Origin of the sequence: Brevibacillus sp. HB1.2 (assembly GCF_013332495.1) — a bacterium.
Lineage (GTDB): Bacteria > Bacillota > Bacilli > Brevibacillales > Brevibacillaceae > Brevibacillus > Brevibacillus porteri.
The window spans coordinates 1-56,871 of the sequence record NZ_JABMIU010000022.1 but is presented as its reverse complement, the minus strand read 5'-3'; the positions used below and the strand labels follow the sequence as shown (position 1 = coordinate 56,871).

Here is a 56,871-nt window from a genome sequence, read left to right as displayed (position 1 = left end):
TGTGGATTTGCCTACTCCAGAGGAGCGTACAGAAATTATTAAAATTCATCTGGATCGTCTAAAGCGACACAATACAGTGTTTGATATACCCAAACTTGTAGAAGCATCAGGGGAAGGGTACTGGGGCGAAGGAATTCGCTTGACTGGTGCAGAGATAGAATATTCCATACACGAGGGACTGATGGATGCTTTCTCCAAACGAGTTTCAGAAGGGGACCATGAACGAGACATCGTGACTGATGATATCTTACAAGCCATGAGGCGGACAGTTCCTTTGGCCAAATCAAGGCGTTTGGAAGTGGAACAGCTTCGTACTTGGGCGAAGGAATATGCTGTTCGCGCAAGCCTGATAAACGAGGCATTACCAGGTTTTACTCGAGAGGAAGCAGTAGGTCGAAACATTGACTTTTAGGAGGTGCCCCAAGTGAGTCACTGCACTTCATTTACGATGACTTTTCAGGACAAACGTACTCTTTTTCGGGCAATGCGTAGCCGAGGATTCCAACCAGAAAATCGGGTTTGGGTCGACTATCAGTCCCAATTTAAAAAACGACTAAATATCGGAGGCACCATCATTGGCAAACTCCTGACGGGTATGAAGGATGGGGTTCATGTCTTCTTCGTGGAAAGTGAAGAGGGGATGATACCACATTTTGAATCAGATATTCTCTCACCGGAGGAATTGGAGAAACAAGCCCAAGTGCTTCTTACGAGTATCCGAGAGGGTTACTTGCACTATTCTGTTGAAGCGGTAACAGAATGGATTACGAATGCAGGAGGTACTGTTAGTGTCAGTGAAGAAAAATCAGGTGCAATCACGTCGTTTGTGTTAACAATTGGCCAGAGTGAAAAGAAAGTTAGCATCTCAATGGATAGCCAAGGAAAAATGGAAGAGAAGGTTGAGGGTGTCCTCGGTCGTTCATGTGTAGAATTGACCGAGCTTATGGAACAAAAACTTTGTGGCCAGAACCAAGTAGAACGGGTATGGACACACGAATACGATACGACGGTTGAAGATCAGCAGATCCAAATCTTAAGACTATCATAAGTGGAATAAGAGCAAGTTGAGTCGGGGACTTCCTTTAGGGAGTCCTTTTTTCATTGAGTTTGATTTAAAGCTCCTGGAACCTATAAGATCAGACACGACGGACATGAATGGTTTAAGGAGTATAAGAATATCGAATGATGTCCACCTTGGGAGATTGCGTTTGTTATTGTAGAGGAGGAGCTAGAACCTAGAACCTCAAGGATGTGAAGGATTTACTTTCGAAGTGGAAGTAGATGTCTGAACCCCAAGTAGTCCAGATTCGCACGGAGTATATGACGGAGTAGTTGAGATATTTAGCGGCACATCTTATGTCAGGAAGGATGAGAACTCAAACTTCTTTCCAAAACACTAGTCAACAGATGATGTAATGACTGCTATTTCCCTCCATAAAGAAAAATGGAACGGAAATGATACAAAAATGGGAAGGTAGTCATTCATCTGGCATTAAAATTGAAATGTGGCTAGACAAAGATGGAAGGAGTACTACAGCTTACCCAATTTATGAACCGTAATCTAGGAGGATTCTTATGATACCTTACAAAATTTTTTTCGATGATAAAGCTGATCAACTACGAATAAGCTTACCTGATTACCTCTCCTTAGTGGAAGAGTATTTGGAAGGCCAGGTTAGATCGGAACTTTCAAAAAACTTAATCTTAGATAGGATACAACGAGTTGTTTCCGGGGAAACAGAAGTATCAGAAGGGACAGGAAATTTATACAGTTCCGAAATACGGAGGGATTATACTCGAATTTATAACTCATACGTTGAGGAACAGCTAGTAGCGGGTATAGACACTGGCGAGGAATTGGAGTCGTTCATTGAAACAAAGTATTTTGCGGAGCTCGTTACGATTTGGATGGATGCTCTAAATGAGCATCGACAACAACGTAAGAACTGATAGTATTTGAGAAGACCGAAGTAGATAGCCACATAAAGCCGCTTGCTTAGTTAAGCGGCTTTTTCATATATGCCTTCATGTACGCATAATATGATTGCGATTGAACTATACCCATGTTGAGAGCTCAAAACCCCCTGTAGGTAATGTTGTTTTCCTGCCTTTCCACTATCCACTTAAAAAAACATTTACGCCTTATCCCTAAATATGGTATAACCGTCTCCATGATCAATCTTCCAATAAGGAAGCCGGTTTCATTCGCCTTCTCAGGGATGACGTGCCACTCTCCTGAAGATTCGCGTCTCTCCCAAATGTTCACGCGCTCAAGGGCATCTCGCTGGAAGTTAGTCAAGGCGAAGTCGTCACGCTGATCGGAGCGAACGGCGCGGGAAAATCTTATCATGATCGCCAAACTGCGACACCTTGCCAATCCGCGTCAAGTGGCCTTAACGAATTGAGAGATATCAAAATCCATCCGTGTGACAGGGCCGAAAATAGACTGTTGCTTGCTCGGGGTGAACGGATGTATGAAGAATCCCTTGGGGACAAACGCACAGAAATTGCATATTTACTGGAAAAGTTCGAAGCTGTGTTAGCCACACAAGATCAGCAACTGATAAAAAAGGCAACTTTAGCGTTTAAAAAACAACTGGATCATGTAGAAGGGCGGTTCGACTACTAATGGGTGTGTGGGAAGTACTGGGGATTGAACCCACAGAAGATATTCAATCGATTAAAAAAGCCTACTCGAAAAAACTGAAGGTTCACCACCCAGAGGATGATCCGGAAGGCTATCAAAGGCTAAGAGAAGCATATGACCATGCAGTGAAGGCTGCGAAAAAGGGAGACATCAAAGAAACTGGCCCGTCGTTCAGCGATGAAAACAACATCCATATCTGGCCCAATCCTCCCAACACCGTCGAGCTAACAGTTGAAACTATAGACCAACTAGAAGAGATTGACCCAGTAGATGAATTCATGGAACAAGTTGAAGAGGTGTATTCTGATTTCTCTTCCCGTATCAGGCATGAACAATGGTCAAAGCTTTTAAATAACGATATTGTCTGGAATGTAAGACTCAAAGAAATAGTAGAAGTAACATTATTGGATTTCTTGCATGAACATCGGTTTCTCCCTAAAAGAGTATGGGAATTCATCGAATACTGTTTTCGTTGGCGTGAACTAGCAACAGAAGATCCGGATGATCGAATGGAGCATTTCACCGAAGAATTTTACCATTTTTATTGTAGACAATTGGATGAACCTGCTCTTCGTTATACCTTTATACAGCATGCAGCCGATTTAGACTACGATGTGTTTCTGAACAAGCGGGAGACGGCATATCAGGCACTTAAGGAAAACAATCTGGAACTGGCAGGTCAATCGCTTGATGAAGCATATGCGATGCATTCAGATGATCCTGACTTGCTTCGGCTACAGGGTGAATACTTCCTTCGAATGGGTGAAAAGGAGTCTGCTCTTGCTGCAATGGAACACGGAATCCGTATTTATCCAGATGACATCGATTGGTATCTGATTCGATCTCGGATATGGTATGAAACCCATCAATTCGTAGAAGCAAAAGACGAATGTCTGTACATCCTCTCACGTATGCCTGCCAATATGGGTACCCTGCGTCTGTTGGGGAAATGCCTCATTCAACTTGGTGAGTTAGAGAAGGCAGAGGAGAACTACTTGAAGATATTGGAGAGTTTTCCGAATGATATTGATGCCATAACCAGCCTTGCACATATCCGTTCTGAGATGGTGGAGCAGGCCAAGCGGAGGCCCTTTTTCACCAGAAGATCAGTCATAAAGAGATTGTATAAAAAGCTTGGGAAGCCCAATTTTTTTGGCAGTGTGAAACTGTTTTGGATGCAGTTGCCCAAAGCAGGTGTCGTATTCACTCTATCCTTCATTCTTTTTCTACATGTTTTGTTATCTAATTCTTTCATCAATGATACCGGATTAACACCTATCTCCTATCTAAAAAATATGATTCATCCTGTAGAACTATCTTCCACTGAGGTGCTGAATCAACTGGATTATTCTGATATCGCCCAATTAAAGCTTCCCAGTGTTCATTTTCTAGGAATAACAGAGTATCAAGCAAAAGCCCAAACCGGTGCTATCAGTACTCGATATAATTCTTCCTACAGTAAGCAACGTAATTGGGCTCGAAGTATTCTCCCCACAGGATGGTTTTATGTTGCTAAGATTGATAACTCATCAATCGTTTTATTGGTCTCAGATGCCAATCAAGCAGTGCAGATACAAAAAAGTAATTTCATTGATTCGCCAGGAACAATCGTGAAAATGCCGCAAGAGTTACCTGAGTATGTATGGGAAGTTTTACAGATTACAGACTTTGGATCCAAATACAAAGATTCCAAATTTGTTGTCGATAAACTAATTGTTGTACATAATGTCACTAATGAAGTTCCCGTTAAAGCAGTGATTTATTCCGTATTGTTACTAGTTCTCTATGCATTTTTGCTTCGACTGTTTGTCAGAACCTACAAAACGGTCCGATTCTAATAAGGAGGAACCGATGGCACCCAACGTTCTTACATATAATCAGAAGGGTCACAGATTATTTCTGCGAGCTCTTTCGTCTGTTTGCTTTAGCAAAAGTGGAGCCTACTATTATGCGTTATATCATGAAAATTTAAGTAGACGAACGTGCCTATTTCTTCTTAAGGAAAAACAGATTACAGATAAGACCGCACTAATTGATACAATAAAATGGCTCATATCGGAAGGGAAGAGGGAAGAATTCAATCGTCTCCGTCATTTCTTATTTACTTTTTCCGAATCAGAACGAACGGCATACATTCAAGCGTTACCCGAGGACCATCAATCGAAATCTCAGTTGATTCTTGTCGATTACTATTCGAGATGTCTACCTTCAGAGGGGATTGCTGCTCATGACTATGCTTGGTGTATCCTTTTATCCAGAGCTGGTTTGAAACTGGGTTACTTGCAAAAGGATCAGGCAATCGAATATATGTTGAGTGCTGCAAGACTGGCACAACAAGCGTATTCCGGATGGAGTGAATATATTGCCGGTTTTGTGGCAGGAATTGATTTTTTAATTCCGGATACGTCTTTCCAAACTGCTAAAGAAAATCGAGGTTTCTACACCAAGCTGCTCGCCTCTAGGCACAGTCCCATGCGTCAAGTTGATTGGAATGTAGCTCTCAACAGTAATGAATGATCTGACCTTCGTGAAATATCAGTCCTCAATCGTATCAAGAAGATGAAGGGCTGGCTTGATTTTGAGTAAGCAAACAAATGTTCACAACAGAGTGGTTACCAACACGTCCTCGTCGTTTAACACGAGGGCGTGTTTTTTAATAGAGGTATGGGATTATTTTAAAATATTGGAATAATATGTGACACAAATAATTGCCCCTCCGTCTTACCAGTGGTAAGGTCAAACCGAACTTATCCGCAAATCTGAACACTATTTGGAGGTGCCTAATGAAACTTAATTCATCCATGATGACGGTTATAGCGGCGTGCTTACTTGCCTCTGCACCTGCATGGACTACCCATCAACCAACGGTACAAGCAGCAAGCGATGTGAAAAAGGCAGAGTCTCAAAAAAATGATTATTCTCAAGATGTTCAGAATTCTCTGGACAAGCTATTTGAGGCGATTCCAGAGTTGAAAGGGTATCGGCTAATTGATAAACATTATGAGGAAGACAGCTTTCGCGGTTATCCGGAACCAATCTGGAGCTTGCACTTCACCAACATGCCAAAAACAGATGAAAAAGAAGAGTATGACGCATACTCATCCGTTAGCCTTGAGTTGGATGCGCATACCGGCCGACTGCTTTTCATGGATATCCAAAATCCAGCATGGGCTTCAGCCGATTATCCGGAAGAAAAGCTTGCCAGAGACAAGGCTTCAACTTTTATCGAGGAATTATTCGGTACGGAAGCAAAACAGCTGAAAGCCGCACAAAAACTCGGCAGAGGAAAAGCAGGATCAGGTGACGGGAAAGGCAACAAGCTGGAATGGGCTCGCTCCACCGTGAAATACCACTCTCTCATCAATGACCTCCCTCTGTCCAACAACTCTATTTCCGTATCCGTTGATCATGCTGGACATATTATTCGCTATGAAGCGTATGATTTCATCGATCCTAGCAAAGTGAACTGGCCTGATCCGAAAAAAGCGATAACACTTGAGGAAGCAATCAAAATCTATAAGGACAAGCTTAAGATGGACCTGGTATACGTATCGGAGCAGCCGAATTCCTATGCTCAAAATGGAAAACTGGCAGAAAAGAAACCGATGCTTATTTATCAACTGAATACCATTGGTTGGATCGATGCTCTAACCGGCAAAGTCATAGGGGAAGAAGCCGAACTGGCAGGGGAGGGTGTTCGTGTAAAAGGAGAAGGGAAAAGCATCAAAATAGCTTCCCGCGAACAAGGAGAGAAATGGCTGAAAACACAGTTTGGTATTGATGTTTCAGGTGCGACCTTTAAATACGATGATCACAAGGACAATCTTTTAGAAGGACTTCAGACAATCGAATCCTATCGGTGGATGAACGATTCAAATAAAGGTACGACTGCATTTGAGCTGGTTAGCCTCACGACAGATGAACAGAGTGATCGGCTCATCGACTTCGATCTGAATTTGCCAGACCAACGAAAAACAGAGCAGAAAATCAGTGTAGAGGAAGCGAAGAAAAAAGCGATCGCAGCACTCGTACCTTATCTTGACCCGGCGTTAACGGAGCTATCGCTTATCGCAGAGACTCCTGAAGCAGATATTCCGGATTGGGTAGACAAGAACAAGCTGGATAAGGAAGAGGATAAAACGTATTCATTCACTTTCCACGTAAAACGCAACGGGATCGAAGTATCTGACGAGTCTTATATGGTGGGGGTAGACAAGGCAACGGGTACGATTACAGAGTTAAACCTCCACCCTCTCAACCCGGGCATTACCCTTCCAGATTCCAAGAAGATTGTAAGTGCAGCAGAAGCAAAAGAAACGATCCAACAAGAAATTGAGCTGGAACTGGTCTACGTGTGGGAGCAGTTTGCTGGTCAAAGAGCTCCCGAACCGCAGTTGGTCTATCAGCGCAAATGGAAGAATGGCTATAGCTTTATCGATGCTTCGACAGGGGAGCTCGTCAAGGTGTCCCGCCAATAAATGACGTAACAGCCGATTTGCTCTCGCAGCAAGCGAGTGGATACTTAATTACCGATGGTAGAAATTCATTTGAGAACATATGGTGTAAAAGGCCGAACAGAGATTTTGAAAAGCAAATACTTAGTGCAATAGACAGCAAACCTATGATTGGTTTAATGGAGTTTAATAAGATTTTTAAAGAAACCAGGGCTATAACTTTGAATTAGTAAACGCAGTTATTGGTTTAAAATGAAAACTAAGCTATTGAATGGATGGAGCTGGTGCGAATTAGAGAGCACCGGGGAATGGGGCTGGATTCCAAATGAATGTCTCAATACAGAACGATAAAGACGAGAGAAGGGGCCTTCCAACTGTGGAGGTCTCTTTTCATTATCCACCAAAATGAAGCAAAAACTACATTTTCTAAGAGGTATTGAAGTGATTTCTTGCAAGAGATATACTATTCTCAAAATTAAAACAAATACGAATGATAAAGGAGCTTCAGGTATGGCACAACTCGTAAAAGAACGGATTCGGAAGCAGTATGGAAAACTGACAGCAAGCCAAAAAATCATCTGTAAGATCGCGATTGAAAAGCCGAGCTTACTTGCGATCCATACCGCCAAAAAAATCGCGGAGTTTACGAATACCAGTGAAGCGACCGTCATTCGCTTTTGTTACGCATTGGGTTACTCCGGATACACAGAGCTTCAGGAAGAAATCAAAAAGTCTCTATTAATAGGAGACCAAAGGAAGGGGCCGATCCAGAAATATCGGGATACCGAGGTTACACTCGATCAGAGCAATTACGCACATCAAGTGATGGAAAGTGATATTGCGTATCTCCAACAAGGCTTGCAGCAAATTGACTACACGTTGCTCCAAGAGGTGGTCAAAAGCATCGTGCAGGCAAACCGAATTGTAGTGGTAGGATTTCGCTGGTGCCATATTCCTGCAAAATGGTTGTTCTCAGCGTTGAATGCCATCAAAGGAAACACACATCTATATACGGGAGCAGTTGATAACGCAGATTATTTTCTAACCGAACGAGATCAGGAATGGTTGGTCATCGCGATATCATTTCCTCGTCATCCTAGCGAGACGGTCGCCATGGTCCATTCAGCAAAAGAGCTGGGAGCGAAGATTTTGGCGATTACGGAAGGCGAGTTCTCACCCATCAGCCAAGTCGCAGATCATCTTCTGAAAATCACCACCCCCCAACCCGTTGCCACTAGCGGTATGCCCACATTATTCTCCATGCTAAATGTCTTGATCAAAGGCGTCATGCTCCACGACGCGGAAAATGTCCAGAAACGATTGCAGCACTATGATGAAATCAGCTCGAAGCTATACTCGTTTGTGGGAGAGGATGAGGAAGACTTCTCGATCTTTTGAAAGCAGAAAAAATGAGAAAAGGGAAAGGGGAATCCTGCCAATGACCAAGCCAATTTGGTTTACTGCGACTGGTGACAGCTTTATTACACGCAATCTGCCATACAGGGACCAAGCTTTTCAAGAGGTTTCCAGCTTGCTGCACCGTGCCGACGTACGCATTGCGAATCTGGAGACAACCGTACACGATAATGAGGGCTATCCCAGCGCGCAAAGCGGAGGCACGTGGGCGATGTCACCACCTTCCGTTTTGCAAGTCATGAAAGATTACGGCTTTAACATGATTGGCTGGGCGAATAACCATACGCTCGATTATTTGTATGGCGGACTAGAAGCAACCGAACGATATCTCAATGAGTATGGCTTCGTCCATGCTGGCGTAGGCAAAAATCTCGCAGAAGCGGGGGCTCCGCGTTATCTCGAATGCGAAGGGGCTAGGGTAGCCTTGATCGCTGCAACGTCGACTTTTCATCCATGGTGGGCGGCCGGAGATCAGCGTTCGGATAGTATCGGCAGACCAGGGATCAATCCGATGCGCTATGTCATGACACACCACATTACAGATGAAAAGCTCGCTGATTTGAGGGCCATTGCGGAATCAACAGACATTAACGCCTTCAACAAGCTTCTCATCAAGGAAGGCTTCATGAACGATCCGGGCAAGGAGATCTTTCTCTTTGGAAATGCACGTTTCATGGTAAGCGACGAAGAGGGGACGACTACCCAACCGCATCCGCGCGATTTGAACAGAATCGTCAAAACGATTGAGGAGGCAAATAGACGGGCTGATTACGTCATCGTGAGTATTCACGCACATGAAATGAAGGGAGAAGCGAAAGAGATTGCAGCTGATTTCTTGCCTGTTTTTGCAAAAGCTTGCATCGATGCAGGCGCACATGCTGTTGTGGGACACGGCCCCCATCTATTGCGAGGCATTGAAATCTACAAAAATCGGCCGATCTTTTACAGCCTGGGAGATTTTGTTTTTCAGACAGAAGCAGTTACGAGTCAACCCGCTGATTTCTACGAGCACTATGGCCTGGATCACACCAATAATGTGGCAGATGCGTTGGAAGCGATGAGTGCCAACTACACACGCGGACTCTGTGTGCACAAAGAGGTGTGGGAGTCGGTTATTCCTTTATGGAAAATGCAAGATGGTGAGCTGCTCGAACTGGAGCTGCATCCGATTGAATTAGGCTTTGATCTGCCTGTACATCGTATGGGGTGGCCGAAATTAAGCGGGGATACCTCAATCCTGGAGGGGCTCATGACTTTAAGTGAATCATATGGCACAGTGATTGAGATCATGGATGGAATTGGGCGCGTCAGGCTTTCAAAATAGCGGGGAATCATGGCAGTCTATTTCCTAGACAAATGGAGTGATTCACATGATGGCCAGAATCACAATGGTTATGTTGTTTGTGCTATACATGATCAATTATGCGGATAAAACGATTGCGGGATATTCTGCCGTGCCGATTATGACTGAATTTTCGCTGAGCGAGAAAGATTGGGGACTTGTCGGAAGCAGTTTTTTCTGGTTTTTCTCCATTGCAGGGATTGTAGGCGCGGCATTGTCGGACCGTATCGGGACGAAAAAAATGCTGGCGATCATGGCATTGTCCTGGACAGTCATCCAATTCGGCGCTTATGCGATCGCGGGTTTGCCGATGCTTGTCGTTGCGCGGGTATTGCTTGGAATAGGCGAAGGGCCATTTTGGGCAACGGTTGTCAGCCATTTGAACAAATGGTTTCCCGAAGAAAAGCGTGGACTGGTTTATTCAACCGTGAACTTCGGTGCATTTGTCGGTGCGGTTGCCTCCGCACCGATGATCGTCGCGCTAATTGATAGCTATGGATGGCGGTTTTCCTGGGCGTTTATGGGTGCACTCAGTCTGATATGGCTCTTGGTCTGGCTGTGGATTGGAAAAGAAAAACCACTTGTCAGCGTCGCTCCTGCAAAAGTAGAAGCTCCCATCTTATCAAAAGCGAAATGGTCGGATATATCCGGTGTCTTGCTCTCATCCACGTTTCTATTCTGTTTTTTAATCTATTTCGCACAAATTTGGGGGACGACCTTCGCATCCGTTTGGGAGCCTGTTTATCTCGTCAAGGTTTTCCAGTTTACGAATCAAGAAATGGCCTATGCGATTGCTGGCACGGGACTTTTGGCTGGACTGATGACCATACTGATTTCATCGATTGGCGATCGTTTCTTTAAAAAGCATCGTAGCTATCGCAAATCATACGTTCTGGTTGGCGGTGTTTCGATTATTTTAGGGGGACTGTGTTTTTACGGTGTTACCCTTGTTCAATCTACGGTACTTGTTTTGATCCTTTTGTGCCTAGGAAAAGGATTTGCCTTTTCTGTGGGGACAGCTGCTTCTGTTATTGTTAGCAGCTTGTTGCCGGAACGCACGGGACTTTTGGTAGGCGTATTGTCCAGCCTGGTTACATTGGCAGGGATCATCTCACCGCTGGTAACGGGCTCTATCGTTCAGTCAGCCGGAGATATTGGCACTGGTTTTGGCAACGCCATGATCGTCAACGGGTTGCTCTTTGTCATTTGCGGCGTGCTTTTCCTACTCTTTGTGAAGCGCAATGAACAAGTCAGTCAAACAGCACCCCCAATCTCCCATGTTTCCTAAAAGTAATACTTTATAGGCTTGGTTCTAGATGTTAAAATTTTCTGAAAAGGGGGTAGATGTGTGGTGTATCATTTGAATGAAAGCCTCATGCAGAGCGCGAAACAGTTTGCGGATCGGCCAGCCTTTGTCTTTTTGGGAGAAACGACTACGTATGCACAATTCAATCAGCAAGTCGAACATCTCGCAGCAGGACTTGCCCAGCACGGGATTGGAAAAGGGGATGCTGTCGCCCTACTCATGGATAATCGGCCGCATTTTGTTAGCGCTTACTATGCGATACTCCGCGTAGGAGCTGTTGTTGTTCCCATGAACCCCATCTATACGGCGCGCGAAATTAGCTTCATTCTATCGAACAGTAAAGCAAAGGCAGCCATCGCCTTATCCGCGTTGCAACCGGTACTAACCCCGATGAAAGACCAAATAGAAGATTTGCAGCTTCTCATCTACACGGAATCCATTGAAAATGAAATCACGATCGATCAGCTTGTACAAGAAGGGCAAGAGTCAGAGGCAGGGTACGTGGAGCCGGAACGAAACGAAGATGACCTCGCTGTAATCCTGTACACATCAGGTACGACTGGTCAGCCAAAGGGTGCGATGCTCTCCCACCGCAATATGGATTCGAATGCGGAAGCGATGGGGATATTGTTCGAGCTGGTGGCCGAAGATCGCATGGTCGCGGTACTTCCGATGTTTCACGTCTTCTGCATGACGGTGTGCATGAATGGCCCGATTCGCACGGGAGCAGCCATTATTATCGTGCCGAAATTTCATCCCGTAGACGTCCTCCAAACGATTCGGGAGCAAAAAGCCACCTGTTTCGCAGGTGTTCCGACCATGTACAACTATCTGCTACAGCTCCCGAATGCGACAAAAGAAGATTTCTCCTCTATCCGGATATACTGCTCGGGAGGTGCATCCATGCCCGTCGAGCTCCTGCATAAGTTCGAAACGAAATACGATGCCAAGGTACTGGAGGGCTACGGTTTGTCAGAAGCAGCTCCAGCTACAACCTTTAACCCATTGCACGGGACTAGAAAGCCAGGATCGGTTGGAGTCGATATCCCACTTGTGAAGAACAAGGTCGTCGATCCCGAAGGTAACGAAGTCGCACGTGGAGAAGTAGGCGAGCTTGTGGTACATGGGCCAAACGTTATGATAGGGTACCTCGGTTTGCCAGATGATACAGCCGCGGCACTCCGAGATGGTTGGCTGTATACGGGAGACATGGCTCGTATGGATGAAGAAGGATATGTGTACATTGTTGATCGCAAAAAAGACATGATTCTCGTTGACGGCTATAACGTGTACCCGCGTGAGGTAGAAGAAGTGCTTTACCAGCATCCTGCGATTATCGAGGCGGCTGTGATCGGGATTCCTGATGAGGTGCATGGCGAAGCAGTCAAGGCATTTGTGGCATTGAAGGAAATAGCGGTTTCTCAAGAGGATATCATGGCATTTTGTCGTGACAAGCTGGCGAAATACAAAGTTCCTCGTCAGGTCGAATTCGTAGCAGAGCTTCCTAAAAACAGTACAGGGAAAATCTTGCGTCGCTCGTTGCGCACCTCTTAAACGATCGCACGAAGAAATGAAAAATGCCAGCTCACACCATGATCCTTTTGTTGTAAGCTGGTTTTTTCGTGTCACCGACCTGCACGAGTTTCAGTTTGTAGAATGTAGAACGGGATGTGGAGGTGCTTGGATTGCTGTGTTTGATTCATGCAACGGAGGAATATGAATACGATCAAGCACGTGAACTTTTCTTGGAGTATGTAGATTCATTAGGAGTGGATTTGAGCTTTCAAAACATTGCAACCGAATTGCAAAATATACCGGGCGAATACGTACCCCCTGCCGGTTGTATTTTGCTGGCGTTAGATAACGAGCAGCCAGCAGGATGTGTTGCCTTACGAAAAATAGATGATCAAGTTTGCGAAATGAAGAGATTGTACGTGAAGCCTGAATGGACGGGAAGAGGCTTAGGGAAAAAATTAGCCTTGGCGATCATGGACGAAGCAAAATTACGAGGTTATTCGTTCATCCGATTAGATACGCTTCCTACGATGGAACAAGCGATTCAGCTGTACCGCTCATTGGAATTTTATCCAATTGAACCCTATCGTTTTAATCCGATTGAAGGCACGTTGTATATGGAGAAAAAGCTCAAATAAAACAATTGCAAAGGGGCCTCCCAACGATACAAACCTAGAATCATTAGGTCGAGGGGAGGCTTTTTTCTGTTCTTTACACTCACCTTTATGTAAGTAACTGAACAAAATGTGCATACTTACAAATTTGCAGCAAGCATTTTATACTCATAAAACAACAAACCTTCAAGGAGGAACCTACTTTGAAAACTCTTGTCATCGTCACTCATCCAAGCATCGAAACATCCGTCATCAATAAGCGATGGGTAGAAGAACTCAAAAAATATCCAGAAAAGTATACCGTCCATGAATTGCATCAGGCATACCCAGATGGAAACATTGATGTGGAAAAAGAACAGCAATGGATTGAATCGCATGAGAATCTTGTTTTACAGTTCCCGGTTTACTGGTTTAATTGTCCGCCGCTCCTGAAAAAATGGCTTGACGATGTTTTCGCATATGGGTGGGCATACGGTTCAAAGGGAGGCGATAAATTAAAGAATCGCAAAGCTGCATTAGCCGTATCTGCTGGAATTAGGAAAGAGGATTATCAGGAAGAGGGAAGATATCGGTATACACTTGAGCAAATATTGACCCCTTTTGAAACAACCTTCCGTTACTGCCATGCGGATTATCGTTCATTCTTTGCGTATTATGGTACGGAGACTGAGTCAGGCGAAAATGTACCTGGTGAAGAACTTGAGGCGACCGGCAGCGTATTGGATAAGAGCGCGCAAGATTATGTGAAATTCATTGATAGCCTGTAAGAAGACCCATGAAAAAAGAAGTATTTCCTCGTTTGGGAGATACTTCTTTTCCTGTTAGAAACAATTGTTATGCCTGTTGCTTTACATCCTCCTGAGAGGGCAAGCTGTTTTTCTCTCCCCAGTCGCACATCATATTTAACAAGGGGATGAGAGATAGCCCACGCTCTGATAAGGAATATTCCACTTTGGGAGGGACTTGGGGAAATTCCTTGCGGATGATCAAGTCGTCTGCCTCCAGCTCTTTTAACATCAAGCTCAGCGTTTTAAAGGAAATGGTACCGATACTTCGCTTCAGCTCATTATGCCGCATCACCTTATTTTCAGCGAGCCAATACAAAATGATCATTTTATATTTCCCGCCTATTAAAGACAACGTATATCCAAAGCCAGTGTCTTTCAGCTCCACGCCAGTCGGAACACAGGTTTCACGCACAAAGCACACTCTCCTTTGGGAAGTATGATTAGTAAATACATATACTTTACCATATATCATACTGCCATTTTTGGAAAGTGATGCCGAGCAAGAAACCCGTGGACCTTTATGATTCGACACTCTTTTGATGGCGCTCTAGCTTGCCAGGGCCTGCGTATAGTACAGAAAAGAAACCTATAACGGCGAAAATCAATCCCACGATATAACCATGATTGATGGCACTTCCTAGAGAGTCACTCAGAAAAGAGTGAACACTCGGTTCGATTTTTAACGGCTCACGCATGAGAACTTCAGGATTAAGCAGATAAGCTACTTTCTCCGAGGAAATGCCATGTAATGATGCCCCTGTGGATACGATACTTGCATAATTTTGGTTCACAACAGCAGCCGTGATCGATGCACCGAGTACACCCCCCAGGTTTCGACAAAACCCAACGATCGAGGAAGAAATACCGATATATGGTTTATCGACCGAATGCACGATCGCGTTTTGTGCAACGCTCATCAACGGCCCGATTGCAGCAAACCCGAACAGAATCATCAAGAGTGTTAAGTAAAAGAAGGAAATGCCCGTTGAAACGTACATAAGTAAAATAGAACTTACTACACAAGCGAGCATAGAGAACGCCATGAGAGCTCGGAAGGAAAATTTTGTTTGCAACATTCCGAATACCACGGCACCTCCCGTCAAAGAGAGCATCAACGGGGTCAAAACACTATTGGAGTTCGGATACCCGAGCACGACCACGGCGAAAATAGGCAAATAAGTGATGGCAGCAAACATGATGGCACCTTGAGAAAGACAAGCGATACAAGTCGCGACCACCATACGGTTTTGGAAAATCTGGAAAGGAAGGATCGGTTCCTGTGCATGACGTTCTACCAGAATAAAAGCGATCCCCACTATTCCGGCCAGGGCAAACAGTGAAATGATTTGCCACGAAGACCACTCATATGCTTTTCCTCCCCATTCAAGCGCCAGCATGACAGCTATACAGGCGACGATTAATGTAGCGGTACCCCAATAGTCAATCTTTGGCTTTGTATGAGAACGGGATTCTTTCAGGGAAAACAGAAGAGTGAAAAGAGACAACAAACCGATCGGAACATTGACATAAAAGCACCAGCGCCACCCCAAGTAATCCGAGAGCAAGGTCCCGACTTGAGGTCCGGCTATAGAAGAGAGCCCAAAGATTCCGGCAAACACGCCAGAGATTCGTGCCGAATATTTCGGATCAGAGGATAGCGTAAATAAGATTGTAAAAGTAATCGGAAAGAGAGCTCCTGAACCAATTCCTTGAAGGGCACGGAAAGCAATTAGCTGTTCGATGCTTTGGGCAACGCCACAAAGTGCCGAGCCAATGAGAAAAATCGTAATGCCAAGTAAGTAAAACAACTTGCGTCCAAAAAGATCAGACATTTTCCCGAAGATGAGCATCGTACTGGTTGCGGCTAATACGTACGAAGTGAAAACCCAGCTCATGCTTTCAAAGCCACCGATATCTTTAATCATGTGACTAATGGCCGCCGAGGTGATGGTATTGTCGAGGGAAGACATCAATAGGCCAAGTGCCATTGCAAGGATAATGAAGCGGTTACGTTTTTCGGATCGTGACATAAAAAGCGAACTCCTATCTCTTTTCTATTCATTTAGCAAACTTCGCTACAAGACTATTATTTGTTCATTCGTTGCCAAAAAATAGGGAAAGAACAGTTGCAAATCAAACTTTACATCGTTACATTCCACGCGTATTCGAAAAGCTGGTCATAAAAAAGTTAAAGGAGCCGTCGCTGCGCGACAAGCTCCAAGAAAACCATTTGATTACATTTTAAATATAACCGAAGACAATGCTTTTGCCAGCAAGTAAAATCGGTGCTGTGTCACCTCAAAGTAACCTTGCTGTTCAATATGCAGATGAATGCTGTATAGCTCTTCTCTGTATTTATCGACTTCGAAATCCGGAATCTGCCACGGAATGGCCTTCAAATAATAGATCAATGCGCCGACATCATAGAAGCGTTGACGAAGAAACTGCTCAGACTGTTTCACGACTTCAAAGTGATTCTCCCGCACTCCATGTATGGCGGCATCGAGCTTCCATTCCGCAAATGCTGAATGTAACGGTACGCCGAATCGTTCGTTGATCTCGAAGCAATCGGTGCCTCCCGACTGTTGGGTGAGGAAGTACCCGCCATCGGTGAGCACCCGACGAACCTCCCGCGGCGAATACGATTCAAGCTTATTCAGCACCAAATCGAACTGATCGGTCTCAAAAGGAAGACGATCATCATCCACAGAAAGGACAGTCACACCCAACGGCTCCAATCGTTCTTTGGCGACGGACAAGTTCGGCAGATAGCTTTCGGTGGCGCAAACGAATTTCGGCCACGGCCTCAACATTGACAACAGCTCTCCGCCGCCGGTCCCCATATCCAGCATCGACTCGGCATCCTGTCTATACGGGTATCTATGGTGGTTGCGTGAAGAGGACGGTGTTTTTGCATACGCAGCAATAGGCGATGGCGGTCATGTTATCTGTTGCATCCCAGAAAAAAACCTCGTTGTAGCCATTGCATCGGAATTCATGCCGAATCCTCGGGATCGATGGACGCTAATCAAGGAGCATATTATCGGGGCGGTAATCTAAGGCATCAGATAGGGATGAAACAAAAAACCGGGGAGTTGCAGCTCACCCGGTTTAACTGTTAAACGATCGTTTAACTATACGTTACTTGGAAGCAAAATTTTCGGCAGCAATGCAAATGTAGTAGCTTAATCCCGTTTGCTGTTCTTCCAACATAGTGCGGTGGAACTCATCTGATAGGAAAAACCTTGACTGCTCGGCGAAAGCTCTCGCATCAATCGGATGGTCTTTTTGCAAAAAAGCAAGATGATTTTCGATTGCAGAAACAACCGTTTTATCATCAATACTTTTGTTGTTTTTCAACGCCTCTGCCATAAATGTCATGAAAGCAGTCGCTTCGGCAGCTTTTTCATTCATGGAAGTTACGTCCAGATTCTCTGTATCCAATTGAAAATCGTAGGATTCCTGCAAATGCTCATTTTGTTGAGTGAATGCCTGTTTCCATTCTTCTTCGTTTAATCCATCAAACATTTTCTCAGTGGACATATTTCCTCTCTTCCTTTCGTGTCGAATCGTTTCTTCTAAAGTAAGCAAGATGCGCTCCATTCGAAGCTGGCGTGCCTTTAACATCGCTTGCTGCTCAGATAAACAACGAAGTCTGTCTGGTTCGTGATCAAGTGCAGCTTTGATGCTGTCCAACGAAAAATCCAGCTCACGATAAAACAAGATTTGTTGTAACCGCTTGAGTTCATTCTCACCATAATATCTGTATCCATTTTCTGTAACAATTTCGGGCATCAGCAAGCCAATCTTTTGATAATGGTACAGTGTCTTGATTGTGGTACCAGACAGTTTGGCTACCTCGTTAACGGTATACAACATGGCGATTCACCTCCTGAAATTGAGTTTGCAGTCTGACCTTAGGTTGGAGTCAAGCGAAAAAAAGAAAAGAGGAGTATGGCGAAAATCAAACGAATGTAAGCATATGAACCATATATTGGATGGGGGATTCGCATGACGAGGTTATTTCAGTTGGATTCTGAAGATGACATCGAGAACGTAGTGGCCCAGTTCAAGCAAATCGCACAAAAGGCAATGCACGAATACGACTTGGATGGGGAACAGATTCGTTTCAACCAACTGTCCGACACTTGCACGTTTGTGATAGAAACAGAGAAGGATGGTACCTATTTACTCCGTATTCACGGAAACAAGAACAGAAATGAAATTGATTCCGAGCTTGCCTGGCTCCGCTATTTGCATGAAAAAATAGAGGTAGCGATTCCAACGGGAATAGCGTGCCGCAATGGTTCCAAGACAGTGAGCATTGATCTTGCGAATGGTGACTGTGTCTTCGTATCCGTCATGCATTGGGTCGAAGGGGAGCATGTTGATGATGAACTTACGGAAGACCAAGTTTACAAAGAGGGCGTCTTGCTAGCAAAGCTTCATACAGTATCCCAGGATTTCCAATTGACCCCTGAATTTGCTCGTCCGATCTGGGGAGAGGATCGCTTCAAGGAGTCCATGACTCGTTTGAAGGAGCATTACCAACGATTTCTGACAGACGAAGAGTTCGAGCTATATGAATTGGCGGCGGATAAAATACTCACTTGTCTTGCCAAAATGGACAAGAATAGCAGCAACTACGGAATCATTCACGGCGATCTGCACCAAGGTAACATTGTGTTTTACAACGGAGATCCTCGTCCGATTGATTTTGGAAGATGTGGGTTTGGTTACTATCTTTATGATATCGCCCATACCCTTTTGGGTATATATCCTGCACAAAGAGAGCTTGTCATAAAAGGCTACGAGAGTTTGCGGAAACTAGAAGGGGACTGGCTCCCCACACTTGAGAGCTTCACGGTGATGGTCATGATTGAAAATTATAGTCATCATGCTCCTGACCCCAGGGAAACCGAGGGGCTAAAAGAAGAACAGCCCTATGCAATACCTATGATCAAAAACTACTTGAACGGCAAGCCATTTCTTTTTTATTCAAAGGTAGAAAAGTAGAGGAAAAATGGTTGAGCTCAGCAAAAAGCCGCCGATAAAACGGCGGCCAATTCCATTAGATTACTAATTCAGCAAGAATTCGACCGATCTGATCGCTGTCCTGCTCTCTGTACACATAATCATGATAATGCGGGTGGTGAATGCTTACCCAGCCAAGTTCGAGAGCCTTTTTGTAGTAATGCTTTGCCCGGTCCTCTTCACCACTCAGATAGAACAAGCAAGCAGCATTCCAATACAAGGCCGGATCACCATCCCAATCCCAGCCTTTATCGAGTGCTTGGGCATAACTCCATGCGGCGCGGGCGTAGTCTTTTTCCACGCCATATTTCAGATCGCCACGCATATAGTGGTTGCCGTTGACAAGGAAATTGTTTAAAGGAAGGTTCCAACCGAACAGAACCGGAAAATCCGCGAGCAGCTCGAAACCGACAGACAAGGCTGTTCGCTGCGAACCTATATTATTTGACCAGCACTGCCATCCCACTCTTTTGATTCCGCGTTGTTTGGCGAGTGAGAGAGCACCCAATACTGTCTTTCGAGCCCATCCGTTACCCCGATAGTCTTCATCGGTTTCTATACCCAATTCACATTCGTCTTCTACTACCCAATCCGTCATGCACCAACTAAGAATGGTAGGCCCCTCATCGGTATCTTGAATCGCGGCACAACCGAAGCCTTTGTTTTCATAGGCTTCTATAGATGGCCAGTTCTCCGCTATTTCATCGATAACATCCTCAAGACCTATCAATTCTTTACGCTTCAACAAGGTGCTGTCTATCGGGACAATATAATCGTCAGCAGGAGGGGATAGATCCTGTAGATGGTGAGTAAAGATCATTCGCCCGCTTCTCATGGGTAATATATCTTTCATCACGATATCGAGAATGTCATCCCACTTCTCATCAGTAGGATAAAACAGGACGTAGTCAAGCTGTTCATCAGCAGCAAGCTGCGGTAAAATCTCCTCTTTGAGCAATGCATTCACTTCTTCAAAGAAGAGGGGATTATCAACACTGCCTCCTAGAAAAATACCTTGGGGGCTTGTCAACAAGGCTGATCTCGCGTCATTTGACAGGAATACTCTACCAGGAATAACACCTGTAATGACCCCTTTGATGGATACATGGTGCTTCAACGCTGCGAACAGATTGGTCGCGCTATGGAAGCAATCGGTTGTGAGTTCCGTTCCTTGAACCATCTTTTGAGCAAACATTTCGTTCATTTCCTCCCATAGCATATGAGAGAAGGGATGAAATTATCGTTTGGAACCTCTCATATGCTTTTCCATTTGTTTTTGCGAATCCAAAACATCATCACTCCTTTACCTGTAGTAGGGCGCGAATCTCTGGGGTGTTTGGTGCATGATGCCCCCTTGTTCATTATGGATGATTATCCAAATATTACAAGAGAGAAATACGCGTCTGTTTTTTCATGAATTACATGGGGAGATAATTTACATAACGAAATTATGGTAAACAAACCTAGGGCTTTTTCCTGTCTAAACCAACTTCTTCCTTTTTCGATTTATCCTTCCTGGCGCAAATGACAAGCGAGCTGTAATTTCAGCAAGTCTTCGGGATTTCGCAAATCGATATGTAGAAGCTCTTCGACTTTGCGCAATCGCTGATACAACGTATTGACGTGAATGTGCAGCTCTTTGGCGGTCAGTTGAGGAGATTGACTACATTTCATATAGGCCATGATCGTCTGTTCCCATTCCTGATATTTTTCCGGGTCTTGCCAGAAAGGGGCAAACACATCTTGAATGAATGCATCAATATCGTCCTGACTCTGGTTCAGCATGAGGCGATTGACACCCAGGTCTTTATAGTGCACCACACCAAAACGGCTGCGGTTGGTCAAGTAGTGAGCGGCTTTCTTGGCTTCTTCGTAGCTTTTGCTGATTTGTTCAATCCCGCTTGCCATACTTCCCACGCCAATCGATAACGATGCTTCCTTACCCAGTTCCCACTCATAAGACGCCTGCTGCAGCCGCTCCCGGATGTCCTTGCCATCTCGGGAGCCGAGAGACCGGATGAGGAGGGTGACATGGTTATGGAAGCCGTAGACAAACATCTGAGTTTTACTGAACTCCCATTTCCAACGAGTAATGAGCCGATGAATGTTTGCTTCTAGCAAGGCCAGATCGTGGCACTGCGTCAGATGGGCATAAACCACATAGTATTTTGCTTGCGGCTGTAACCCCATCGAACGAGCGCGGTCAATCAGTTCATTGCCTTTGCTTGCGATCAGCTCTTGAAAAAGATCATGTGCTCGCTTGTATAGCACGGAGCTGATCGATTGCTTTTTCACTAAATCGAGGATGAGCACTGCACTCCCTTGCTCGACCGTCATTCGTGCGAGATCAGATAGCCCGCGTTCGTCTAAGGGAATCATGAGGCCTCCGAGAAAGATGCTTCCATTGATCAACGGATACAAACAGAACCATTGATTGTCACCAGTATCGGGAGAGTACAGCTTGACAGAAACAGGTTGTCTTCTTTTGTTCAGCAATGTATACAGTTCATCCCAGCTAAAAAATAAAGCACTCTTTTCAGGATACAATTTTTGCTCAAGCCAATCGGCAAAATAGATGGAATGGCCTGTCATTTTGCCGAGGGTTTTTACGATTGTTTCTGCCCCTTTATTTTGCAAGGACAACTGCTTGATGGATTCATGGATATGGTTGCGCTGTATCAAATCATCGTGCTTGGCTTGCAGTTGGGCACTAATGGCAGCCATATGCTCATACGCTTGCTTGACTTCTGCATAGAGCTCGGCATTTTGCAGGGCGATGGAAGTTTGGTCTGCGAAGCCTTGGAGGAGGTCGAGGTCGTACTCCGTAAACACATTTTCTTGATGAAACTGATGGAGGACTAGCACGCCGATACGCTTTTCTTCACGTGATATCGGAACGCATAGCAACCCATTCAAGTCTCGCAATGTTTTGGCGTGGTTCAGCGAGTGAAAGTTGTCAGCAGAGATGTCCTTCATCGCGTGGGTTGTTTCTTGGCTGGTTTTGTACATGCGTGGGATTCCGTCCTCAAACACTTTGCCCGCGATAGATTCGCCAACCCGCATTTTGAGATCTTTGAACACCGTATCATGAAAACCGACGGTCGCTTTCGGAATCAAAAGGTCGATAGAGGGATCATACAAGTGCAAGAGACCTGCGTCAGCAGCCGGGATAACAGCCAGTGCGTTACCTATGATGCCACGGATGATTTGGTGAACGTCAAGGGTAGCAGATATCGAGCGAATCCCTTCAAAGAGTTTCTTGCTTTCCTCCGCTTTTGCTGTCATTTTTTCTTCTGCCAACAACAGGCGAATCCCGAACCACAAAAGTTCCCACTGGTCAGAGGTAAGGATGGGCGGTTGGCTTGCTTTAGGCGAAAGGCAAATAACAGCTTGTCCTTCCTTTTCGTAGAAAAAACGGTACATCTGTTGGGCATATGCATAACGCATGTGGCTAGCATCGTTGTCACAGAGAGGTACTGTCATAGGGGGAATCTTCGTGGTAGCGTTTTCATGAAAAGAAGAGAAAATATGCCGAAAATGTCGATCATGCGAAAATTGGAACCAGATCGAAAAAGGCTGATCGCCAAACCATTCATGCAGCTTTTCAAGCAGGAGCGAAAATGAATTCATCCACGTGTCCTCCATGTAGAGAAATACACATTAATAGTTGGAAAAAAGTGTCTGTATATACATTGTATTCATAATTTTTACTATATACAATAACCCTATAAGATGCGGAAGGTGGGAGACGATTTGACAGCAACCTACAATAACTACATCGATGGGGCTTGGGTGACGAGCCATACTGGACAGGTTTTCCCAAGCACGAACCCTGCCAATACGAATGAGGTTCTCGGTTTTTTTCAAAAATCGGACGGGCTGGATGCGCGTTCTGCCATTGAAGCTGCTGCCAATGCTTTTGGTGAATGGTCACAAAAATCCGCTCCCACACGTGGAGAATTCTTGTTCTCCCTCATTCACTTATTGGAAAAACACAAAGAAGAGCTCGCAGAAACGATCACCCGTGAAGTCGGAAAAACATTGCGGGAAGCGAGAGGCGAGGTTGCCAAGACTATCACCTCCATGAAGCAGTTGACTGGGGAAGCTACTCGCTTGACAGGTCAAACGGTGCCTTCCTTTGATGAACGGGTAATTGGTTACACAGTGCGAGAGCCAATCGGGGTTTTCGCGATTATTGCGCCATGGAATTTTCCGCTGGGGATTTGCTTGTGGAAGATCGTCCCGGCTATCCTCGCAGGCAATACAGTTGTGTTCAAGCCAGCGAGCAACACCTCCTTGATTAGCATAAAGCTGATGGAGCTCCTGATTAAAAGCGGCGTTCCGAGTGGTGTCGTGAATTTGGTAACAGGACCGGGTGCGGTCATCGGTGATGAATTAGCGAATCATCCACTGGTCAAAGGGATTTCATTTACGGGTTCTTCGGAAGTGGGACTTGCCTTAGGGAGAGCAGTTGGAGCCAGAGGAGGCAAGATTCAGGCAGAGATGGGTGGGAAAAATCCGGCGATCATTCTCGCGGACGCTGATATTGACCTCGCTATCGATTCTATCGTACTGAGTGGATTCTTCGATAATGGCCAACGTTGTACAGGGACCAGTCGCGTATTGGTTGTTCCCGAAGTAGCCGAACAAGTAAAAGCAAAACTGATTGAGCGAGCGAAGGGCTTGAAAATCGGGAATGGTTTCGATCCAGACAATCATAACGGGCCAGTAGTGGACGAGCATCAGCTCAATTTGTATCTTCATTATGTACAAAAGGGGATCGAAGAAGGTGGCGTACTGGAATGCGGCGGTAAGCGCCTTGTAGAAGGTGATCTCGCCCAGGGCTACTTCGTCGCGCCGACGGTATTTACCGGTATTACGCAGGAGATGACGATTGCCAACGAAGAAATTTTTGGCCCTGTGATCGCCGTGATCGATGTGGATTCTTTCGAACATGCCATGCAAGTGGCTAACCAGGTTGAATTTGGCTTGTCCTCCACGATTTTTACGAACGATTTACAAAAAGCTTTCCAATTTGTCAAAGGCATTCAGTCAGGTGTCACGCATGTTAATATGCCGTCGACTCATTTTGAATCACAGTTTCCGTTTGGTGGCAAAAAGATATCTGGATTGGGTCCGAGAGAGCAAGGGGAGTCAGCGCTCGATTTTTACGTCGAGACCAAAACGGTTTATATTCGGCCATAAGAATAAGTATAGGAAAAGCAGGAGGAGCGAAGATGGAAGCGATTGGTGTAATCGGCATCGGTGCAATGGGTAAAGGGATGGTCTGCAATCTGTTGCAAAAAGGCTACCACGTGTATGCCTATGATCCAAGTCCAGCAGCAAAAGCCTGGGCAAAGGAAAAAGGAGCGATAGTCGTCGAGTCTCCACAGGCAGTGGGTAGCGTAGCACGTGTCGTTTTCACTTCGCTTCCAGGTCCTGCGATTGTTGAGGAAGTTATGCTGGGTGCGGACGGACTTTTCTTATCATTAGGGGAGGGCAGTTTCGTATTTGATACAAGTACGATTGATCCTACTACAGCAAAACGTCTGAATCAGCACGGCGTAGAAAAAGGGATCTACTACTACGATTGTCCGGTGAGTGGAGGACCTGCGGGTTCTGTGGCCGGAACGTTGACCATTATGGTCGGCGGAGATGAGACAAAGCTTCCAGAAATCATGGACTATCTCAGGGCAATTGGAAAGGAAATTTTTTATCTGGGGGAATCTGGCTCTGCACAAGTGGCGAAGCTTTGCCACAACTCTGTCGTTGCCGTCATCACAGCAGCATTGGGCGAGGCGTTCAGTGTCGGTGTAAAAGCAGGTGTCGATCCACACAAGCTGGCAGCCGTCATGGACAAAGGTTCTGCCCACAATCGTGTGCTCTCCGTTTTTGGGCCTAACATCTTGTACGGTACGTATGAAAATACGGTCTTTTCATTGGATCATATGCACAAAGATTTGCAGCTCTATGCGCAAACCGCACGTGAACAACAAGTGCCTGTTCTCGTTGGTGGTACGGTTGCGCAAATGTATGAGGCAGCAAAAGCACAAGGCAAGGGTAGCTGGGATTCGAGTGCCGTCTGTACCGTGACGGAGGAGTTGGCTCATACTACGATTGCGCGTTAAGCGTTGAATCTGAAAGAGAAAGTAGACTACAGCAACTATTGCTTGTAGTCTACTTTTTTTCTTCGTAGGTCTTCTCTTCCCCAAATAAAAGATAAAAAACTCAGTAGCGGTGACTCTCCAAGAATCTTCTGTAACCGAGTGACAGCTATTGTGGGGCAAGTGGCGCTGGAAAGCCCTTATATAGGTACCATCAGCTATTTGAGAAATTTTCTGAATCTATCGCAGATTCCGAATTCATTTGACAATAATATCACTTATTGTTAAAATATGTAATATAGATTCGATTTAAAGGTGGTTAGAATTTTAGTTCGCGATGAAGACCGGAGTATTAATATAGTACAAGCTTTATAGCTTTGAAAAATAATAGGCACGACATTTCATCTAAATTTTGGAAGGAGGTGAATGATAATGAATCAAGTACTGAATTTACAAAAACTTCCTCAAAACGAGGCAAGTGAAGCAGCTGCTAGGTGGTCGTTGTATAGTAACATTTGCCCTTGGCCATGGGGGTAATGGTTGTTAAGTGCTTCTTCAGAGAAGACCTAGTTGAAGGGTAACTTCAACTAGGTCCTTTTGATTGAGACGAATACATAAGATGTAGCTTACAAATTATTGGGAGAGGTTCATAAATCATTTATGAGAGGAGAGTATATCATGAAGGCAGACATGGTTTATTATGATTATTTAAATGAAAACTCGAAATATTTCACTCCTAACAAATCAATCGTTACTGAGAGAGAATTTAATGTGACAAATTTATCAGATGATTGTGTAGTTAGCAGGGAAGAAAATTCTGTATGGAAAATGTACAAGTTTAAAGAACGATCCTTGCAAGCTCAAGGTTGGAAAATCCATATTAGTGCAACACTTGATAATGCAGAACAGATTTTACAGAAGGTCAGTCATATATTGGTTGAACGTAAAGTCTATTTCAAACATCTTGCAAGCGAATGGGATTATTTCACTTCAAACTCAAAGATCGCAAATAGAGCAAGTTCGGGAAAGTTTATTACGATCTATCCTCCTAGTGATGATGATTTTTTACATTTATTAGATCTACTATATACCACCCTTCATTCTTTTGAGAGTGGTCCCTACATTCTGAGTGACAAGTGTTGGAAAAACAGCAATGTTTACTATAGGTATGGTGGATTTGCAATGATATTCAACGAACAAGGCGAACTGTGCATAAAAGATGAGAATGGTGAATTGCTTGTAGACGAAAGAGTTCCTTACTATCAAGTACCTTCTTTTGTTAAAGAATTTGATCAGTATTTAGATACTTTAAATACCACATCTATTGAGGCTGAAGTAGAAAATAATAAATTTGAAGAATACGAATTTCAAACTGCACTTCGCTTTACGAATGGTGGAGGAATCTATGTAACAGAAAGGAAGAAAGATAAAAAGAAAGTCATTATTAAAGAAGCAAGGCCAAAATCAGGATTGGATGGTCAAAAAGTTGATGCATTAGAAAGACAAAAAATCGAACTTGATGCTTTATCAAAGCTATCGAAAGTAGATGGAATTGTAAATATACTAGATTACTTTACATATTGGAAACATAGTTTTCTTGTGGAAGAGTATGTGGATGGAATGGACTTAGATTCCTGGATTGTAGCGAACTACCCTTTTATTAATAATGGTGATGTCAAAGTCTATAAGGACAAAATACATAATATTCTTACTAAATTGGTGTCTATTGTCGAAGAAATGCATAAAAATGGTGTAGGAATGGGAGATTTACAACCAGTAAATATTATCATATCCGAAGATTTAAACGTGACTCTGATTGACTTTGAAACAGCACGACCTAAGGATTTGGAAGGAAAGCCTACACTGCAAACATACGGATTCTCTCATCCACGTAATAAAAATAACGGAGAGCGGGATTGGTATGCAATAAAGAAAATCCTACGACATTGCTTATTGCCAATTGGACCAATCGAGGATATTGATTCTGATATGTATGATTATCAAGATCAATGGATTGAAAAGGTTTATGGAGAGGATTTTCTACTATTTGTAAAAATGATAAGGGAAAAATGTAATCAGCATTTATCATTTATAGGAGAAGAGAGTAGGTCGCATGCCATAAATAAAAATGTGATGAAAAAGGATATTTCCTCCATTATTGAAGGTCTCAGAAATGGTATTGAGAAAAATTTTGTTCCTAGCGAAAAATTAATTCATGGGGATATCAGGCAATATGAAAGCAAAGCTGGGAAATACAATGTACAAAATGGAGGCACTGGAGCTGCGCTAGCATTTTTTAGATCTGGTACTGTGAGTGAGAAAATAAACCATTGGATTGAAAATGAATTAATGAAAAACATCGATTCTATTGAACAAGGTGGATTATTAACAGGTAAAGCAGGCATAGGGACAACATTGTATGAAATCGGTTATAAAAAAGAAGCAATGAACATCTTTGCAAACATGAATCTTAATTCGTCTGATCTATCTTTAAGGTCAGGATTGTCAGGTATAGGTCTTGGGTTCGTTAGTCTTTATTTAGAAGAAAAAGATGAACGTGTTCTGGACAAAGCAATATTTGTAGCGAGTATCATTGATACTTTTATGAGCGAGAAGAAAGAGTTAAAAGTTCAGGATTGGGCCGGGATTCCAATCGGTATAATGGATGGTTGGTCTGGAGTCTCGTTGTTTTACTCGGCTTTGTATGCAGTCACCAAAAAGGAAAATTATTACTTGAAATCTATCGAATGCATTGATAAAGATTTAGAAAAAACCAAAGAAGACAAAAGCACATTGCAAACGATTGATGACTCCAATCGCTTATTACCTTACCTTTCAGGGGGATCGTTAGGCATAGGAATAGCAATCGTATACCTAAATCATGTTAGTGATAAAAAACGTTACGAAAGAGAATTGAGCTTAATTACGAATTTATATCGTGTTAGATGTAGCATAAGCGGGGGGCTTTACGATGGCGCTGGAAGCTTTTTGATAATACCGCCGCTCCTAGGAAAAAGTGATTCTGCGTATACAAACAAAAAAGATTGTGTAATTGAATTGTTACGTCTATTTTTAATTCCTAAGGAAAATCATATTTTATTTCCAGGGCAGTTTTGTTATCGTTTATCTGATGACTTTCAAACAGGGAGTTCTGGTATTATACTAGCTTTAGAGGGGATATTGAAAGATAACCCATTATATTGGCTTCCATTAATAAATATCGATGATTTTTATAAAAATACAAAATATAGCCAAGATGTAGCATGTGTAAATGCCGCCCCAACTACAATCAAGTAATGAGGCGTAGAGTAGTGGTTGGCTTTGTTCCATAATTGTATAAGAGTACCAAATGGACAGTGCTACCTTATGGTTGGTTACTGTCGTTTTTGGTTTGCGAAAGAGAAAAAGGTTGTTTAGATCCTGTATCATGTCCAATGTGCAGAAAGGAGAGATACGACTTGCAAGAACTAACCTCAACAGAACTGATCCAATACCTGCAAGAAAAGGAGTCGGTCGCTCTTTTTGTCTATACACCGATGTGTGGGACCTGCAAGCTCGCAGCACGTATGCTCGGCATCATGCAAGAAACATTACCTACCGTTCCTCTGTATCAGATCAACATTAATACGGCGCCTGCATTGGCAGAACAATGGCAAGTGACCAGCGTTCCCGCCTTGCTTATTTTTCACAGAAATGAATTGTTGGAACGCCATTATGCCATCCAGTCCGTTGGATTTTTATACGATGTACTGAAACCTCTGGCCTAGACATACACCTATTTCCTTCGCCATGAATATGACAGAGAGAGAAGAAATGCGAAGGAGGAGGCGTATGCAAATCCACGTGGTGGAAGAAGGACAAACCTTAGCGAGCATCGCCGAGACGTACGGCACGACGGCAGAAGCGATCACCAAGGCGAATGAATTGCCAGATCCCAATAAGCTGGCAACCGGACAGGCGATGGTGATCCCGATTGTAGGAAGCTACTATTGGGTCAAACAAGGAGATACGTTGTATACCATCGGTCAGCGTTACCAGATCAGCGCAGCAGAGCTTGCTCGCGTCAATGGGATTTCTCCCTATAAACCGCTACAAGTCGGGCAAAAACTTTATATCCCGCCTCGCCCTAGACGAGCGGCTGATTTCAATGCATATGTGGAACCGCGCCGCACTGTCCCACCAGCGATGGAAGCGGATGTTCGGACGGCTGCCCCTCATCTGACGTATTTGGCACCGTTCAGCTTTCGTATCAAACGGGATGGCACCCTCGATCGACCAACGCTGAACAATTTTCCGGCGATCGCAAAAGAAAACCAAGTACTACTTATGATGGTCGTGACGAATTTGGAAAAAGGTCAGTTCAGTACGGAATTGGGCGCACTCATCCTGAACGATCAAGAGCTCCAGAACAAATTGTTGGATAATATTCTCGCGACCGCCCGTGAGCTGGGAATGGGGGATATCCATTTTGATCTAGAAGCATTGCCCACAACCGGTGCTGAAGCGTACGCGAACTTCTTGCGAAAAGCAAGGGACCGTATACATGCAGCAGGATTGATGATGTCTGTTGCGCTCGCACCGAAGACGAGTGCCGAGCAAGCTGGCAAATGGTATTCCGCCCATGATTACAAAGCGATAGGAGCGCTTGCCGATTTTGTCGTGATCATGACGTATGAATGGGGCTATAGTGGTGGTCCTCCCATGGCGGTTTCTCCGATCGGACCGGTGCGGCGTGTTTTGCAGTACGCTATTACCGAAATACCAGCCGAGAAAATTTTGATGGGCCAAAATCTGTACGGATACGACTGGACCTTACCGTACGAGCGAGGAACGACAGCGAAAGCTCTAAGTCCACAAGCCGCAATTGCTTTGGCTGCGCAGCATAATGCAGTGATCCGGTATGACTATCGCGCACAGGCTCCGTTTTTTACGTACACCGATGATCAAGGCAAGCAACATCAGGTGTGGTTTGAGGATGCGCGGTCGATCCAAGCTAAGTTCAATCTAGTTAAACAACTTGGTTTGAGAGGCGTCAGCTACTGGAAACTCGGTTTGCCATTTCCGCAAAATTGGCTGTTGATCGAGGAGAACTTTCGCGTTCGTAAGCGCGCATAGTCATCTGGCGTACATTCCATCGCGGGTTGTACGCCTTTTTTTCGAATGAAAAATCATGGTATGATGAAGATGACAGTAAGGAAAAGGGGAGAAATCATGGGAGAATGCAAATTGGATCACAGCCATGAGGACGTACACAAAAAACTGGCAGAACAAACTCCATATCTGTCGGAGTTGCGTGTGAGTCAATTCAAGAATCAGTTGAATGGCGAACTCAGCCAAGAGCGTCTAAATGAACTGTTTCATTTATTGAAAAAGTATGACCTGGCAAGCCCAGAGGAGCGCCAAGAGCGCGAAAAACAAATGGATCACTTGTTTGGCTAAGTTTTATACATACGTTTTTTTGTTTTGCCCCCAAGTGGGAGAATCAGGCTGGAACCATGGTTCCATGCAGCGAGGAGTAACGATGGACGACAGACTCTATTATCAGGATGCCTATACAAGAACGTTTTCGGCCCAGGTGACGAGGGCTGGTGTCGAGCAAGATGGGACACCTTACGTAGTACTAAATCAAACGGCTTTTTACCCTACTGGAGGTGGACAGCCTTCCGATCTGGGCGTATTGGAAGAGATTCGTGTGGTAGATGTGGAAGAGGTAGAAGGCGAAATTCGCCATAGACTGGAAGCTCCCTTATCTGAAAGCATAGCGGAAGTAACGGGTCACATCGATTGGGACCGTCGCTTCGATCATATGCAACAGCATGCTGGACAACACATTTTATCTGCTTCCTTCCTGGAAGTCGTGCAAGCGGAGACTGTTGCCTTTCACTTGGGCAAAGAACGTGTCACCATTGATGTACGACTGGATGAGTTGACAACAGATGTATGGGAGAAGGTAGAGAAGCGAGCGAATCAGATTGTTCTGGAAAACCACCCCATCATAGCGCGGTTCGTTGATGACGAGGAGTTGGCAACGCTGCCCTTGAAAAAACAGCCGACCGTTACTGAAAACATTCGTGTCGTGATGATTCCTGAGTTTGATTACAACCCATGTGGAGGAACACATCCTGCACGTACGGGCGAAGTCGGGATGATCAAGATCTTGGGCTGGGAGCGACATCGCGGAAACATTCGTCTGGAATTCATCTGTGGCTGGCGAGCTTTGCGGGACTACAACCAAAAGCAAGCTGTCGTTCGTGATACGGCGAAGCTGCTCGCTACCAATGAAGGTGAACTGATCGCACAGACGGAACGCCTCCTTGCAGAACGTGACACCTTGAAGGCAAAATTGGCAGAAGTGGATAAGCAGCTGTTAGAAGTGGAAGTCAATCAACAACTATCTGCTGCTAGCCAACTCGGTCATTCTCGCCTCATTATGCATACCTTCACGGACAAAACCATTCAACAGCTTCAGCAGTTCGCACAGCTGGCTACTGCTCTGGCGCCAGATGCGATTTGCCTTTTAGCTGCTACTACCGAAGACAAAATGCAAATCGTGTTTGCTCGTGGGCAAGAAGTCAACGTAGCCATCAATCAAGTGTTGAAAGAAACATTGCCGGTCATTGAAGGAAAAGGCGGAGGAAATCCTGCCATGGCACAGGGTGGTGGTCAGTCAGTAGTGGATGCGGAAGAAGTATTGCTGCATGCTCGCAAACTGCTGGAAGCCTCACTAATGTAAATACATTTGATTGAATAAAAGGAGGAAACCGCGATGAACTGGAATCCGGGAGATATCGTTCGCGTGGCGCAGCGAACTGGAGAATATATTGCAGAAGTATTGGAAATCCACGATTCGAAGCTGCTGGTAAAAGTGTTGGCCGTTACTAAATACCCGACGCAAGGCGATTTGCATTCTTCCTACGAAGTAGATGTGCCGCTGTTTCACCAGCGTCCAGCACTCTCTTACATGGAAAAATTCATGACGCCTGTCCAAGGGGTCATTCGCTATAATGGCGCGATTCCGGACTACAAGGAATCTGTGCGTCAGGCGATGGAGAGAGAAATGGAAAAGCTTTCGAAAATGGCAGCTTGGGCAGAGCGTTGTCTCATTGAGCTGGAAAAGATGCACAAGGAAGCCTTTACAAACACGAAATAGAGTGGTACTGTAGTACTCGAATGTACGACAATTGCATAGCTTTACTACCAAACGGGGGCCAAGCAACGTTGGCTGAGATTGTAACGAGTGTGTTACTGACCGTTGAACCTGACCTGGGTCATGCCAGCGGAGGAAGAGGTATTTGGAATCAGTATCACGGTGTCGCATCCGAGCAGAACTATGCTTGTTTGCGTGCATGCATGATCAGATCTCACTCAACCATCCGAGGCGGATGGTTTTTTTATGCCATTCGTCTGGGGAGATGGGATGGGTATACGGCTTCTTCTGTTTGTCTGAATCGACTCAGGCAGGCGGGAGAAGCCGTTTTTTTTCCAGTAGAAGGAGGTAATCAATGATTGTTCAGCTGAATGGGAAAAAAGTAGAGTTGGCGGAAGAGATCACGACAGTGCGAGCCTTGCTTGCTTCTTATTCCCTGCAAGAAAAGATTGTCGTCGTAGAACGAAATGGAGAAATTATTGATCGCTCCGCGTACGAACAAACACCGATTGCAGACGGAGATCGCATAGAAATCGTTCATTTTGTCGGAGGAGGATGATCATTATGATGGATACATTGAAAATTGGACCTTACGAGTTTCGCTCCCGTTTGCTTCTCGGGACAGGTAAATTCGCTGATTTGGATACACAAGGGAAAGCGGTAGAGGTGTCGGAAGCAGAGATTTTGACATTTGCGATTCGTCGCTTGAATTTGGAAAATCCGCAAGAACCAAACTTTTTGGAACAGCTCGATTTGAAAAAATTCACCTTGCTACCTAATACAGCAGGTGCCTATACAGCTGAAGAAGCAGTGCGCATTGCTCGTTTGGCTAAAGCATCAGGATTGTGTGACATGATCAAGGTAGAAGTCATTGGAGACCCGAAAACCCTTCTCCCTGACCCGATTGGTACGTTCGAGGCTTCGAAAATCTTGGTGGAAGAAGGCTTTATCGTACTGACCTACACCAATGACGACCCGATTCTTGCTAGACGTTTACAAGAAGTCGGCGTACATGCGGTTATGCCAGGTGCGTCACCAATTGGTTCCGGACAAGGGATTGTCAATGAAAACAACCTCCGCTTTATCATCGAGGATGCTAAGGTACCGATTATCGTCGATGCAGGAATTGGCTCGCCAGCAGACTGCGCGAAAGCGATGGAACTAGGTGCTGACGGTGTCTTGTTGAATACAGCAGTCGCACTCGCTGACAATCCTGTCTTGATGGCAGAAGCGATGAAGCTCGGGGTGGAAGCAGGTCGCAAAGGCTTCCTGGCAGGCCGTATCGCGAAAAAGCGCTACGCGTCCGCAAGCAGCCCGACTGAAGGGATGATTGAGTAGCGTGGATCGACTGACAGAAGCGGTAGAATCGATTGCCAGCCGCAAAGAAGAGCTGTTCGCATTACTGGCAGAGCTCGTTTCTCATCCGACTGTGAGTCCTCCCGCGCGAAACAGCGATGCCGCACAAGGAGTAATCGCCAACAGATTGCAAGCGATGGGATTCGAGGTCGAACGCTGGACGGTATATCCAGGAGACGACAATATCGTCGGCCGGTTATCAGGGAGTGCCTCTAGTCAGGCAAACAGTTTGATTGTCAACGGGCATATCGATGTGGCTGAAGTCGGAGATGACACGGGGTGGACCTATCCACCGTTTACTCTGACACATGGCAAGGATGGGCGCCTGTACGGCCGTGGTGTTGCGGATATGAAAGGTGGACTGGCAGCGAGCTTGTTTGCGATCCAAATGCTGCGCGAACACGGAATGGAGCTCCAAGGAGATCTGCTCTTTCAATCCGTCATCGGAGAAGAAGCGGGTGAAGCGGGGACATTGGTCGCCATCGAGCGAGGCTATCAAGCTGACTACGCCGTTGTAGTGGATACGAGCAATCTCCAAATGCAAGGACAGGGCGGGGTCATCACAGGCTGGATCACGATTGAGAGTCCGACGACGCTGCATGACGGAATGCGCGCACAGACCATTCATGCAGGCGGACGCGTACGGGGAGCTTCTGCCATTGAAAAAATGACGAAGGTGATCAGCGCACTACAGGAGCTGGAACGGGATTGGGCTGTCATGAAGTCCTACCCCGGCTTTCTACCAGGCAGCAATACGATCAATCCCGCAGTCATCGAGGGTGGTCGTCACGCAGCGTTCATCGCAGACCGTTGCGCACTATGGATTACTGTTCATTTTTATCCGAATGAATCCTACGAAGAGATCATCCGAGAGATCGAGGATCATGTCGGGCGTGCAGCAGCAGCTGATCTTTGGTTGAGAGACAATCCTCCAACATTCCGGTGGGGAGGACGTTCGATGATTGAGGAGCGCGGTGAAATTTTCCCTTCACTGGAGTTGGATACGGAACATCCGGGGTTGGCAATGCTGCAATCCGCCTATGAAAGTCACATGCATCAAGCGCCTGTCGTTAATATGTCGCCTACGGTGACGGATGCAGGCTGGTTTGCGCATGCAGGCATTCCGGCTGTACTATTCGGGCCCGGTGAGCTCACGTATGCACATGCCGTAGATGAATCCATTGATCCTGACCAGCTTGTTCATTTTGCCCAGATTATGGCCCGATTTATTGCCACCTGGTGCAATACCCCAAAGGAAGCGAAGGAGTGAGTATCGCATGACAACCTTTACTGATCGTTTGAGAAAAAGTGTAGCCCCGATCTGGGAGCGTGTTCATCAACATCCTTTCGTCACCGGACTTGGAGATGGCAGCCTGCCCGTTGGTGCATTCAAATATTACATGAAACAAGACTACATCTATCTGATTGATTATGCGAAAATGTTCGCGATTGCGAGTGTGAAGGCGTACGATCTGGAAACAAGCTCCAGATTCGCTGCTTTGCAAGAATCGACGCTGAACACAGAGATGGAGCTGCATCGTCAGTATGCTGAGCGATTTGGCATCTCTCGCGCGGAGCTGGAAGCGACAGAGCCTTCGTTTGTCATGCTGGGATACACCAGCTACATGCTGCGTGTCGCTCATCAAGGGTCGTTGGCAGAAATGGTGAGTGCACTACTCCCATGCACATGGAGCTATTGGGAAATCGGCAAGCGCTTGGCACAAGTAGAAGGGGCGTTGGAACACGAACTGTACGGGGAATGGGTACGCATGTACAGCTCCGATGAGTTTGGGCAGCTGGCGATCTGGCTGATGGATATCATGAACCAATTGGCGGAAGGAAAGAGCGAGCAAGAGCTGGCCAAACTGGAAGAGTATTTTGTCAATACCTCCAAAATGGAGTACATGTTCTGGGACATGTCCTACAGAGAGGAAATGTGGCCGTGGGAGAACAACTAGCTTTCGCCGACGTCAGCTTTTCGTATGGCGACAAGCAGATTCTCGATCATTTTGATCTGCGTGTGGAAAAAGGGGAGTTCGTCAGCTTGATCGGTCCGAGCGGGATCGGGAAAAGCACCTTATTTCAGCTCATCGCAGGTCTTCTTGAGCCGGGGCAAGGCGAAATCAGACTAGGCAGTGTAGCAGTTGCAAATCGTTTGGGGCAGGTCGGCTATATGCCCCAACGCGATCAGCTCATGCCATGGCGTACGATTATTGAAAATGCAGCTTTGCCGCTAGAAATCAAAGGTATGAAGAAAAAAGAAGCGTATGAGCGTGTCAGACAGCAATTGCCAAGGTACGGGCTCCAGGATTGGGCTGACAGCTATCCAGCCCAGCTTTCCGGTGGGATGCGTCAGCGGGTTTCCTTTTTGCGGGCGTTGTTTTCTGGTGCAGAGATGATGCTGTTGGATGAGCCGTTTAGTGCATTGGATGGAATTACGAGAATGGACATGCAAGAGTGGCTAATGGAAAAGTGGCAGGAAACAGGCAGTACGATGCTGATGATTACACATGACATCGATGAAGCCATTTTACTTGCAGATCGTATTATCGTGCTTTCGGGTAGTCCGATCACCAAGCCGATCGAATTAACCGTTCCGGTAAACAGACCTCGGACGGCAAGTAGTCGCAATCAAGCCGGATTTTTGGCATTGCGTGAACAAATTTGGGAACTGCTGCGACAGGAGCGCCAAGCAGCAACGAAGCCGTTGAGGAGAGAAGCGTGATGGGGAGAAGCATCTGGTTTGGCATCTCCATCGCCATTTTTCTCCTGGTATGGGAAGCGGTATGTCGCTTCTTCGGAGTGCCGCCATTCATTTTACCGCCGCCTAGTGCTGTCGTTGTGTCTTTGTGGGATTTACGTGCCTCTCTAGTAGGTGTCCATCTTTGGGCGACGTTACAGGAAGTGTTACTAGGGCTATCGATCTCGATTGTGTTTGGAATCTCTCTTGCCTTCGCGATGATTCGCAGTCGGATTGTCGAGCGCTTAGTCTATCCGTATATCGTCATCTCCCAAACGATCCCCATTATTGCATTATCACCCGTATTTATTTTGTGGTTCGGGTATGATTTATCTGGAAAAATCGCTGTTACGATTCTGTTTACTTTCTTTCCGATCGTCGTCAACACGTATGATGGACTTCGCTCGACGGACAAGGAAATGCTCCAGCTGTTAAAAACGATGGGGGCAACAAACGGACAAATTTTCACCAAGCTGCAACTCCCGTCGAGTTTACCCCATTTCTTCAGTGGTCTCAAAGTGGCAGCTACCTACAGTGTGGCTGGGGCGACGATCGGAGAATGGCTTGGGGCGAGCGAGGGTCTCGGGTATTTTGGCAGACGGGCATCCGGCAATTTTCAGGCTCCCGCGTTGTTTGCCTCCGTCCTGTTGCTCTCGATTCTCGGCATGCTGCTGTTTTGGCTGGTTGGACGAATCGAACGTCATTTTTCCCCGCATATGAAAACTAAAGGAGAACAACAATGAAACCTTTCAACAAATGGACGAAAGCATTCATGGCACTCACATTGGCAACAGGTCTTGCCGCTTGCGGCAATCAGGCGAGCTCGGATGCTGGTCAGACGCAAGCCCCTGCTAATAAAGGAGCGGAGCCGACAGAGCTGACGATTGCGCTCGATTGGTATCCGAATGCTGTACATTCCTTCTTATATGTCGCAGAGGAGCAAGGCTATTTCAAAGACGAGAACCTCAAGGTGACCATGCAAATGCCTTCAGACAGCAATGATCCGTTGAAGATGGCGGCGGCGGGTAAAGTGGATTTGGCAATCAGCTATCAACCACAGCTCATCCAAGCTCGTGCAGAAGGAGTACCTGTCGTATCTATAGGTGCACTCGTTCGTCATCCGTTAAACGTCATCATGACGCGCCAGGACAGTGGAATCGATACGCCGCAAAAGCTGGCTGGAAAAAATATCGGTTATCCATCACTTCCACTCGATGAATCGATCGTACGTCAAGTCGTGAAGCATAATGGTGGCGATGATTCCGGACTGACCTTCACGGATATCGGCTTTGACATCGTTCCAGCGTTGACAGCCAAAAAGGTCGATGCTGTAGTAGGTGGCTATATCAACCATGAGCAACCGATTTTGGAGAAACACGGCGTTCCAGTCAATGTGTTCAAGCCTTTTGAGTTTGGTGTACCGGACTACTATGAGCTCGTATTAGCGACAAGTGATGATACTTTGGGCAAAAAGCAGAAAGCTGTGGAAGGATTCCTGCGTGCGATTGGCAAGGGCCAGGACTATGTGAAACATAATAAGGAAAAGGCACTCGATCTGTTGTTTACGAAACAGGCTGCCGATTTCCCGCTGGAACAAGACATTGAGACCAAAAGCTTGGATATCCTGATTCCGTTAATGGATGCGGGAGAAAAGCCTTTTGGATACCAGACGGTGGAATCATGGCAAACACTGATTGATTGGATGAAAAAAGAGAAGTTGATTACGGCTGACGTGAAAGCAGAAGAGATCATGCGCGATCTCGCGAAGTAATCAGTCAAAAAGCACCCCCTTTGCACGCTTTTGAGAGTCTACTCTTCATTGGCGAGACAGAGGAGGTGCTTTTTCGATCAAGAGGAGAGGGGGAAACAAAGTTCTGCTATCATCCCTTTTCCTGTATCGCTTGATAACAGCAGGCGTCCATGATGAGCGGCAGCAATACGCGCAACCATGGGCAAACCGAGACCATGACCATTGTGTGAGGGAGATTTTCTTTTTGATGAATAAGGCAATTCCACCAAGTCAGGCAGCATGCATGGCTCGATGCCTTTTCCGTTGTCAGTGATAATCAGGAGAGCATTGCGCTGATTGGCTGACAGGGTTGTTTGCACGTGGATGTGACAGCCTGATGGGTTATGCACGATGCTGTTTTGAACCAGATTCGTGATGGCGCGTCCAAGAAGTTTTTCATCGCCCATCACGAAGCATTGCTCAGTCGTGACATCCAGCTCGATGGTAAAGCTCTCTGCCAAATCATTGTTCAAAAAGTCAGTGACAATTTGCCGCGCAAGTGTCGATAGCCGAATCGGTTTGGTATGTATGGGCTGCATTTCGTATTCCAGCATGGAAACGAGATTCAAGTCGCTGACCAAAGACCGGAGTTTTTCCCCTTGCTTTCGAATAATGCTTGCTTTTTGCTGCTGTTCGTAAGGCACTGCGTTGCTCTCTTCCAATTCACTGGCATACCCGAGCACCATCGATAATGGCGTGCGTATATCGTGGGAGATTCCAGCGATCCAGTTCGAGCGTGCTTCGTCTCTTGCTTTTAGCAAAGCGTTCTTCTCTTGCAGAAGCGACGATGCATGATTGATGCTTTTGGCAATCCCGCTGAACATTCCTTTTGCCTCGACATGTGTATGCTGATCTTCTGACAGAGCGTGAATCCCGCTAATCAGTGGGCGGATTGCCCGAATGAGTCGAGAGCCGATGAAAAGCGAGAGAAGAGCGGCAAGTAGTATATTTCCGAAAAGCAAAGCCAGTAATCGATACGGCAAATCACTTATCCAACTGATCGGGAAATGAAACTGGTACTTGGCGAGACTATCCTTCGGGTAGCCCACGACGACCAGCCCCATCTCATTCTCCCATACAAAAACAGGATAGTCCTGTAAGTAATTCCGCGAAAACTGCGCCACTTCTGCCAGAGAATAGGCGCGGGGCAATTGGTCCGGTATGGCTTGCTCCCAGACGACTTTCCCATCGTTCGTAATCAGCATGGCCCAAGCCTGGCTCTTTTGTAACCAATCTTGTGCATTTGGTTCCAACGTATAGCTGGTACCGTTCTTGTGAAGACCTTCTGCGACAGTTTGTGTGACGTGAACGGGAGAAGAGCCTTCGTTCATGCCTTTGAAAACAAATGTACCAAGAATAATGTAATTGACGATGAGCAAAAAGACGGCGATCAGGATAGAAGCACCTGTATAACGACGTAAAATTCGTGCGGCTCCATCCATCTACAACTCTTCCTTTACGAGTAATTTGTATCCGAGTCCTCTTACCGTCAGCAAATATTCAGGGGTGGACGGACATGGCTCGATCTTTTCGCGAATGCGCCGCATATGAACCATCAGCGTGTTTTCATACCCGTAGTAATCGTCACCCCATACAGATTGGCACAGGGCATCACTCGTGACGATTCGTCCCCGATTTTCATAAAGTTTTCGCAAGAGTGCGTGTTCCTTGGCGGTCAAAGCGTATTCGTGGTGATCTCTCGTCACGATTGCTGCCTCCAAATCGATCGTACTGTCACCAAGCTGGAAAACGGGCAGACGATCGATTTGGGGAGGAGCATAAACGCGTCGTAAAATGACCAGGAGACGAAGAACGAGCTCGCGCGGTAAAAATGGCTTCACAATATAGTCGTCAGCCCCCAGGCCAAGTCCGAGCAATCGATCTTCATCTTCCCCTCTCGCTGAAAGAAAAATGACAGGGATTTGCGAGAAGCGACGGATCGAAGTCAAAAGTCCAAATCCATCTCCATCAGGCAGCATGACATCCAGGATCGCGACATCAGGCTTGTCCGAAGCGCAAATCACTAACGCCTCTTTACAACTACCCGCATGAAAAATACGAGAGAATCCTTCCTTACGCAAAAATCCATCGATCATATTTCTGATTTCAAGCTCATCCTCCACGATGAGCACTTTTTTCTGTTTCCATTCTTCCATATTGAATCACCCGTATTCATTATACTCGCTCGAATTGTGTGTTCTACCCACTCAGAGTCAATTTAAGGTTGTTGTAAGGTTCCTGTCAGCTTATCGACGGGTTGGGACTCTATGATTTCGTAGGAGAGACCAACAGATAGGAGCGAGAAAAGATGAATACGGTGATTCGAACGGAAAACCTTTCAAAACGCTATGGAGGGGTCTATTCCGTCCAGCGGGTGAATCTTGCGGTAGGAGAAGGGGAGGTCTATGGCTTCCTCGGTCCAAATGGTGCAGGAAAATCGACGACTCTTAAAATGCTGCTAGGATTAGTCAAGCCAAGTGAAGGGAGTGTATCTGTATTCGGGAAGGATTTTAGCAGGAACCGACTTGAGATTTTGAGTCAGACGGGTTCCTTGATCGAGGCTCCTTCCTATTACGGTCATCTTACCGGCCTGGAAAATATGCGCGTCATGCAGCGGCTGCGAGATGTACCGGACAAACATGTAGAAAAAGCCTTGCAAATCGTCCGTTTGGAAAAACAAAAGAACAAAAAGGTAGATCAGTATTCTCTCGGGATGAAGCAGCGACTGGGAATTGCCATGGCTTTGCTGCATTTTCCAAAGCTCGTCATCCTCGATGAACCGACAAACGGCCTGGACCCTGCGGGAATCGGTGAAATTCGGGAATTGATTCATTCGTTGCCACACGAGTATGGAATGACCGTCTTGCTCTCCAGCCATCTGCTCTCGGAAATCGAGCAAGTGGCCACGTCCATCGGCATTATTCACGGGGGAAAACTGCTGTTTCAAGGGAGTATGGAGCAGTTGCAACGGGATAGTCAGCCTCATGTGTGGATGAAAACGCAGGACAATGAAAAAGCGAGAAGAGTTCTTCAAGAGATGGAGCTTTCTCCAAGTCTCCAAGATGGCTTCCTCGTCATGGAAGGCATGGGGGATAGAGAGGTAGCGCAGACAAACCGGGCGCTGATTATGGCGGGCATAGATGTTTATCGGATTGAAGAGCACAAAAAAAGCTTGGAGAGCATTTTCCTCTCCCTTACAGGCAAGGAGGGGAGCTTGTAATGAGAACGCTTTGGCTGGAGTTTTATAAAATTCGACATAAGCGTTTGTTTCTCATGCTCACCATTCTTTTGAGTATCGAACTGGCATGGGGGTTTATGGCTGTCAGTACCTCCATGACAAAAAATCCGGATGCCGCGACGTGGAGCGCCATTCTTGTCACGATTACAGCCATGAACGGATTGTTTTTGCCGATCGGTTCGGCTGTCATTGTTTCACGGATTTGTGATATGGAACACAAAGGGCGTACGTGGAAGCTGCTGTTGGCTGCCTCTGTCAGTCGAAAAGCGGTTTATGCGGCAAAGTTCGTCTCTGCGGCTGTTTTGATCGGGGGAGCCGTCATTTTACAGGTAGTGGCGATCGTGGCATTTGGCATTGGCTATGGTTTAGCAGAGCCAGTCCCGATTGGCCTATTACTCCGCTTTGTAGCAGGGACAACGCTTACGAATCTCGTGGTGATTGCTCTGCAACAATGGATCTCTCTCGCCATCAAAAATCAGGCATTTAGCCTATGTCTCGGGATGATCGGGGGGTTCATTGGGATGTCAGCGAGCTTGTTTCCGCCACAAGTCGGACGCCTTTTCATCTGGTCGTACTATGTAGACTTTTCGCCCGTTACGTATCAGTACGTGAACGAAACCATGCTGTTTACTACGCGTGAAATCGGCGTTCATTTGCCGATCATCGTCGTACTCATGGGCATCTCATTCTACCTTGCTGGGAGCATTCACGTATCCCGGCAAGACGTATAGGGAGGATTTTTTATGCTACTCAGATGTTTGGGAGCTGAATGGGTAAAACTGCGTCGTTCTCGTATTTGGCTCGTTTTGCTTGTGCTTCCTGTTTTCAGTACGCTGATCGGCTTCGCCAACTACTGGATGAACCAAGCGATCCTGCAAAATGGCTGGTATAGCCTGTGGACGCAGGTGAGCTTGTTCTACGGAGAATTTTTCTTGCCCATTCTCATCGCGATCTGCTGTTCGTTCGTGTGCAGACTGGAGCATGTAAATCGAAACTGGAACGTGATATTGGCAGCGCCTGTATCGACTCCAACGATTTTTTTCGCGAAGCTGGTAGTGGTTGGCGTTCTCCTTTTTGCTGTGCAGCTTTTTTTCCTCGTGCTGTATATTTGCGCGGGTTTCATCGCTGGACTACACGCACATTTTTCGTTTCCTCCGGAAGTGTTCGGATGGATCATACGAGGCTGGCTGGCTTCGCTCACCATCATCGCCTTCCAACTATGGCTTTCCACGCGGATACAGAGCTTTGCTGTACCTGTCGGCATGAGTGTGTGTGCTGTTTTTGTAGGGCTGGGCTTGTATGTGTCTGGGCTCGGGATGTTTTTTCCTCTATCGATTTTAACGATTGGCATGGGCGTGCTCAGTCAAGAGAGTTTATCGCTAGGAGAGCTGGGGACGTTTGTAGTCATGTGTGTACTGTTTGTGACGACCGGCTGTGCCCTGGGGATTCGCCATCTGACGAGAGCAGGTCTTTAACAGTTTTCACCACATTAACGGTTTCCCTTTCCTGTCAAACAACCTTATAATAGAAGGTGAATGCTTGTAATGAGGAGAAGTTTCCATGGACGACAAACACATAAACAAGACGAATAGCAAATGGGTGATCTGGGGTTTTATTCTCAGCGTACTCGCTTGTGCTGTGTCTATGGCGATTTTCATCTACGTGATGCGCAACTGACAGCACAGGGTGGAAATGTCAAAAAACCGCTCGTTTATGAGAGCGGTTTTTTGCTGTGGCGTTAGCGGGATATCGCTGTTATTTTTCGGACGGCTTCTTCTTGTGACAGCTGGTTCAACTCCGTAAAGCCAAGATTGGACAGGGCGATCGTTTTTCCTTGGTAGATCGGGTAAACGCCCTGCCAGAGACCTGCTGTACTGTACAGCTGTGATCCTCTCACTTTTCGCAAAAACAATAAATAATTCCCTTCCGACAGCGGTCCAGGATATTGCAGGTTGAGCGGACTGGAGGCATCGGGAAGCGGCTCTACACCAGTGCTAATCACAGTTAATGGTCTGGATGACCTGCCTTTTATCGTTCTTTTTACTTGGAGGTTTTGTGTGTAATTCACGATCTTGCCTTGGGGAACGCTGCGTCCCGTTGGATAAGGCTGATGAGCACCGTTTACCCATGCGATGACGATCAAGTCTGACCTTTTTACTAGATCGGCAAGAGAAGGATACGGTGCGGGATCTACTTGTACACGACCGATGTCAGTTTGGGCAAGTGCGGAGAATGAAAAGGCGCAGAGAAGTGACAAACAGAGCAGCAATCGATAGAACATGAAGCCATTTCCTCCAAACAAAAGAAGTTTTGAAGGTAGTATGAACGGAAAGGGTATCGTTCATGCCTGTAGACTTTTAGTATAATGGTAATATTCCGAATAAATAGAATACGTGCTATCATGATGGCGTACTGTGATTTGTTGGTTGAAATCGCCCAGACTATGACAAGGAGGTTATCATGAATCATTTGTTTGCTTTTCGACGTGTTGGTACGTGGTTTTTCGTGTTGGCTCTCTTGTTGCAGGTAGCAGCTTTGCCTGCACTAGCCAGGGAAGAGGTCACTTCCACTAGTCCTCTGGCACTCAGCATAGAAAAATTCATCGCCGATTTGAAAAATGACGAGAATAGCAAGGGCATGTACGCTGGAATCGCGGTTTACGATCTAACCGACAAAAAGTACGTATATAAGCACAATGCCGAACGTAATTTTATCCCGGCTTCCAACATGAAGCTGTTTACGACCATTGCGGGTCTGGATAAGCTGGGGCCGAATTATCAGTGGAAGACTGAGGTGTTTGTTTCCGGAAAGATAAATAATGGTGGCGTGTTGCAAGGGGATTTGATTTTAAAAGGCTATGGGGACCCTAGCCTGAAGCCAGACGATTTGCAGCAAATGGCAAAAGCCATCAAGGATTTAGGGCTCAAACGAATCAATGGAAACCTGCTTCTCGATGACAGCTATTTCGATGAGACCAGATTGGGTACGAGCTGGATGTGGGATGATGAACCGTATGGGTACAGCGCTCAGATAAGTGGATTAGCCGTAAATAAAAACTTTACGACGCTAACCGCAACCCCCGGTAAAACGGTGAACGATGCCCCTGTCCTGACCATGAATCCGGCTACCACATACATAACAGTCACAAACCAGTTAAAAACGACAGAGGGCAAGGAGAGCAACGTGCTAGTCGAGCGTCCGCGCGGAAAAAATGAAGTTATCGTATCCGGTACGATCGGGATGCAAGCAGCTCCTTATGAAGAAGAGGTCACGATGGAAGACCCAGCTTTTTATGTGGGCGATCTATGGAAGGATCAGTTGCTGAAACAAGGGATTGCCTTACATTCGAAGATCGAAGTGAAAAAAACAGTGCTGCAAAGCGGAGTGCCGCTCTATACCCACTTATCCAAACCGTTGAGTGAGATCACGGTGGAGCTCAACAAGGATAGTGACAACTTCTATGCGGAGATGCTTGTAAAGACGCTGGGGGTTACCCAGAAAAGTGAGGGGAGCTTTGATGCAGGCAGTGAAGCGGTAGCGGACGTGATGGAGCGCGCTGGCATTGAGTCGGGCTTCCGCCAAGTAGATGGCTCGGGGTTATCGAGATTTAATATGATCACTCCAGAACAGATGATCGAAGCCCTCATCTTTTTGCAAGAGCAAGAATATCGAACGGAGCTGGAAAAATCACTCCCAATCGCAGGGGTGGACGGCACCTTGAAAAACCGCATGAAAGGAACCAGTGCGGAAAAGAATCTAGCTGCTAAGACAGGTTCATTAAGCGGAGTTAACACAATGTCTGGTTATGTAACGGCAAAAAATGGTCATAAGCTGGCCTTTTCGATTCTGATCAACGGCATCTATAAATCGAAGTATGCGAGGGAGCTACAGGATCAAATCGGGATTTTGTTAACAACCTACCCGGATATTGCAGCACCGGAAGGGTTCAGCCCTCCAGAGAAAAAGACGTACCCACTCTCTTCTTTGATCGATCCCATCCTCGATACGCCGGAAGCAGCAGGTGTTACGGCAGGCATCATGATCAAATCATTGGATTCAACAGGTGATTCCGTCTTATACGAGCGGGATGCGGACACACTGCTTACCCCTGCTTCGAATCTGAAGTTGTTGACAACTGCCACAGCGCTGAATCAGCTTGGTTCGGATTACGTATTCAAAACGGAGCTGTATGGAGACGCACCAATCACCTCACCAGGCGTACAAAAAGGCAATCTATATGTGAAAGGATACGGTGACCCTGCTTTGCACACAGAGAATGCGCTTCAGGTACAGGAAGGTGTGTCGATTGAAAAAATAGCAGGGTGGATCAAGCAACAAGGAATCACACGTATCAATGGGAATCTCGTGATGGATGAAAGCTACTTTGACCAACAACGGCTTGGCCTCGGCTGGGCATGGGATGACGAGAGCTATTATTACAACCCGACCATTGGGGCTCTAGCATTGAACCGTGGGACGGTTATGATCGAATTCAAGCCCGCTAACGATGCTGGCGAACCAGTAGAAATCAACGTGCTTCCCAAAACAGCATACGTGCAAGTGATCAATGAAGCCAAGACCGTACAAAAAGGAGAAGAAAATACGTTTGCTATCCTGCGGGACCGTGGCACAAATACCATCAGACTGTCAGGGAACCTCCCACTTGATCACGAAGGCGATTACGAGCGTGTGCCTGTGGAAGAGCCAGCCAAGTACGTGGGGACCGTACTGAAGGAAACGTTGGAGCAGCAAGGAATTACGTTTGCTCCGAAAAGCGAAGTGCTGATCCAGCCAGTTCCTCCAGCAGCAGTGAAATGGACACAATTTGAGTCACTGACGCTGAAGGAAATCGTTCAGTACCTCAACAAGCGAAGTGACAATTACTACGCCGAAATGCTCCTCAAGACAATCGGAGCTGCAAAGAAAGGGGAAGGGAGCGCAGCGGCTGGGGCAGAGATCGTTATGGAATTCGTATCTTCGCTCGGCGGGAATACCAGCTTCGACATGATGGATGGATCAGGATTGACGCGCTACAATCTTATTTCTGCTCGGCACATCGCATCCGTACTAGAGGGAATGACGAAGGAATCGACATTTGCTCCTTATGATGAATCTTTACCCATAGCGGCCATTGATGGTACGCTGAAAAACCGCTTGAAGGACACACCTGCCGCTAATAATCTTCATGCGAAAACAGGTTCGATGACGGGTGTGAATACACTGTCGGGCTATATCACGACCAAAGGCGGGGAGAAGCTCGTCGTTTCGATTATGTTTAATGGCTATGTCAAAGATGAAGAGCTGTTTACCAAGATGCAGGACCAGATCATCACGATACTGGCCAGCTATGAATAGGAGTCAAGTAAAAAGGAGCCCCACTATCGGGAGCTCCTTTTTTGCGTTGACCGTCGATTGAACTGGGTCAATGCCTGTAGCGGTCAATCAGTGGGTGACATATCTATATTCAGATTAGGAAGCAGGCGAAGTACAGAACAGCGGTGAAGGAGGGGAAAAAGAGAAGATGCACCCTGCACTCTTTCATTGGAAGCGTTTGGAGCAAGTCGTAACAGAAGTGTTTGTACAGGCAGGTGCCAGACGCGAGCATGCAAGGCTTGTCGCAGAATCTCTCGTCCATGCTGATTTGCGCGGCATCGAGTCCCATGGTCTGGCGAGGCTGCCGATTTATATCCAACGAATCGAAACAGGCTTGATTGAATTGAACGATGAACCAGTGGTATGGAAACAGGAGGGGGCAACAGCACTGGTAGACGGCAAAAACCAGTTGGGTGCGGTAGTCGGGGTGGCGGCTTTGGAGGAATCGATCAAGTTGTCACAGCAGATGGGAATCGGGGTTGTTGGTGTTCGTCATTCCAACCACTTTGGCTCCTGTTCGTACTATGCAGAACGCTCGATCGCAGAAGGAAGGATTCTTCTTGTCCTTTCCAATGCCCCCGAAGCAATGGCACCTACAGGAGGGATACGCCCTTTTTTTGGAACAAACCCAATTGCGGTGGGAATACCGGCAGGGGAAGAGCCATCCTTTTTGTTAGATATGGCTACGAGTGTCGCTGCCAGGGGAAAAATCGCCTTAGCCGTAAAAAAAGGGGAAACGATTCCTGCCGATTGGGCAATCGATCCCGATGGGAAGGAAACGACTGATCCCACACAAGCCTTGATTGGCTCACTTTTGCCGATCGGGGGAGCAAAGGGCTATGGATTGGCGATGTTCATTGATATCTTGTGTGGGCTGCTAACGGGTGCAGCAACGGGACCACATGTAAAAAGCCTATATGACAATTGGAACGATCCACAAAACGTTGGACATCTATTCTTGACGGTAGATATTGAACGATTTATGCCACTGCCCGATTTTTGCGCCAGTATGGATGCATACATTCGTGAGGTGAAAAGCGTACCTACGAAGAAAGGGGTATCCGAAATTTTCATTCCTGGGGAGATCGAGAGCCGAAAAAAGCAAGAACGTATGGAAAACGGTATTCCTTTCGATCCGAATCTGACGAAAGAACTAAGCCAATTATGCCGCACCTATGGCGTCGATTTGCAGGCTGCGTATCATGTCCCTTAACCAGATTTCCTATCGTGGTAGGTTTCATGGACAATACATTGCACATAGACTAATGTCATCGGTTTGGAAAGGAGTGAACCGCCAATGCAACGACACATGTGCAAAGGCAAAATTCACAGGGCGACAGTTACACAGGCCGAACTGGATTACGTGGGGAGTATCACAATTGACGTTGCTCTTATGGATGCGGCAGATATCAAGCCATATGAAATCGTGCAAATAACCAGTTTGCGTAATGCCACGCGCTGGAAAACATACGCGTTACCCGGGGCATCGGGTAGCGGAGTCATCTGTTTGAACGGACCACCTGCCCACCTATTTTCGCCAGGAGATCTAGTCATCATTTTGAGTATGGGCATGTACGATGAATCCGAGATCGAACAGCTTGTCCCCAAGGTCGTGTTTGTGGACGAACAGAATCGTATCACGAAAATAGAGGAGCATCATCTAATAAAGAATGGAGAGACACTGCCATTAAACCGCCAAACGTAGGAAAATGGGGCAAGCATAAGCACATGGTCCAAGACGAACTTTTGCAGGAGTATTTGCCCAAAACCCGCGTGTACTCTCCTGAAGAGCTATGGGAGTATGCAGAAGCGTTTACACACGTGATGCTGAAGCCTTCAGGAGGCGGGGGTGGGGCAGGAATTATTCAAGTAACGGCGCGAGGAGAAGAGCAGTATTTGGTTCATAGTGGAAGTCGCCGTCGTCTCGTGGATGGGAAAGAAGCCACGAGACGATACGTGGAATCGTTGTTTCGGCCAAAAACATACCTGCTCCAGCCACTTATCCCGCTTGGTAGAATCAACGGCAAACCTTTTGATGTGCGTGTCATGATCCAGCGTAGGAGCTACAAGGAGCCTTGGGTCATAACAGGGTGGTGTGCAAAGCTTGCAGGTCCGGGCTATGTTGTGACAAATGTAGCTCGCAGTCGTGGAAAAGTTTTACCCATCGGCACGGCAATCAAGCTGTCGAATATAGAAGCAGGTCCGCATCTCTTGAGTGACATCCGCACGGTAGCTACGGCGGTAGCTAATCGATTGGGAAGAGCCTATCCGACACTCCGGGAGATCGGTTTAGACTTAGGGATTGATGTGGATGGCAAACCGTGGATTATTGAAGCCAACTTCCGACCCGCTCTTTCTCTCTTTCAAAAGCTAGAGGATCAGTCCTTTTACAAACGAATTGTCTCCATGAGAAAACGATAAGAGGAAAACCACTTGTCGATGTTCAAACGGTAAGAAATGGCAGGTGGTTTCCTTTGTTTTTCTACTTTCAATTATTGTAGGAAAAATGATAATGATCTTGCAATTACAACTATGGCTTTGCTACTAGCGAAGGAACGCAAAAGTTGATAGAATGCCTCTCAATACGATGGGAGGTAATATACACGTCGATGATAACCTTGTCTAAGAAAGAAATGTTGCTGGTCAGTTTTATGCTGTTTTCGATGTTCTTTGGTGCAGGGAACCTTATTTTTCCACCCTATCTGGGTCAAGAGGCTGGTTCCTATGTTTGGCTGTCGATTGCAGGCTTTGTATTATCGGCTGTCGGTCTTCCTATCCTTGGAGTGATTGCCATCGCAAAAGCAGGGAGCTTTTACCAATTAGCGAGTCGTGTTCATCCAAGCTTTGCTCTTATTTTTCCTATTTTGATTTATGTGTCGATTGGACCCGCACTTGCTATCCCACGTGCAGGCAGTCTCGCGTACGAGATGGGAATGGCGCCGTTTTTGCCGGAACAAGCCGCTGATTCCACCTGGAGTCTTTTCTTCTATACGATCGTATTTTTTGGAATTGTCTTTTGGTTTAGTCTGACTCCTTCCAAATTGATTGATCGCTTTGGGAAAATACTGACTCCTGCACTGTTGACCATGATTGCCTTGATCTACATCAAGAGCTTATTCACACCACTGGGCCAAACGGGGGTACCAGCAGGAAAATATGCCTCCAATCCAGTTGTGCAAGGTTTTCTGGACGGGTATTTAACAATGGACGCTTTGGCTGCACTCGTATTTGGTATCGTGATTGCCAATACGCTGCGAAGCAAGGGAATCGAAGACAAAAAGCAACTGTCTGCGAATATGATCAAAGCAGGTCTCGGAGCAGGTATGTTGCTGACATTCATCTATGTCATTTTGGGATTGCTCGGTTCATCTGGAGCCTCTTTAGGTAGGCCGGAGAATGGCGGGCTGCTCCTAACAGCTATCATGAGGCAGCTATTTGGGACAAGCGGTACGCTGATTCTTGGTGTCATTTTTACCGTCGCTTGCCTTTGTGTATCGATTGGACTCGTAACTTCTTGCAGCCAATACTTTCATGGACGATTCAAAGGTTTGTCCTACAGAGGATGGGCAGTGATTCTCTGTGTACTGAGCATGGGAGTCGCAAACTTGGGATTATCGGAGATTTTAAGCGTATCTGTCCCGATTTTGGGCGCAATTTACCCAATTGCGATCGTGCTCATTTTGTTGGCGTTGCTAGAGCGCTGGATACCTGCTCATTCGTCTGTGTATATGACGACTGTCGCAGTTGTGACGGTTTTTGGTGTCGTGGATTTGATGAATCTTACGTTTTTTAATCAGAGCTGGAACGATATCTTGGGTGTTCTTCCTTTTTATAAGGAAGGGGCCGGTTGGATCATGCCCGCAATATTTGCTGGTTTTGTCGGTATTCTGCTCGATTTTCAGAATAGAACAAACCGCACAGGAACAGGAACAAAGACTTCCCCATCAAAATAAGGCAGCACGTAAGAGAGGGCTTCGTTTTCGCGAAGCTCTCTTGTTGTGGTAGAAGCATTTGTTACTTTTTTCGAGGTTCATTCGTATTAAATGTGTTAAAGCCTAAGGGGCAGTTGGGGAGGTTCATTTACGTGAAAGTAGCACCTGTTGCGGAAGGTGAGCGAATTCGGCAGCTAGACGGGATTAGAGGCTTTGCCCTCTTGGGGATCTTGCTGGTGAATATGCCGTCATTTTTGTATCCCATCATGTTCTTACCAGATGCAGGGATGGTCAATACCCATTCAGAAATGGATGGTTGGATACGGCTCTTGTTTAACATGTTTGTACAGACGAAGTTTTACACTATCTTCTCGTTTTTGTTTGGCGTAGGCTTTTTTCTGTTTATGCATCGTGCCGAGAGCAAACAGCTGCCTTATCAGGGACTGTTTGCTCGCAGATTATTGGTGCTCTTGATTGTGGGGATGGCACATCTTGTTTTCCTCTGGTATGGAGACATTCTTCATACGTATGCCCTAGCTGGCTTTCTTCTGTTGCTGTTTTACCACAGGCAAGAAAAGACGATCAAAAGATGGGCGTGGACGCTTTTGATCGGTGTGCAGGCCATGTACGCTCTTATGCTGACCGTTCCTGAAGACCTCGTTCCTATGCCAGATCAATCACCGCTCATACAAAAAGCAATCGATGCTTATGCCAATGGCTCGATCATCGAGTGGTTGCAATTCCGGGTTGCTTACGAAATTCCGGTCGTTTTCTCCCATGAGTTTATTGTTATCCTATCTGTTCTGCCGCTCTTTTTATTCGGATTTCTGGCAGCCAAGCGGGGAGTATTTGAGAGGACGGAAGAGTTTATTCCGGCCATTCGTCGCGTATGGTGGATTGCGCTGGGCTTGAGTGCTGTGCTTGTACCGATGATTCCGCTTATTCAATTCGGCATTGTTACATTTCCAGCCTCGATCTCGATTGCCGTTCAGACATTTGTTACCTGGAGCGGTCTTTCCCTGAGCGCTTTTTACATTACTTCACTTCTGCTTCTGTATCGGAAAGAGAGAGTCAAGCGCATGCTGAAGTATTTGGAACCGGTAGGCAGAATGGCGTTAAGCAACTACTTGAGCCAAAGCATCATCGCTGTATTGGTTGTGCGTGTTGGACATTTATACGGAACGCTTGGGTTGGCTCTCGGATTGGTGTTTAGCTTGGTGATCTTCACTGCGCAAATCTTCGTTAGTCGCTGGTGGCTCGCCAACTATCAGTTTGGTCCTGCAGAATGGCTGTGGCGCTGTTTGACATACGGCAAATTTGTACCAATGAAACGATAAGGAGGATCTCATGCGATTTGACACTATCATGACAATGGCTGTCGTGCTTGTGCTGACGTCCTGTTATTTTTATTTATGGAAAAGGCTTCGCTCGAAAACGTCCAGTTAATCTGGGCGTTTTTTCTAGCTTTAATGGCCAGGGGAGAGCGTAGGATAAAAGTGGCATGATTGGGGCAAAATTTTCCTATCTCACATACCTAGTAACAGCAGCAGCGCTCTGACAGTAGGAAGGAGAAAGAGGATGGCTGGCAATTGGATTTCATTTTTGATCGGCTCCTTTGTAGGATCGATAGCTGCACTCCTCGTGGTGGGACTGCTTTTGATCTGTCTTTTTCGACCTCTTACCCAGTGGCTGCTCGCCAAGTTCATGAAGCGCCTTATGTCAGACCGCTATCCGGAAAATATTTTTGAGATGGTCTCCGCCATGACCAAAGTCAGTCCACGCTACGTCCTGGAGAACAGCTTGCGAGCAGCTACTGGACAAGCCATCGAACGTCCTTTCGGAAGTCCGCGCAAGTTCTTGAACTTCGATAGCTTGATATTTTCTCCTGCACAGCTGGCCAAGCTGCCTTCGAGTGAGGATACAGAAGTGGACATGCAAATCACGATTGGCCCCATGGCAAAAAAGCCGTTAACCTTGGACATTCCGCTCATGGTAGGGGCAATGGGGTACGGTATCGGTGTAAGTGCCGATGTGAAAATCGCGATTGCAAAAGGAACGGCCGCAGTGGGGACTTTGACGAATACGGGTGAAGGCCCGTTATTGCCGGAAGAAAGGAAATTCGCCAAACACCTGATTCTCCAATACAACTCGGGAAAGTGGGCAAAGGAGCCGGAAATTTTGCGACAGGCTGACGCCATCGAAATCCATTTTGGGCAGGGGGCGACTGCAGCTGCCGCGAGCTTTATCCCCGCTGAATATATTCAGGGAAGAGCTGCTGAAATCATGGGGGTTCAGGATGAAGAGATGATTATCATTCCTTCGCGGCATCCGGAAGTATCGAAGCCGGAGGATCTCAAGAAGCTCGTAGACAAGTTGCGCACAATAACAGACGGCGTTCCGATTGGTGTCAAAATCTGTGCCAGTGCGATTCTTGAAAAAGACCTGGAGATTGTAATCCAAGCCGGTGTAGATTTTATCAGTATTGATGGCGGACAAGCGGGGACAAAAGGAGGACCTCCCATCCTGGAGGATGATTTCGGTTTGCCAACGATTTATGCGCTGACCCGGGCCGTGCGCTATTTGAAGAAGAAAGGTGTGAAAGAACGAATTACCTTATTGTCTGGGGGCGGATATAATACCCCGGGTGAGTGCCTGAAAGCAATTGCTTTGGGAGCAGACGGCATATTTATGGGGACGGCTGTTTTGTGGGCGATGACTCATGATCAGGTGACAAAAGCAATACCGTGGGAACCACCGACAGAGCTGACCACCTATCCTGGGAGCTTGAAAAACAAATTTGACCCCGATTCAGCCACGAAATACTTGGCTAACTTTTTTCTTTCGTTTGTGGATGAAATGGAAATTGCCATCCTCGCGCTGGGGAAAACGTCTCTTCGTGAAGTTACGGCTGCGGATCTCGTCTCACTCGATGAGATGACGAGCAAAGTGACGAAAGTACCCCTTGCCTATCATTCATCCTCTTCCAGTTAAAATGCTTGATCGACGTACGAATGGGAGGGATTCGTATCGAACAGAGGATCATCCAAATCAAGTCGGCCGCACAGTACAACGGATGGACCATGACACAGACGTGGGAGCATCTTCTTTTTTTACATTGGGCGATTTCACCAGCGTCTATCAAAGCGCTCATTCCAGCAGGACTTGAGCTCGATACATATGATGGCAAGGCATGGATCAGTATTATCCCGTTTTTGCTGAGTGGCGTGCGTTTGCATCGGATGCCATCCGTACCATTCACGACGACTTTCCCTGAAATCAACGTGCGGACGTATGTGAAGGCGAAAGGGAAGACAGGCGTGTATTTTCTTTCGCTGGATACGTCGAATCCCCTCGTAATCCAGATTGCGAAATTTTGGTACCGACTGCCTTATTATCGGGCCCAAATGACTTTTCATCGCCAAGGGAATCGGATCGATTTTACCTCTCGACGTCTATCTGGTCTACCTCAGTCACCCTGGTTCGAAGGCAGCTACCAGCCTCTCGTTGACAGATTTTTCGCCAAAGAGGGAACGCTGATGCATTGGCTGACGGAGCGATACACGCTCTTTTGCAGGTGTAACAGAACGAAGCAAATGATGTATGCGGATGTGGTGCACGAGCCGTGGCAACTACAGGAGACAGCCTTTCATATTCGTGAAAACTCGATGACCGAAAACCTGTCAATCCCACTCACGGATTCTCCGCATCTAGCCCTGTATTCACGTGGAGTACAAAGTCTTATTTGGCCGATTCGAAGACTAGCGGATCTGTCTTCGGATCAAGGTGGATAGTAGTGACTGATACCAGTACAAAAGGGTATCAGTCTTTTGGATTTGAGGCTTGCCAGACTGACTTTTGGTCGGTAAGATGAGAGATAGCACTTTTTTTCGAAAAACAGGAAGGATCTGGTATTTGGTTATGGCTCGAAAAGAACGAATTGGTGAGTTGGATCTAATCCGGGCCTTTGCATTCTTGGCTGTGGTTTATCAGCATGTCATAGGCGTGTATATCCGTGAGCCGGGACTGACAGAGCAGGTGTCGATCGTCTACGGAATGTTGTTTCATTTGCTAAAATTCGCGGTACCTGCATTCATTTTCATCACGGGTCTTGTTTTGTTTTACAACTACTCCGAAAAAGTGAACTATATTTCCTTTACACGTAAACGGGTAACGGAGATTTTGGTTCCGTATGGAATATGGTCGGTGGTTTATCTTTACTTGATGGAGAAGCCCTTGGGGGAGGGAGCAGGTTTTTTTTGGAATGTATGCAAAAATTTCCTGACAGGGACATCCTCGTATCATCTGTGGTTCGTCGTGATGATTTTTCAGTTCTATCTTTTGTATCCGTTTTGGCAAAGAGTATTTGAACTTTTCCGCAGATTCGTGACAAGCCGCTTTCGTCTCGTTGTCGCTCTTGGTGTCTCCGGATTGGTTTATGGGGGCCTCATGTGGTTTTCAGCGCGGTACATCCCCGCGCACGGTTTCCGATTCGATATGAATTGGCTTGATACATATTTCATCAAATACCGCGATCGAAATGCGTTCTATTATTTCTATTACTTTTTGTTCGGTGGCTTGGTCGCTGTCACGCTGCCTGCATTTCGTGCACTCCTGAAAAGATACTGGCAATGGATCATTGTTTCAGTTGGTGTCCTGTACGCAGTCATTGGCTATGAACTTTTCCGTGATTCAGGGCAAGGCCAGATCAATTTAAACGTAGCGACATCCTTGAAACCGTCCATGTTCCTCTATACGATGGCTTGTTTATTGGCTGTGTACGCTCTCTGCCTATGGATGAGCAAAAAGCAGTCCAAATGGACACATTGGCTAGGGCTCCTTGGGAAATATTCGTACGGAGCTTATTTGATTCATGCGCTGATCTTGACGTACTTGATGAAGATTTTGCGCGAGCTTCAGCTTTTTCACACGGGCGTGTGGGGAAGTATGGTAGCATTCGCCTTGTGCTCCATTCTTTCTTTTGCCATATCATATGGGCTGGGAAAACTGCCGTTTGGTTCCTGGCTGGTGGGGGCAGCAGAGAAAAAGACAAAAAAGATCCCGTCATCTCAAAAAGAATGGCAAAACGCGGGTTAATCGCAAGCAGTTTGGCCATATGTAGAGAATTGTAGGAGGTTGAAGGGAGAAGCGAGTCGTCATGCTGTTAGCTTACATTCAGTTAGCCTTGGCTATGGCCTTGGTCGGAAGCAACATCTCCATCGGTAAAGAAATTGTTTCCCATGTTCCTGTGTTTTTGTTTTCGGAGCTGCGCTTTTTGCTCGCGATCATCATCCTATTGCCGCTGCTGGCTATGCGTGGGGAATGGAAAACGTCTTGGAGCCGTGAGGAAGGCAAGGTGCTATTCTGGCAGTCGTTTTTCGGCGTGTTTCTGTTTAGTATTTGCATGCTGTACGGCGTTCAGTGGACGACGGCTACTGCGGCCGGTATCATTACGAGTACGGTACCTGCCTGCATCGCCTTGTTTTCGTTCTGGATTCTCAAGGAAAAATTACACGTCAACAGCTTAGTGGCGATCGGTCTCTCAGTGGGCGGCATCGGCTTCATTACGTTCACAGGAAGCGGAGTGGACCAAAACTGGGTAAGCATGCTTGGCAATTTGTTCGTATTTTTTGCAGTCGTCAGCGAAGTGCTTTTTACGATTTTCGCCAAAAGACTTTCTGGGAAAATTACGCCTTTCCAAATGACGGCTGCAATTAATGTCATCAGCTTTGTCTTGTTTCTTCCGTTTGCGATTTGGGAAAGCTTGCGGTTTGATTGGAGTGCTGTACCTGCAAATGTATGGTGGCTTCTTGTGTACTATGCGATTACGGCTAGCGTCTTATCCTTCTTTCTCTGGTACAAAGGAGTGGAGAAGGTGGAGGCCTCCAAAGCTGGCTTGTTCACTGGAATGATGCCGATAAGTGCTGCTCTCGTGGCTGTCTTTTTCTTGAACGAAGCATTTACTTGGATGCATGGAGTGGGGATGATCCTCGTACTCGCTTCCATTTTTATCGGTACACAGCAGCCACGTCGTATATGTTCCGTAAAAATAAAGTTGTAGACTGGCGCTGTCGTTAAG

50 protein-coding genes, 3 pseudogenes and 1 riboswitch are annotated in these 56,871 nt (G+C 46.2%); of the genes and pseudogenes, 44 read left to right on the top strand and 9 right to left on the bottom strand.

The genetic code is table 11. The annotated features are described in order from the left end of the window. The 13 genes and pseudogenes from HPY28_RS28215 to HPY28_RS28155 form a co-directional block, all read left to right on the top strand. Window positions 1-412 (top strand): annotated as a pseudogene (locus HPY28_RS28215) (AAA family ATPase); the annotation flags it as partial. 12 nt (window positions 413-424) lie between these two features. After that, complete coding sequence (locus tag HPY28_RS31005) at window positions 425-1,048, top strand: DUF2997 domain-containing protein (RefSeq protein ID WP_174231852.1); 624 nt, start codon at window positions 425-427, stop codon at window positions 1,046-1,048. A gap of 527 nt (window positions 1,049-1,575) precedes the next feature. Then, window positions 1,576-1,950 (top strand): hypothetical protein, encoded by a 375-nt coding sequence (locus HPY28_RS28205; RefSeq protein ID WP_174231851.1) that lies wholly within the window; start codon window positions 1,576-1,578, stop codon window positions 1,948-1,950. Between the two features lie 328 nt (window positions 1,951-2,278). Continuing rightward, complete coding sequence (locus HPY28_RS31000; RefSeq protein ID WP_371813554.1) at window positions 2,279-2,629, top strand: hypothetical protein; 351 nt, start codon at window positions 2,279-2,281, stop codon at window positions 2,627-2,629. Continuing rightward, window positions 2,629-4,485, top strand: coding sequence for a J domain-containing protein (locus HPY28_RS28195; protein WP_174231850.1), 1,857 nt, complete (start codon window positions 2,629-2,631; stop codon window positions 4,483-4,485). Before HPY28_RS31000 ends, HPY28_RS28195 begins: the two co-directional genes overlap by 1 nt. Window positions 4,486-4,498: 13 nt before the next feature. Continuing rightward, on the top strand, window positions 4,499-5,164 hold the full coding sequence (locus tag HPY28_RS28190; RefSeq protein ID WP_017248994.1) for a DUF1266 domain-containing protein: 666 nt from the start codon (window positions 4,499-4,501) through the stop codon (window positions 5,162-5,164). 266 nt (window positions 5,165-5,430) lie between these two features. Continuing rightward, window positions 5,431-7,125: a YcdB/YcdC domain-containing protein gene (locus HPY28_RS28185; protein ID WP_174231849.1), complete on the top strand. Its 1,695-nt coding sequence runs from the start codon at window positions 5,431-5,433 to the stop codon at window positions 7,123-7,125. 486 nt (window positions 7,126-7,611) lie between these two features. Then, a complete protein-coding gene (locus HPY28_RS28180) occupies window positions 7,612-8,499 on the top strand; it encodes a MurR/RpiR family transcriptional regulator (RefSeq protein WP_026043120.1) in 888 nt (295 codons plus the stop codon). Between the two features lie 40 nt (window positions 8,500-8,539). Then, window positions 8,540-9,841: a CapA family protein gene (locus HPY28_RS28175; protein WP_174231848.1), complete on the top strand. Its 1,302-nt coding sequence runs from the start codon at window positions 8,540-8,542 to the stop codon at window positions 9,839-9,841. A 46-nt stretch (window positions 9,842-9,887) separates the two neighbouring features. Continuing rightward, complete coding sequence (locus HPY28_RS28170) at window positions 9,888-11,147, top strand: MFS transporter (protein ID WP_174231847.1); 1,260 nt, start codon at window positions 9,888-9,890, stop codon at window positions 11,145-11,147. 63 nt (window positions 11,148-11,210) lie between these two features. Continuing rightward, window positions 11,211-12,719: a fatty acid--CoA ligase family protein gene (locus HPY28_RS28165; RefSeq protein ID WP_173623654.1), complete on the top strand. Its 1,509-nt coding sequence runs from the start codon at window positions 11,211-11,213 to the stop codon at window positions 12,717-12,719. A 122-nt stretch (window positions 12,720-12,841) separates the two neighbouring features. After that, window positions 12,842-13,318 carry a GNAT family N-acetyltransferase gene (locus tag HPY28_RS28160; RefSeq protein WP_371736767.1) on the top strand — a complete coding sequence of 159 codons (477 nt, stop codon included), beginning with the start codon at window positions 12,842-12,844 and terminating at the stop codon, window positions 13,316-13,318. A gap of 179 nt (window positions 13,319-13,497) precedes the next feature. After that, window positions 13,498-14,061 (top strand): NAD(P)H-dependent oxidoreductase, encoded by a 564-nt coding sequence (locus tag HPY28_RS28155; RefSeq protein ID WP_017248987.1) that lies wholly within the window; start codon window positions 13,498-13,500, stop codon window positions 14,059-14,061. A 67-nt stretch (window positions 14,062-14,128) separates the two neighbouring features. On the opposite strand, the gene HPY28_RS28150 is transcribed toward HPY28_RS28155, so the two are convergent. The 3 genes and pseudogenes from HPY28_RS28150 to HPY28_RS28140 all read right to left on the bottom strand — a co-directional run. Further along, on the bottom strand, window positions 14,129-14,494 hold the full coding sequence (locus tag HPY28_RS28150) for a winged helix-turn-helix transcriptional regulator (RefSeq protein WP_017248986.1): 366 nt from the start codon (window positions 14,492-14,494) through the stop codon (window positions 14,129-14,131). 106 nt (window positions 14,495-14,600) lie between these two features. After that, entirely contained in the window at window positions 14,601-16,112 is a 1,512-nt protein-coding gene (locus HPY28_RS28145; protein WP_174231846.1) for an MFS transporter, read from the bottom strand. 204 nt (window positions 16,113-16,316) lie between these two features. Then, window positions 16,317-16,949 (bottom strand): annotated as a pseudogene (locus tag HPY28_RS28140) (methyltransferase domain-containing protein); the annotation flags it as partial. A gap of 4 nt (window positions 16,950-16,953) precedes the next feature. On the opposite strand from HPY28_RS28140, the pseudogene HPY28_RS30610 reads away from it, so the two are divergent. Continuing rightward, window positions 16,954-17,142 (top strand): annotated as a pseudogene (locus HPY28_RS30610) (serine hydrolase domain-containing protein); the annotation flags it as partial. Window positions 17,143-17,223: 81 nt separating this feature from the next. On the opposite strand, the gene HPY28_RS28135 reads toward HPY28_RS30610, so the two are convergent. Continuing rightward, entirely contained in the window at window positions 17,224-17,961 is a 738-nt protein-coding gene (locus tag HPY28_RS28135; protein WP_174231844.1) for a MerR family transcriptional regulator, read from the bottom strand. Between the two features lie 132 nt (window positions 17,962-18,093). Between HPY28_RS28135 and HPY28_RS28130 the strand changes: the two genes are divergently transcribed. Continuing rightward, window positions 18,094-19,098, top strand: coding sequence for a phosphotransferase enzyme family protein (locus HPY28_RS28130; protein ID WP_017248981.1), 1,005 nt, complete (start codon window positions 18,094-18,096; stop codon window positions 19,096-19,098). A gap of 55 nt (window positions 19,099-19,153) precedes the next feature. Here the strand turns inward: HPY28_RS28130 and HPY28_RS28125 are convergent, their stop codons facing one another. Together HPY28_RS28125 and HPY28_RS28120 are read right to left on the bottom strand one after the other, a co-directional pair. Beyond that, complete coding sequence (locus HPY28_RS28125; protein ID WP_174231843.1) at window positions 19,154-20,311, bottom strand: GNAT family N-acetyltransferase; 1,158 nt, start codon at window positions 20,309-20,311, stop codon at window positions 19,154-19,156. A 311-nt stretch (window positions 20,312-20,622) separates the two neighbouring features. Continuing rightward, window positions 20,623-22,746, bottom strand: coding sequence for a helix-turn-helix domain-containing protein (locus tag HPY28_RS28120; protein ID WP_174231842.1), 2,124 nt, complete (start codon window positions 22,744-22,746; stop codon window positions 20,623-20,625). Between the two features lie 102 nt (window positions 22,747-22,848). Between HPY28_RS28120 and HPY28_RS28115 the strand changes: the two genes are divergently transcribed. From HPY28_RS28115 to HPY28_RS28045, 16 genes are all read left to right on the top strand, one after another. Beyond that, a complete protein-coding gene (locus HPY28_RS28115; protein WP_174231841.1) occupies window positions 22,849-24,321 on the top strand; it encodes an aldehyde dehydrogenase family protein in 1,473 nt (490 codons plus the stop codon). A gap of 32 nt (window positions 24,322-24,353) precedes the next feature. Continuing rightward, a complete protein-coding gene (locus HPY28_RS28110) occupies window positions 24,354-25,244 on the top strand; it encodes an NAD(P)-dependent oxidoreductase (RefSeq protein WP_017248977.1) in 891 nt (296 codons plus the stop codon). Between the two features lie 402 nt (window positions 25,245-25,646). After that, entirely contained in the window at window positions 25,647-25,757 is a 111-nt protein-coding gene (locus tag HPY28_RS30995) for a class III lanthipeptide (RefSeq protein ID WP_371736766.1), read from the top strand. Window positions 25,758-25,898: 141 nt separating this feature from the next. After that, window positions 25,899-28,517 (top strand): class III lanthionine synthetase LanKC, encoded by a 2,619-nt coding sequence (gene lanKC / locus HPY28_RS28105; RefSeq protein WP_173623534.1) that lies wholly within the window; start codon window positions 25,899-25,901, stop codon window positions 28,515-28,517. 161 nt (window positions 28,518-28,678) lie between these two features. Further along, window positions 28,679-28,987 carry a thioredoxin family protein gene (locus tag HPY28_RS28100; protein ID WP_017248974.1) on the top strand — a complete coding sequence of 103 codons (309 nt, stop codon included), beginning with the start codon at window positions 28,679-28,681 and terminating at the stop codon, window positions 28,985-28,987. A gap of 64 nt (window positions 28,988-29,051) precedes the next feature. Further along, the gene (locus HPY28_RS28095; RefSeq protein ID WP_017248973.1) at window positions 29,052-30,335 is read left to right on the top strand and encodes a glycoside hydrolase family 18 protein; all 1,284 of its coding nucleotides are present in this window, start codon (window positions 29,052-29,054) and stop codon (window positions 30,333-30,335) included. A 96-nt stretch (window positions 30,336-30,431) separates the two neighbouring features. Continuing rightward, window positions 30,432-30,659: a hypothetical protein gene (locus HPY28_RS28090; RefSeq protein ID WP_026043118.1), complete on the top strand. Its 228-nt coding sequence runs from the start codon at window positions 30,432-30,434 to the stop codon at window positions 30,657-30,659. A gap of 82 nt (window positions 30,660-30,741) precedes the next feature. Beyond that, on the top strand, window positions 30,742-31,953 hold the full coding sequence (locus HPY28_RS28085; RefSeq protein WP_017248971.1) for an alanyl-tRNA editing protein: 1,212 nt from the start codon (window positions 30,742-30,744) through the stop codon (window positions 31,951-31,953). A gap of 33 nt (window positions 31,954-31,986) precedes the next feature. Beyond that, on the top strand, window positions 31,987-32,370 hold the full coding sequence (gene kapB, locus HPY28_RS28080; protein ID WP_017248970.1) for a kinase-associated lipoprotein KapB: 384 nt from the start codon (window positions 31,987-31,989) through the stop codon (window positions 32,368-32,370). A gap of 41 nt (window positions 32,371-32,411) precedes the next feature. After that, a riboswitch (TPP riboswitch) is annotated at window positions 32,412-32,522 on the top strand. 200 nt (window positions 32,523-32,722) lie between these two features. Further along, window positions 32,723-32,926, top strand: coding sequence for a sulfur carrier protein ThiS (gene thiS, locus HPY28_RS28075; RefSeq protein WP_007729348.1), 204 nt, complete (start codon window positions 32,723-32,725; stop codon window positions 32,924-32,926). A 5-nt stretch (window positions 32,927-32,931) separates the two neighbouring features. Beyond that, window positions 32,932-33,705: a thiazole synthase gene (locus tag HPY28_RS28070; RefSeq protein ID WP_017248967.1), complete on the top strand. Its 774-nt coding sequence runs from the start codon at window positions 32,932-32,934 to the stop codon at window positions 33,703-33,705. Next, window positions 33,698-34,993 (top strand): acetylornithine deacetylase, encoded by a 1,296-nt coding sequence (locus HPY28_RS28065; RefSeq protein ID WP_173623533.1) that lies wholly within the window; start codon window positions 33,698-33,700, stop codon window positions 34,991-34,993. The genes HPY28_RS28070 and HPY28_RS28065 overlap by 8 nt, the downstream gene beginning before the upstream one ends. A gap of 7 nt (window positions 34,994-35,000) precedes the next feature. Next, on the top strand, window positions 35,001-35,681 hold the full coding sequence (gene tenA / locus HPY28_RS28060; protein ID WP_174231840.1) for a thiaminase II: 681 nt from the start codon (window positions 35,001-35,003) through the stop codon (window positions 35,679-35,681). After that, complete coding sequence (locus tag HPY28_RS28055; protein WP_174231839.1) at window positions 35,666-36,448, top strand: ABC transporter ATP-binding protein; 783 nt, start codon at window positions 35,666-35,668, stop codon at window positions 36,446-36,448. Before tenA ends, HPY28_RS28055 begins: the two co-directional genes overlap by 16 nt. Next, the gene (locus HPY28_RS28050; RefSeq protein WP_174231838.1) at window positions 36,448-37,206 is read left to right on the top strand and encodes an ABC transporter permease; all 759 of its coding nucleotides are present in this window, start codon (window positions 36,448-36,450) and stop codon (window positions 37,204-37,206) included. The genes HPY28_RS28055 and HPY28_RS28050 overlap by 1 nt, the downstream gene beginning before the upstream one ends. Next, the gene (locus tag HPY28_RS28045; protein WP_017248962.1) at window positions 37,203-38,234 is read left to right on the top strand and encodes an ABC transporter substrate-binding protein; all 1,032 of its coding nucleotides are present in this window, start codon (window positions 37,203-37,205) and stop codon (window positions 38,232-38,234) included. The genes HPY28_RS28050 and HPY28_RS28045 overlap by 4 nt, the downstream gene beginning before the upstream one ends. Before the next feature lie 77 nt (window positions 38,235-38,311). On the opposite strand, the gene HPY28_RS28040 is transcribed toward HPY28_RS28045, so the two are convergent. Beyond that, window positions 38,312-39,694: a sensor histidine kinase gene (locus HPY28_RS28040; RefSeq protein WP_017248961.1), complete on the bottom strand. Its 1,383-nt coding sequence runs from the start codon at window positions 39,692-39,694 to the stop codon at window positions 38,312-38,314. After that, window positions 39,695-40,408, bottom strand: coding sequence for a response regulator transcription factor (locus HPY28_RS28035; protein WP_174231837.1), 714 nt, complete (start codon window positions 40,406-40,408; stop codon window positions 39,695-39,697). Between the two features lie 152 nt (window positions 40,409-40,560). Here HPY28_RS28035 and HPY28_RS28030 point away from each other — a divergent pair, with 152 nt between their 5' ends. From HPY28_RS28030 to HPY28_RS28020, 3 genes are read left to right on the top strand one after another with little or no spacing between them, the layout of a single operon-like run. Then, on the top strand, window positions 40,561-41,472 hold the full coding sequence (locus tag HPY28_RS28030) for an ABC transporter ATP-binding protein (protein WP_174231836.1): 912 nt from the start codon (window positions 40,561-40,563) through the stop codon (window positions 41,470-41,472). Further along, the gene (locus HPY28_RS28025; protein ID WP_174231835.1) at window positions 41,472-42,221 is read left to right on the top strand and encodes an ABC transporter permease; all 750 of its coding nucleotides are present in this window, start codon (window positions 41,472-41,474) and stop codon (window positions 42,219-42,221) included. Before HPY28_RS28030 ends, HPY28_RS28025 begins: the two co-directional genes overlap by 1 nt. A gap of 12 nt (window positions 42,222-42,233) precedes the next feature. Beyond that, window positions 42,234-42,965 carry an ABC transporter permease gene (locus HPY28_RS28020; RefSeq protein WP_174231834.1) on the top strand — a complete coding sequence of 244 codons (732 nt, stop codon included), beginning with the start codon at window positions 42,234-42,236 and terminating at the stop codon, window positions 42,963-42,965. Between the two features lie 263 nt (window positions 42,966-43,228). On the opposite strand, the gene HPY28_RS28015 is transcribed toward HPY28_RS28020, so the two are convergent. Beyond that, on the bottom strand, window positions 43,229-43,771 hold the full coding sequence (locus HPY28_RS28015; protein WP_017248955.1) for a hypothetical protein: 543 nt from the start codon (window positions 43,769-43,771) through the stop codon (window positions 43,229-43,231). Window positions 43,772-43,950: 179 nt separating this feature from the next. Here HPY28_RS28015 and dacB point away from each other — a divergent pair, with 179 nt between their 5' ends. The 10 genes from dacB (at window position 43,951) to HPY28_RS27965 (ending at window position 56,853) form a co-directional block, all read left to right on the top strand. Next, on the top strand, window positions 43,951-46,845 hold the full coding sequence (dacB, locus tag HPY28_RS28010; protein WP_174224071.1) for a D-alanyl-D-alanine carboxypeptidase/D-alanyl-D-alanine endopeptidase: 2,895 nt from the start codon (window positions 43,951-43,953) through the stop codon (window positions 46,843-46,845). Between the two features lie 166 nt (window positions 46,846-47,011). Next, window positions 47,012-48,076 carry an Ldh family oxidoreductase gene (locus tag HPY28_RS28005; protein ID WP_174224070.1) on the top strand — a complete coding sequence of 355 codons (1,065 nt, stop codon included), beginning with the start codon at window positions 47,012-47,014 and terminating at the stop codon, window positions 48,074-48,076. Between the two features lie 84 nt (window positions 48,077-48,160). After that, window positions 48,161-48,568: an aspartate 1-decarboxylase gene (gene panD, locus HPY28_RS28000; RefSeq protein ID WP_017248952.1), complete on the top strand. Its 408-nt coding sequence runs from the start codon at window positions 48,161-48,163 to the stop codon at window positions 48,566-48,568. A gap of 23 nt (window positions 48,569-48,591) precedes the next feature. Next, window positions 48,592-49,284, top strand: coding sequence for a YheC/YheD family protein (locus HPY28_RS27995; RefSeq protein WP_017248951.1), 693 nt, complete (start codon window positions 48,592-48,594; stop codon window positions 49,282-49,284). Window positions 49,285-49,472: 188 nt separating this feature from the next. Next, the gene (gene brnQ / locus HPY28_RS27990; RefSeq protein ID WP_174231833.1) at window positions 49,473-50,816 is read left to right on the top strand and encodes a branched-chain amino acid transport system II carrier protein; all 1,344 of its coding nucleotides are present in this window, start codon (window positions 49,473-49,475) and stop codon (window positions 50,814-50,816) included. Window positions 50,817-50,947: 131 nt separating this feature from the next. Then, entirely contained in the window at window positions 50,948-52,132 is a 1,185-nt protein-coding gene (locus HPY28_RS27985; RefSeq protein WP_174231832.1) for a DUF418 domain-containing protein, read from the top strand. A 241-nt stretch (window positions 52,133-52,373) separates the two neighbouring features. Next, window positions 52,374-53,786, top strand: coding sequence for an FMN-binding glutamate synthase family protein (locus HPY28_RS27980; RefSeq protein WP_106833166.1), 1,413 nt, complete (start codon window positions 52,374-52,376; stop codon window positions 53,784-53,786). Window positions 53,787-53,791: 5 nt separating this feature from the next. Beyond that, the gene (locus HPY28_RS27975) at window positions 53,792-54,586 is read left to right on the top strand and encodes a YqjF family protein (RefSeq protein WP_174231831.1); all 795 of its coding nucleotides are present in this window, start codon (window positions 53,792-53,794) and stop codon (window positions 54,584-54,586) included. A 127-nt stretch (window positions 54,587-54,713) separates the two neighbouring features. Continuing rightward, window positions 54,714-55,889, top strand: a complete 1,176-nt coding sequence (locus HPY28_RS27970; RefSeq protein WP_026043117.1) for an acyltransferase — start codon at window positions 54,714-54,716, stop codon at window positions 55,887-55,889. Between the two features lie 61 nt (window positions 55,890-55,950). Next, window positions 55,951-56,853, top strand: a complete 903-nt coding sequence (locus HPY28_RS27965; RefSeq protein ID WP_174231830.1) for a DMT family transporter — start codon at window positions 55,951-55,953, stop codon at window positions 56,851-56,853. Window positions 56,854-56,871 lie beyond the last annotated feature (18 nt).

Excerpts from the sequence above, each read along its gene's own strand:
- HPY28_RS28085 (WP_017248971.1), top strand. The coding sequence starts at position 30,742 with ATGGACGACAGACTCTATTATCAGGATGCCTATACAAGAACGTTTTCG.
- HPY28_RS28095 (WP_017248973.1), top strand. The coding sequence starts at position 29,052 with ATGCAAATCCACGTGGTGGAAGAAGGACAAACCTTAGCGAGCATCGCC.
- thiS (WP_007729348.1), top strand. The coding sequence starts at position 32,723 with ATGATTGTTCAGCTGAATGGGAAAAAAGTAGAGTTGGCGGAAGAGATC.
- HPY28_RS28130 (WP_017248981.1), top strand. The coding sequence starts at position 18,094 with ATGACGAGGTTATTTCAGTTGGATTCTGAAGATGACATCGAGAACGTA.
- HPY28_RS28025 (WP_174231835.1), top strand. The coding sequence starts at position 41,472 with ATGAGAACGCTTTGGCTGGAGTTTTATAAAATTCGACATAAGCGTTTG.
- HPY28_RS28195 (WP_174231850.1), top strand. The coding sequence starts at position 2,629 with ATGGGTGTGTGGGAAGTACTGGGGATTGAACCCACAGAAGATATTCAA.
- HPY28_RS28125 (WP_174231843.1), bottom strand. The coding sequence starts at position 20,311 with ATGTTTGCTCAAAAGATGGTTCAAGGAACGGAACTCACAACCGATTGC.
- HPY28_RS28015 (WP_017248955.1), bottom strand. The coding sequence starts at position 43,771 with ATGTTCTATCGATTGCTGCTCTGTTTGTCACTTCTCTGCGCCTTTTCA.
- HPY28_RS27995 (WP_017248951.1), top strand. The coding sequence starts at position 48,592 with ATGGTCCAAGACGAACTTTTGCAGGAGTATTTGCCCAAAACCCGCGTG.
- HPY28_RS28020 (WP_174231834.1), top strand. The coding sequence starts at position 42,234 with ATGCTACTCAGATGTTTGGGAGCTGAATGGGTAAAACTGCGTCGTTCT.
- HPY28_RS28180 (WP_026043120.1), top strand. The coding sequence starts at position 7,612 with ATGGCACAACTCGTAAAAGAACGGATTCGGAAGCAGTATGGAAAACTG.
- HPY28_RS28090 (WP_026043118.1), top strand. The coding sequence starts at position 30,432 with ATGGGAGAATGCAAATTGGATCACAGCCATGAGGACGTACACAAAAAA.
- HPY28_RS28040 (WP_017248961.1), bottom strand. The coding sequence starts at position 39,694 with ATGGATGGAGCCGCACGAATTTTACGTCGTTATACAGGTGCTTCTATC.
- HPY28_RS28035 (WP_174231837.1), bottom strand. The coding sequence starts at position 40,408 with ATGGAAGAATGGAAACAGAAAAAAGTGCTCATCGTGGAGGATGAGCTT.
- HPY28_RS28145 (WP_174231846.1), bottom strand. The coding sequence starts at position 16,112 with ATGTCACGATCCGAAAAACGTAACCGCTTCATTATCCTTGCAATGGCA.
- HPY28_RS28050 (WP_174231838.1), top strand. The coding sequence starts at position 36,448 with ATGGGGAGAAGCATCTGGTTTGGCATCTCCATCGCCATTTTTCTCCTG.
- HPY28_RS28185 (WP_174231849.1), top strand. The coding sequence starts at position 5,431 with ATGAAACTTAATTCATCCATGATGACGGTTATAGCGGCGTGCTTACTT.
- HPY28_RS28205 (WP_174231851.1), top strand. The coding sequence starts at position 1,576 with ATGATACCTTACAAAATTTTTTTCGATGATAAAGCTGATCAACTACGA.
- HPY28_RS28175 (WP_174231848.1), top strand. The coding sequence starts at position 8,540 with ATGACCAAGCCAATTTGGTTTACTGCGACTGGTGACAGCTTTATTACA.
- kapB (WP_017248970.1), top strand. The coding sequence starts at position 31,987 with ATGAACTGGAATCCGGGAGATATCGTTCGCGTGGCGCAGCGAACTGGA.
- lanKC (WP_173623534.1), top strand. The coding sequence starts at position 25,899 with ATGAAGGCAGACATGGTTTATTATGATTATTTAAATGAAAACTCGAAA.
- HPY28_RS27970 (WP_026043117.1), top strand. The coding sequence starts at position 54,714 with ATGGCTCGAAAAGAACGAATTGGTGAGTTGGATCTAATCCGGGCCTTT.
- HPY28_RS28170 (WP_174231847.1), top strand. The coding sequence starts at position 9,888 with ATGATGGCCAGAATCACAATGGTTATGTTGTTTGTGCTATACATGATC.
- HPY28_RS30995 (WP_371736766.1), top strand. The coding sequence starts at position 25,647 with ATGATAATGAATCAAGTACTGAATTTACAAAAACTTCCTCAAAACGAG.
- panD (WP_017248952.1), top strand. The coding sequence starts at position 48,161 with ATGCAACGACACATGTGCAAAGGCAAAATTCACAGGGCGACAGTTACA.
- HPY28_RS28190 (WP_017248994.1), top strand. The coding sequence starts at position 4,499 with ATGGCACCCAACGTTCTTACATATAATCAGAAGGGTCACAGATTATTT.
- HPY28_RS28110 (WP_017248977.1), top strand. The coding sequence starts at position 24,354 with ATGGAAGCGATTGGTGTAATCGGCATCGGTGCAATGGGTAAAGGGATG.
- HPY28_RS28030 (WP_174231836.1), top strand. The coding sequence starts at position 40,561 with ATGAATACGGTGATTCGAACGGAAAACCTTTCAAAACGCTATGGAGGG.
- HPY28_RS28120 (WP_174231842.1), bottom strand. The coding sequence starts at position 22,746 with ATGAATTCATTTTCGCTCCTGCTTGAAAAGCTGCATGAATGGTTTGGC.
- tenA (WP_174231840.1), top strand. The coding sequence starts at position 35,001 with ATGACAACCTTTACTGATCGTTTGAGAAAAAGTGTAGCCCCGATCTGG.
- brnQ (WP_174231833.1), top strand. The coding sequence starts at position 49,473 with ATGATAACCTTGTCTAAGAAAGAAATGTTGCTGGTCAGTTTTATGCTG.
- HPY28_RS28070 (WP_017248967.1), top strand. The coding sequence starts at position 32,932 with ATGATGGATACATTGAAAATTGGACCTTACGAGTTTCGCTCCCGTTTG.
- HPY28_RS28115 (WP_174231841.1), top strand. The coding sequence starts at position 22,849 with ATGCGGAAGGTGGGAGACGATTTGACAGCAACCTACAATAACTACATC.
- HPY28_RS28045 (WP_017248962.1), top strand. The coding sequence starts at position 37,203 with ATGAAACCTTTCAACAAATGGACGAAAGCATTCATGGCACTCACATTG.
- HPY28_RS27980 (WP_106833166.1), top strand. The coding sequence starts at position 52,374 with ATGGCTGGCAATTGGATTTCATTTTTGATCGGCTCCTTTGTAGGATCG.
- dacB (WP_174224071.1), top strand. The coding sequence starts at position 43,951 with ATGAATCATTTGTTTGCTTTTCGACGTGTTGGTACGTGGTTTTTCGTG.
- HPY28_RS28135 (WP_174231844.1), bottom strand. The coding sequence starts at position 17,961 with ATGTTGTATACCGTTAACGAGGTAGCCAAACTGTCTGGTACCACAATC.
- HPY28_RS28005 (WP_174224070.1), top strand. The coding sequence starts at position 47,012 with ATGCACCCTGCACTCTTTCATTGGAAGCGTTTGGAGCAAGTCGTAACA.
- HPY28_RS27965 (WP_174231830.1), top strand. The coding sequence starts at position 55,951 with ATGCTGTTAGCTTACATTCAGTTAGCCTTGGCTATGGCCTTGGTCGGA.